At 73.0% G+C, this 56511-nt stretch carries 52 protein-coding genes (1 of these 52 only partly in view); 31 read left to right on the plus strand and 21 right to left on the minus strand.

Annotated features, from left to right (window positions below; translation table 11 throughout):
• Positions 1-3828, plus strand: a 3828-nt coding sequence (locus B7L92_RS23585; protein WP_255311105.1) for a glycoside hydrolase family 2 TIM barrel-domain containing protein, incomplete at its 5' end; no start/stop codon positions are given.
• A gap of 33 nt (positions 3829-3861) precedes the next feature.
• Here B7L92_RS23585 and B7L92_RS23590 read toward each other — a convergent pair.
• Entirely contained in the window at positions 3862-4224 is a 363-nt protein-coding gene (locus tag B7L92_RS23590; RefSeq protein WP_004981142.1) for an ArsR/SmtB family transcription factor, read from the minus strand.
• A gap of 67 nt (positions 4225-4291) precedes the next feature.
• On the opposite strand from B7L92_RS23590, the gene B7L92_RS23595 reads away from it, so the two are divergent.
• Genes B7L92_RS23595 through B7L92_RS23605 form a run of 3 tightly spaced genes read left to right on the plus strand, consistent with a single transcriptional unit; the run spans position 4292 to position 8297 of the window.
• Positions 4292-6211 (plus strand): heavy metal translocating P-type ATPase, encoded by a 1920-nt coding sequence (locus tag B7L92_RS23595; protein WP_081239442.1) that lies wholly within the window; start codon positions 4292-4294, stop codon positions 6209-6211.
• Between the two features lie 55 nt (positions 6212-6266).
• A complete protein-coding gene (locus B7L92_RS23600) occupies positions 6267-7781 on the plus strand; it encodes an AlkA N-terminal domain-containing protein (protein WP_304364709.1) in 1515 nt (504 codons plus the stop codon).
• 33 nt (positions 7782-7814) lie between these two features.
• Positions 7815-8297 carry a methylated-DNA--[protein]-cysteine S-methyltransferase gene (locus B7L92_RS23605; protein ID WP_016823879.1) on the plus strand — a complete coding sequence of 161 codons (483 nt, stop codon included), beginning with the start codon at positions 7815-7817 and terminating at the stop codon, positions 8295-8297.
• A gap of 105 nt (positions 8298-8402) precedes the next feature.
• Here the strand turns inward: B7L92_RS23605 and B7L92_RS23610 are convergent, their stop codons facing one another.
• From B7L92_RS23610 to B7L92_RS23620, 3 genes are all read right to left on the minus strand, one after another.
• Positions 8403-9140, minus strand: coding sequence for an SIR2 family NAD-dependent protein deacylase (locus tag B7L92_RS23610; RefSeq protein WP_081239443.1), 738 nt, complete (start codon positions 9138-9140; stop codon positions 8403-8405).
• 82 nt (positions 9141-9222) lie between these two features.
• Positions 9223-9726 (minus strand): NUDIX domain-containing protein, encoded by a 504-nt coding sequence (locus tag B7L92_RS23615; RefSeq protein WP_081239444.1) that lies wholly within the window; start codon positions 9724-9726, stop codon positions 9223-9225.
• A 125-nt stretch (positions 9727-9851) separates the two neighbouring features.
• Positions 9852-10925, minus strand: coding sequence for an ADP-ribosylglycohydrolase family protein (locus B7L92_RS23620; protein WP_081239445.1), 1074 nt, complete (start codon positions 10923-10925; stop codon positions 9852-9854).
• 168 nt (positions 10926-11093) lie between these two features.
• Here B7L92_RS23620 and B7L92_RS23625 point away from each other — a divergent pair, with 168 nt between their 5' ends.
• Positions 11094-12263: a glycerate kinase gene (locus tag B7L92_RS23625; protein WP_081239446.1), complete on the plus strand. Its 1170-nt coding sequence runs from the start codon at positions 11094-11096 to the stop codon at positions 12261-12263.
• 104 nt (positions 12264-12367) lie between these two features.
• Here the strand turns inward: B7L92_RS23625 and pssA are convergent, their stop codons facing one another.
• The 9 genes from pssA to B7L92_RS23670 form a co-directional block, all read right to left on the minus strand.
• The gene (pssA, locus tag B7L92_RS23630) at positions 12368-13186 is read right to left on the minus strand and encodes a CDP-diacylglycerol--serine O-phosphatidyltransferase (protein WP_043493871.1); all 819 of its coding nucleotides are present in this window, start codon (positions 13184-13186) and stop codon (positions 12368-12370) included.
• A gap of 22 nt (positions 13187-13208) precedes the next feature.
• Positions 13209-13865, minus strand: coding sequence for a phosphatidylserine decarboxylase (locus B7L92_RS23635; RefSeq protein ID WP_004981122.1), 657 nt, complete (start codon positions 13863-13865; stop codon positions 13209-13211).
• 171 nt (positions 13866-14036) lie between these two features.
• On the minus strand, positions 14037-15242 hold the full coding sequence (locus B7L92_RS23640; protein ID WP_081239447.1) for an acyl-CoA dehydrogenase family protein: 1206 nt from the start codon (positions 15240-15242) through the stop codon (positions 14037-14039).
• A gap of 2 nt (positions 15243-15244) precedes the next feature.
• Positions 15245-15757, minus strand: a complete 513-nt coding sequence (locus B7L92_RS23645; RefSeq protein WP_081239448.1) for a MaoC family dehydratase — start codon at positions 15755-15757, stop codon at positions 15245-15247.
• Positions 15758-15762: 5 nt separating this feature from the next.
• Positions 15763-16725: an HpcH/HpaI aldolase/citrate lyase family protein gene (locus B7L92_RS23650; RefSeq protein ID WP_081239449.1), complete on the minus strand. Its 963-nt coding sequence runs from the start codon at positions 16723-16725 to the stop codon at positions 15763-15765.
• A complete protein-coding gene (locus tag B7L92_RS23655; RefSeq protein WP_081239450.1) occupies positions 16722-18749 on the minus strand; it encodes a protein meaA in 2028 nt (675 codons plus the stop codon). Before B7L92_RS23655 ends, B7L92_RS23650 begins: the two co-directional genes overlap by 4 nt.
• An 18-nt stretch (positions 18750-18767) precedes the next feature.
• Positions 18768-20105: a crotonyl-CoA carboxylase/reductase gene (gene ccrA / locus B7L92_RS23660; RefSeq protein ID WP_081239485.1), complete on the minus strand. Its 1338-nt coding sequence runs from the start codon at positions 20103-20105 to the stop codon at positions 18768-18770.
• A 444-nt stretch (positions 20106-20549) separates the two neighbouring features.
• Positions 20550-21365, minus strand: coding sequence for a TetR family transcriptional regulator (locus B7L92_RS23665; protein ID WP_218030464.1), 816 nt, complete (start codon positions 21363-21365; stop codon positions 20550-20552).
• Positions 21366-21528: 163 nt separating this feature from the next.
• The gene (locus B7L92_RS23670; RefSeq protein ID WP_081239452.1) at positions 21529-23334 is read right to left on the minus strand and encodes a 3-hydroxyacyl-CoA dehydrogenase family protein; all 1806 of its coding nucleotides are present in this window, start codon (positions 23332-23334) and stop codon (positions 21529-21531) included.
• A 428-nt stretch (positions 23335-23762) separates the two neighbouring features.
• Between B7L92_RS23670 and B7L92_RS23675 the strand changes: the two genes are divergently transcribed.
• Positions 23763-24368, plus strand: coding sequence for an adenylosuccinate lyase (locus tag B7L92_RS23675; RefSeq protein WP_081239453.1), 606 nt, complete (start codon positions 23763-23765; stop codon positions 24366-24368).
• 5 nt (positions 24369-24373) lie between these two features.
• Here B7L92_RS23675 and B7L92_RS23680 read toward each other — a convergent pair whose 3' ends face one another.
• From B7L92_RS23680 to B7L92_RS23695, 4 genes are all read right to left on the minus strand, one after another.
• Complete coding sequence (locus B7L92_RS23680; protein ID WP_081239454.1) at positions 24374-24916, minus strand: GNAT family N-acetyltransferase; 543 nt, start codon at positions 24914-24916, stop codon at positions 24374-24376.
• Between the two features lie 9 nt (positions 24917-24925).
• On the minus strand, positions 24926-25354 hold the full coding sequence (locus tag B7L92_RS23685) for a RidA family protein (protein ID WP_081239455.1): 429 nt from the start codon (positions 25352-25354) through the stop codon (positions 24926-24928).
• 55 nt (positions 25355-25409) lie between these two features.
• The gene (locus tag B7L92_RS23690) at positions 25410-26990 is read right to left on the minus strand and encodes an alpha/beta hydrolase (RefSeq protein WP_081239456.1); all 1581 of its coding nucleotides are present in this window, start codon (positions 26988-26990) and stop codon (positions 25410-25412) included.
• Between the two features lie 135 nt (positions 26991-27125).
• Positions 27126-28163: an Rv2578c family radical SAM protein gene (locus B7L92_RS23695; RefSeq protein WP_081239457.1), complete on the minus strand. Its 1038-nt coding sequence runs from the start codon at positions 28161-28163 to the stop codon at positions 27126-27128.
• A gap of 170 nt (positions 28164-28333) precedes the next feature.
• Here B7L92_RS23695 and B7L92_RS23700 point away from each other — a divergent pair, with 170 nt between their 5' ends.
• The 11 genes from B7L92_RS23700 (at position 28334) to B7L92_RS23750 (ending at position 43799) form a co-directional block, all read left to right on the plus strand.
• On the plus strand, positions 28334-28777 hold the full coding sequence (locus tag B7L92_RS23700) for an SRPBCC family protein (protein WP_081239458.1): 444 nt from the start codon (positions 28334-28336) through the stop codon (positions 28775-28777).
• A gap of 154 nt (positions 28778-28931) precedes the next feature.
• Positions 28932-31352 (plus strand): MFS transporter, encoded by a 2421-nt coding sequence (locus B7L92_RS23705; protein WP_081239459.1) that lies wholly within the window; start codon positions 28932-28934, stop codon positions 31350-31352.
• Between the two features lie 211 nt (positions 31353-31563).
• Positions 31564-34029 (plus strand): SpoIIE family protein phosphatase, encoded by a 2466-nt coding sequence (locus B7L92_RS23710; protein ID WP_081239460.1) that lies wholly within the window; start codon positions 31564-31566, stop codon positions 34027-34029.
• Between the two features lie 209 nt (positions 34030-34238).
• On the plus strand, positions 34239-34964 hold the full coding sequence (locus tag B7L92_RS23715; RefSeq protein ID WP_081239461.1) for a methyltransferase domain-containing protein: 726 nt from the start codon (positions 34239-34241) through the stop codon (positions 34962-34964).
• Between the two features lie 116 nt (positions 34965-35080).
• Entirely contained in the window at positions 35081-35914 is an 834-nt protein-coding gene (locus tag B7L92_RS23720; protein WP_081239462.1) for a M55 family metallopeptidase, read from the plus strand.
• Positions 35907-37211: a M20/M25/M40 family metallo-hydrolase gene (locus B7L92_RS23725; protein ID WP_081239463.1), complete on the plus strand. Its 1305-nt coding sequence runs from the start codon at positions 35907-35909 to the stop codon at positions 37209-37211. Before B7L92_RS23720 ends, B7L92_RS23725 begins: the two co-directional genes overlap by 8 nt.
• A 3-nt stretch (positions 37212-37214) precedes the next feature.
• The gene (locus B7L92_RS23730; protein ID WP_107501584.1) at positions 37215-39179 is read left to right on the plus strand and encodes a prolyl oligopeptidase family serine peptidase; all 1965 of its coding nucleotides are present in this window, start codon (positions 37215-37217) and stop codon (positions 39177-39179) included.
• A complete protein-coding gene (locus B7L92_RS23735; protein WP_081239465.1) occupies positions 39176-40111 on the plus strand; it encodes a S66 peptidase family protein in 936 nt (311 codons plus the stop codon). The genes B7L92_RS23730 and B7L92_RS23735 overlap by 4 nt, the downstream gene beginning before the upstream one ends.
• Positions 40112-40249: 138 nt before the next feature.
• Complete coding sequence (locus B7L92_RS23740; protein WP_081239466.1) at positions 40250-40804, plus strand: GNAT family N-acetyltransferase; 555 nt, start codon at positions 40250-40252, stop codon at positions 40802-40804.
• 87 nt (positions 40805-40891) lie between these two features.
• Positions 40892-41791 (plus strand): arginase family protein, encoded by a 900-nt coding sequence (locus B7L92_RS23745; RefSeq protein WP_081239467.1) that lies wholly within the window; start codon positions 40892-40894, stop codon positions 41789-41791.
• A 40-nt stretch (positions 41792-41831) separates the two neighbouring features.
• Entirely contained in the window at positions 41832-43799 is a 1968-nt protein-coding gene (locus B7L92_RS23750; protein WP_081239468.1) for a DUF5107 domain-containing protein, read from the plus strand.
• A gap of 57 nt (positions 43800-43856) precedes the next feature.
• On the opposite strand, the gene B7L92_RS23755 is transcribed toward B7L92_RS23750, so the two are convergent.
• The gene (locus B7L92_RS23755) at positions 43857-44207 is read right to left on the minus strand and encodes a VOC family protein (RefSeq protein WP_004981064.1); all 351 of its coding nucleotides are present in this window, start codon (positions 44205-44207) and stop codon (positions 43857-43859) included.
• 110 nt (positions 44208-44317) lie between these two features.
• Here B7L92_RS23755 and B7L92_RS23760 point away from each other — a divergent pair, with 110 nt between their 5' ends.
• On the plus strand, positions 44318-44809 hold the full coding sequence (locus tag B7L92_RS23760; protein WP_081239469.1) for a phage holin family protein: 492 nt from the start codon (positions 44318-44320) through the stop codon (positions 44807-44809).
• A 110-nt stretch (positions 44810-44919) separates the two neighbouring features.
• Here B7L92_RS23760 and B7L92_RS23765 read toward each other — a convergent pair whose 3' ends face one another.
• The gene (locus tag B7L92_RS23765) at positions 44920-45882 is read right to left on the minus strand and encodes an LLM class F420-dependent oxidoreductase (RefSeq protein WP_081239470.1); all 963 of its coding nucleotides are present in this window, start codon (positions 45880-45882) and stop codon (positions 44920-44922) included.
• A gap of 144 nt (positions 45883-46026) precedes the next feature.
• On the opposite strand from B7L92_RS23765, the gene B7L92_RS23770 reads away from it, so the two are divergent.
• The 13 genes from B7L92_RS23770 (at position 46027) to B7L92_RS23830 (ending at position 55838) form a co-directional block, all read left to right on the plus strand.
• Positions 46027-47517 carry an NAD(P)/FAD-dependent oxidoreductase gene (locus tag B7L92_RS23770; RefSeq protein ID WP_081239471.1) on the plus strand — a complete coding sequence of 497 codons (1491 nt, stop codon included), beginning with the start codon at positions 46027-46029 and terminating at the stop codon, positions 47515-47517.
• Positions 47514-49376, plus strand: coding sequence for a transketolase (locus B7L92_RS23775; RefSeq protein WP_081239472.1), 1863 nt, complete (start codon positions 47514-47516; stop codon positions 49374-49376). Before B7L92_RS23770 ends, B7L92_RS23775 begins: the two co-directional genes overlap by 4 nt.
• Positions 49373-50320 (plus strand): non-homologous end-joining DNA ligase, encoded by a 948-nt coding sequence (ligD, locus tag B7L92_RS23780; RefSeq protein ID WP_081239473.1) that lies wholly within the window; start codon positions 49373-49375, stop codon positions 50318-50320. The genes B7L92_RS23775 and ligD overlap by 4 nt, the downstream gene beginning before the upstream one ends.
• A gap of 120 nt (positions 50321-50440) precedes the next feature.
• Positions 50441-50821: a gas vesicle protein GvpO gene (locus B7L92_RS23785; protein WP_004981050.1), complete on the plus strand. Its 381-nt coding sequence runs from the start codon at positions 50441-50443 to the stop codon at positions 50819-50821.
• Between the two features lie 52 nt (positions 50822-50873).
• Positions 50874-51308, plus strand: coding sequence for a gas vesicle structural protein GvpA (locus B7L92_RS23790; RefSeq protein ID WP_081239474.1), 435 nt, complete (start codon positions 50874-50876; stop codon positions 51306-51308).
• Entirely contained in the window at positions 51305-52078 is a 774-nt protein-coding gene (locus tag B7L92_RS23795; protein WP_004981044.1) for a GvpL/GvpF family gas vesicle protein, read from the plus strand. Before B7L92_RS23790 ends, B7L92_RS23795 begins: the two co-directional genes overlap by 4 nt.
• 4 nt (positions 52079-52082) lie before the next feature.
• Positions 52083-52346, plus strand: coding sequence for a gas vesicle protein GvpG (locus B7L92_RS23800; RefSeq protein ID WP_081239475.1), 264 nt, complete (start codon positions 52083-52085; stop codon positions 52344-52346).
• Positions 52343-52963 (plus strand): DNA primase, encoded by a 621-nt coding sequence (locus B7L92_RS23805; protein WP_081239476.1) that lies wholly within the window; start codon positions 52343-52345, stop codon positions 52961-52963. Before B7L92_RS23800 ends, B7L92_RS23805 begins: the two co-directional genes overlap by 4 nt.
• Positions 52960-54159, plus strand: a complete 1200-nt coding sequence (locus B7L92_RS23810; protein WP_081239477.1) for an SRPBCC family protein — start codon at positions 52960-52962, stop codon at positions 54157-54159. Before B7L92_RS23805 ends, B7L92_RS23810 begins: the two co-directional genes overlap by 4 nt.
• Positions 54156-54491, plus strand: a complete 336-nt coding sequence (locus tag B7L92_RS23815) for a gas vesicle protein (RefSeq protein ID WP_004981031.1) — start codon at positions 54156-54158, stop codon at positions 54489-54491. The genes B7L92_RS23810 and B7L92_RS23815 overlap by 4 nt, the downstream gene beginning before the upstream one ends.
• Positions 54488-55264: a GvpL/GvpF family gas vesicle protein gene (locus B7L92_RS23820; protein ID WP_081239478.1), complete on the plus strand. Its 777-nt coding sequence runs from the start codon at positions 54488-54490 to the stop codon at positions 55262-55264. Before B7L92_RS23815 ends, B7L92_RS23820 begins: the two co-directional genes overlap by 4 nt.
• Entirely contained in the window at positions 55261-55449 is a 189-nt protein-coding gene (locus B7L92_RS23825) for a gas vesicle protein (RefSeq protein WP_004981027.1), read from the plus strand. Before B7L92_RS23820 ends, B7L92_RS23825 begins: the two co-directional genes overlap by 4 nt.
• 131 nt (positions 55450-55580) lie before the next feature.
• The gene (locus B7L92_RS23830; RefSeq protein WP_026084730.1) at positions 55581-55838 is read left to right on the plus strand and encodes a gas vesicle protein K; all 258 of its coding nucleotides are present in this window, start codon (positions 55581-55583) and stop codon (positions 55836-55838) included.
• 47 nt (positions 55839-55885) lie between these two features.
• Here B7L92_RS23830 and B7L92_RS23835 read toward each other — a convergent pair whose 3' ends face one another.
• Both B7L92_RS23835 and B7L92_RS23840 read right to left on the minus strand, forming a co-directional pair.
• Positions 55886-56056: a hypothetical protein gene (locus B7L92_RS23835; RefSeq protein ID WP_004981024.1), complete on the minus strand. Its 171-nt coding sequence runs from the start codon at positions 56054-56056 to the stop codon at positions 55886-55888.
• Between the two features lie 42 nt (positions 56057-56098).
• Positions 56099-56511, minus strand: partial view of a class I SAM-dependent methyltransferase gene (locus B7L92_RS23840; protein WP_081239479.1) — the 3' portion only. 409 nt of this gene lie beyond the right edge of the window; only the last 413 of its 822 coding nucleotides appear in the window; its start codon lies beyond the right edge, outside the window; it ends in the stop codon at positions 56099-56101.

The raw sequence follows: 56511 nt of genomic DNA on the forward strand, positions 1-56511 counted from the left end.
CTCGGCGCCCTCGCCCTCCCCGCCTCCCCGGCGGGGGCGCTGCCCACCGCCCGGCGCGCCGCCGCGGACGGCTCCCCGGAGTGGAACGGCGACATCTCCGTCTTCCGGGTCGGCACCGAACCGCCGCACACCACCCTCATGCCGTACGCGGACCTGCGGCAGGCGCTGGCCGCCGACCGCACCCGCTCGCCGTACCGGCTCGGTCTCGACGGCCGGTGGAGGTTCGCCCACGCCGACCGCCCCGACGACCGCGACCCCGACTTCCACCGCACCGACCTCGACGACTCCTCCTGGGGCACCCTCCCCGTCCCGTCCTGCTGGCAGCTCCACGGGTACGACGCCCCGATCTACGTCAACATCACCTACCCCTGGTGGGGCCCCAACGGACGCGGCGAGGACGTGCAGCCGCCGGCCGCACCGACCCGCCACAACCCCGTCGGCCAGTACCGGCGCACCTTCACCGTGCCCCGCGACTGGACCGGGCGGCGCGTCTTCCTGCACTTCGAGGGCGTCAAGTCCGCCCACTACGTGTGGATCAACGGCACGCTCGTGGGCTACCACGAGGACTCCTACACCCCCGCCGAGTACGACATCACCGAGCGGCTGAAGCCCGGCACCAACCTGATCGCCGTGGAGGTCTACCGCTACTCCGACGGCGACTGGCTGGAGGACCAGGACATGATCCGGCTGAGCGGCATCTTCCGCTCGGTGTACCTGTACTCCACCCCGGCCGTGCACCTGCGCGACTTCAAGCTGGACACCCCGCTGGGCGACGACCACACCTCGGCCGGCCTCGAGGTCACGGCCGCCGTGCGCGACTACTCCGGCGGCGCCGGCGGGCGGTACTCCGTCGAGGTCCAGCTGTACGACGCCCGCGGCCACGCCGTCTGGTCCCGTCCGCTCGAGCGGACCGCCGACCTGGACTCCGTACCGGCGGGGCAGGACGTGACCGTCGAGGCGTCCCGGGCCGTGCCCGAGCCGAGGCTCTGGTCGGCGGAGCACCCGTACCTCTACACCGCCGTGCTCCGGCTGCGCGACCCGTCCGGCAGGGTGACCGAGACCCTCTCCCACCGGGTCGGCCTGCGCGAGTTCGCGCTCCGGGACGGGCTGATGCGCATCAACGGCAGGCCCGTCTCCTTCCGCGGCACCAACCGCCACGAGATGCACCCGGACCGCGGCACGGCCCTCACCCGCGCGGACATGGTGAAGGACATCGGCATCATCAAGCGGCTGAACATGAACACCGTCCGCACCTCGCACTACCCCAACAACCCGCTCTGGCTGGAGCTCGCCGACGAGTACGGCCTCTACCTCGTGGACGAGACCAACCTCGAGACCCACGGCATCCGCGACGAGTACCCCGGCGACCACGCCGACTGGACCGAGGCGTGCGTGGCCCGCGCGCAGAACATGGTCCACCGCGACAAGAACCACCCCTCGGTGGTGATCTGGTCGCTGGGCAACGAGGCCGGCGGCGGCAGCACCTTCACCGCCATGCACGACTGGATCCGCTCCTACGACCCCACCCGCGTCATCCAGTACGAGGGCGACGACCGCCCCGGGACCAGCGACATCCGCTCGAGGATGTACGAGAGCCCCTCCCGCGTCGAGGCGAGGGCGAAGGACACCGCCGACACCCGCCCGTACGTGATGATCGAGTACTCCCACGGGATGGGGAACTCATGCGGCAACTTCAAGAAGTACTGGGACGTCGTACGCCGCCACGACGTGCTCCAGGGCGGCTGGATCTGGGACTTCGCCGACCAGGCCCTGCGGTGGCCCGCGCCCGCCCGCACGCTGTTCACCGAGTCCGGCCCCGCCGCCCTGCGCGGCGAGATCGTCAACCCCAGCGGCACCTTCACCCGCGACCGGGGCGTGTCGGGCGGCACCGTCTTCGCCCGCGACCCGCGCCTGGACCTCACCGGGTCGCTGACCCTGGAGGCGTGGATCACCCCGGACGTGACGGGCCACCACCAGCCGGTCATCGCCAAGGGGGACACCCAGTACGCCCTCAAACAGACCGACGGGAGACTGGAGTTCTTCATCCACGGCGGCGGCCAGTGGATCTCGGCCGCCTGGGAGCTGCCGGGCGACTGGACCGGGCGCGAGCACCACGTCGCCGGTGTCTTCGACGCCGAGGCGGGCACCCTCACCCTCCACGTGGACGGCGCGGTGCGGGCCACCCGGACCACCACGCGCCGCCCCGACGCCACCACCGCGCCCCTGGCGCTCGCCACCGACGTCGACAACCCGACGCGGGAGTTCAGCGGCACCGTCCGGCGGGCGCGGGTGTACGCGCGTGCGCTCGGCGCCGCCGAACTGGCCGCGGCGGACCGCGGTCCGGGCGACGACGGAGTGCGGTTCTGGTTCGACGCGGCCGACGTGGAGGTCACCGAGGAGCGGTCCGGGGAGCGGACGTTCCTCGCCTACGGCGGCGACTGGGGCGACAACCCCAACGACGGCGCCTTCTCCGGGGACGGCATCGTCACCGCCGACCGCGGCCACACCGGCAAGGCCGCGGAGGTCAAGCGGATCCACCAGGCCGTCCACGCCGCGCCGCCGTCCGGCGGCCCGCTCACCTCGGGACGCCTCACCCTCACCAACGAGTACCTGTTCACCAACCTCCGCGAGTTCGACGGCCACTGGTCCCTGATCGCCGACGGAAAGACGGTCCGGCGCGGGAAGCTGACCCGCGACCAGATGGACGTGCCCCCCTCGTCCGCCAAGGACCTCACCGTCCCCGTGGAACCGCCCCGGAACCCGGCGCCCGGCACCGAGTACTTCCTCCGTCTCTCCTTCACCACCCGCGAGCGCACGCGGTGGGCCGACGCCGGCTTCGAGGTGGCCGCGCAGCAGCTCCCCGTCGACGCGGGCAGCCCGCCGGTGACCCCCGTCCCCCTGGGAGACGTCCCGGCCCTGCGCCACGACGACGGCGAGAAGGCCGTGACCGTGAGGGGGAAGGGCTTCTCCGTCACCGTCGACCGGGCCGCCGGCACCATCACCTCCTACGAGGCGGCCGGCCTGCGCCTGATCACCTCCGGCCCGGTGCCGAACTTCTGGCGGGCGCCCACCGACAACGACCGGGGCAACGGCCACCACACCCGCAACCAGACCTGGCGCGACGCCGGCGCCCGGCGCGAGGTGACGGACGTCGCCGTGCGGCCCCTGGGCGACCGGGCCGTCGAGATCGAGGTGAGCGGCACGCTGCCCACCACGGTGGAGTCGGCGTACACCACCACGTACACGGTGTTCGGCAACGGCGAGATCAGGGTCGACCACACCCTGCGCCTGGGCGCCGCGAACCTGCCGTACATCCCGGAGGTCGGCGCGCTGCTGTTCCTGCCGCGCCGCCTGGACCGGCTGCACTACTACGGCCGGGGCCCCGAGGAGAACCACTGGGACCGCAACAGCGGCACCGACGTCGGCCTGTACTCCGGCACCGTCTCCGGCCAGTGGAGCGGCTACCTGCGCCCGCAGGAGAACGGCAACAGGACCGACGTGCGCTGGGCGGCCCTCACCGACGGCGGCGGGCGCGGCCTGCTCGTCTCCGGCGAACCCCTGCTGGAGGTCAACGCCTCCCGCTTCACCCCCGAGGACCTGTCCTGCGGGGCCCGCCACGACTACCAGCTCACCCCGCGGGACGAGGTCGTGCTGCGGGTGAACCACCGGCAGATGGGCGTGGGCGGCGACGACAGCTGGGGCGCCCACACCCACGACGAGTTCAAGCTGTTCGCCGACCGCGCGTACGCCTACACGTACCGGCTGCGTCCGCTGACCGACGTCCGCACGGCGACGGAGCTCTCCCGGCGGCCCACGGCGAAGGAGTGAGCGAAGCGGTCCGCCGACGGCGCCGCCGGGTCCTCACCCGGCGGCGTCGCTGATCCCCAGCCGCAGGTGCTCCACGTGGTAGACGGCCTGGTCGAGCAGTTCGGCGACGTGGTGGTCGTGGAGCGCGTACACGACGGAGCGGCCCCGGCGTTCGCCCACCACCAGGCCCAGATTGCGCAGCAGGCGCAACTGGTGCGAACAGGCCGACTGCTCCATGCCCACCTCCGCCGCCAACTCCGTGGCCGGCAGCGGGCCTTCGCGCAGCCGGGCGAGGATCAGCAGGCGTGAGGGCGTGGACAGGGCCTGGAGGGTGGTGGCGACCTTGGCGACGTTGTCCGCGTCCAGGCGCACGCGCTCGGCGTCGTCCTGCGCGGGAATGACGGCTCCATGACCCATGGGGACATCCTACTCATCACATATGAACGAATGAATGACTCTTCATGTGTTCCTGTAGGGTGACCGGGTGTCCGTGACTCTCGCTCCCTCGTCCACGGCGTCCGCCGGTGTTCCCACGGCGCGCCGCCGCACCCGTCTCCTCGCCCTGCCCGAAGCGCGGTGGGCGCTCGTCGCACTCGTGGCCTTCCTGGTCGGGCTCGCCGCGGACCTCGGCGGTGCGCCGCTCTGGGCCGCCGCGATCCCGTATGCCGTCGCCTACGCGGCCGGCGGCTGGGAACCGGCCCTCGAAGGACTCCGCGCGCTGCGCGAGAAGACCCTCGACGTCGACCTGCTGATGGTCGTCGCCGCGCTGGGCGCCGCCGCGATCGGGCAGGTTTTCGACGGCGCCCTGCTCATCGTCATCTTCGCGACCTCGGGCGCGCTGGAGGCCCTGGCCACCGCCCGCACCGCCGATTCCGTGCGCGGCCTGCTCGACCTCGCGCCCACCACGGCGACCCGGCTGACCGGCAGCGGCGAGGAGACCGTGCCCGTCGCCGAACTCGCCGTCGGTGACGTCCTGCTGGTCCGCCCGGGCGAGCGCATCGGCGGCGACGGCACCGTCCTGGACGGCGTCAGCGAGGCCGACCAGGCCACCATCACCGGTGAGTCCCTGCCGGTCGTCAAGCGCCCCGGCGACGAGGTCTTCGCCGGCACCCTCAACGGCACCGGCGCCCTGCGCGTCCGGGTCGAGCGCGACCCGGGCGACTCGGTGATCGCCCGCATCGTGGCCCTGGTCGAGGAGGCCTCCCGCACCAAGGCGCCGACCCAGCTCTTCATCGAGAAGATCGAGCAGCGGTACGCGGTCGGCGTGGTCGCGGCCACCCTCGCCGTGTTCGGCGTCCCCCTCGCCTTCGGCGAGGACCTCACGGACGCCCTGCTGCGGGCGATGACCTTCATGATCGTCGCCTCGCCGTGCGCGGTCGTCCTCGCCACCATGCCGCCCCTGCTGTCCGCCATCGCCAACGCCGGCCGCCACGGCGTCCTGGTCAAGTCGGCCGTCGCGATGGAACGCCTCGGGGAGATCGACGCGGCGGCCCTCGACAAGACCGGCACCCTCACCGAGGGCACCCCCGAGGTGACGGCCGTGCGCCCGCTGCCCGACTCCGGCCTCGACGAGGACGCCCTGCTCGCCCTGGCCGCCGCGGCCGAGCACCCCAGCGAGCACCCGCTGGCCCGGGCCGTGGTGGCCGCGGCCCACGCCCGCGGCCTGCCCCTCGCCCCGGTCACGGACTTCACCGCCGCGCCCGGCCGCGGCGTCACCGCCACGGTGGAGGGCGCCGTGGTGACCGTCGGGCGCGCGGAGGCGGCGGAGGCGGCCGACGGCGGGACCGTCGTCCGCGTCACCCGTGACGGCGCCCCCGTGGGCACCCTCACCCTGACCGACCGCCTCCGCCACGACGCCCCCGCGGCCGCCTCCGCCCTGACCTCCCTCACCGGCACCGCGCCCGCCCTCCTCACCGGCGACAACGCGCACACCGCCGCCCGCGTGGCCAGCGCGACCGGTCTCACGGACATCCGCGCCGGCCTCCTGCCCGAGGACAAGGTGAACGCCGTACGCGGCCTCCAGGCGGCCGGCCGCAAGGTGCTGTTCGTCGGCGACGGCGTCAACGACGCGCCCGCCCTCGCCGCCGCCCACGCCGGCATCGCCATGGGCCGCGCGGGCTCCGACCTGGCCCTGGAGACGGCGGACGCGGTCGTCGTGCGCGACGAGCTCGCGGCCGTGCCCGCGGTCGTACGGCTGTCCCGCACCGCCCGCCGGCTGGTGCTGCAGAACCTCGTCATCGCGGGCACGGCCATCACCGGCCTCGTCCTGTGGGACCTCCTCGGCCACCTCCCGCTCCCGCTCGGCGTCGCCGGCCACGAGGGCTCGACCGTCCTGGTCGGCCTGAACGGACTGCGGCTGCTGCGCGAGTCGGCCTGGCGATCCGGGCAGCCGCAGCACAGATGAGGTCGATGTCGGATTCTCGCCGGACCGGGCACGGCCCGTGCCCGATCCTTGAGGCATGCAGAAGGGGATGCACACCGACACGGAGCGCTGCGTGCGCGCCGTGCAGTCCAAGGACGCGCGGTTCGACGGCTGGTTCTTCACCGCGGTCCTGACCACCGGCATCTACTGCCGGCCCAGCTGTCCGGTGGTGCCGCCGAAGCCGGAGAACATGGTCTTCCACCCGAGCGCGGCGGCCTGCCAGCAGGCCGGGTTCCGGGCCTGCAAGCGCTGCCGCCCCGACACCAGCCCCGGATCGCCGGAGTGGAACCGGCGCGCCGACCTGGTGGCCCGCGCCATGCGGCTGATCGCCGACGGGGTGGTGGACCGCGAGGGCGTACCCGGCCTCGCCGCCCGGCTCGGCTACAGCACCCGGCAGATCGAACGCCAGCTGCTCGCCGAACTGGGCGCGGGCCCCCTCGCGCTCGCCCGCGCCCAGCGCGCCCAGACCGCACGCCTGCTCATCGAGACGACGGCGCTCCCCATGGCGCAGGTCGCCTTCGCGGCCGGCTTCTCCTCCATCCGCACCTTCAACGACACGGTGCGCGAGGTCTTCGCCCTCTCCCCGAGCGACCTGCGCGCCCGGGCGCCGAGGAACGCCGCCCGCCCCACCCCCGGCGCGCTGTCGCTGCGGCTGCCGTTCCGCGCCCCGCTCAACCCCGACAACCTCTTCGGCCACCTCGCCGCGACCGCCGTGCCCGGGGTGGAGGAGTGGCTCCCCCACTGCCTGGAGGGCGCGGGCGGCACCCCCGTCGGCGCCTACCGGCGCACGCTGCGGCTGCCGTACGGCCACGGCGTCGTCGCCCTCGCCCCGCAGCCCGACCACATCGCCTGCCGCCTCACCCTCGGCGACCTGCGGGACCTCCCCGTCGCCATCAGCCGCTGCCGGCGCCTGCTCGACCTGGACGCCGACCCGGTGGCGGTCGACGACCAGCTGCGCACCGACCCGGTGCTCGCGCCCCTGGTCGACAAGGCACCCGGCCGCCGCGTCCCGCGCACGGTCGACGAGGCGGAGTTCGCCGTACGGGCCGTCCTCGGCCAGCAGGTCTCCACGGCCGCCGCCCGCACCCACGCCGCCCGCCTGGTCACCGCGCACGGCGAACCGGTCGACGACCCCGAGGGCGGTCTCACCCACCTCTTCCCGTCCCCCGAGGCACTGGCCGCCCTGGACCCCGGGACCCTGGCCCTGCCCCGCACCCGCCGCACGACCCTCACCACCCTGGTCCGCCACCTGGCCGAGGGGGAGCTCCCCCTGGGGGCGGAGAGCGACTGGGCGCAGGCCCGCGCGCGGCTCCTCGCCCTGCCCGGCTTCGGCCCCTGGACGGCCGACGTCATCGCCATGCGCGCCCTGGGCGACCCCGACGCCTTCCTCCCCACCGACCTCGGCATCCGCCGCGCCGCCCGGGGACTGGGCCTGCCGTCCACCCCGGCCGCGCTCACCGCCCGCGCCGCGGCCTGGCGGCCCTGGCGGGCCTACGCGGTCCAGTACCTGTGGGCGACGGACAGCCACCCGATCAACTTCCTGCCGGCATGAGGAAACCCGCAGGGAAACGGAGAGTTCCAGCCGATGAAACAGCACACCGTGATCGACAGCCCCTACGGCCCGCTGACGCTCGTCGCCGACGACGGCGTCCTGTGCGGCCTCTACATGACCGACCATCGCCACCGTCCCCCGGAGGAGACCTTCGGCGACCGCGACGCCACCCCCTTCGCCGAGGCACGGGAACAGCTGGCGGCCTACTTCGCGGGCGAGCTGAAGGAGTTCACCCTCGAACTGCGCCTGCACGGCACCCCGTTCCAGCGCCGCGTCTGGGACCTGCTGACCCGCATCCCCTACGGCGAGACCCGCTCCTACGGCCGGCTCGCCGACGACCTCGGCAACCCCCGGGCCTCCCGCGCCGTCGGCCTCGCCAACGGCCGCAACCCGATCAGCATCATCGTCCCCTGCCACCGCGTCATCGGCGCGAGCGGCGGCCTCACCGGCTACGGCGGCGGCCTGGACCGCAAGCAGCGCCTGCTGGACTTCGAACGGGGAGCGGCCCTGTTCTGAGCCCGCGCCGAGGGCGACGGTGACGGAGCCGTGCCCCGCCGCGCCCGGACGGTTCGTGGCACCACGCCCGTGGGTCCGGGCGTGGCCGGCTGCGGGAGGGCCGGGTCAGGACGCAGTCCCGGCGGCCAGCCGGCGCAGCAGCGCGGGCAGGGCCGTGCCGATCGGCTCGCGGATGACCTCGTCGGCGCGGTCGTCGTACGGCGTCGGCTCGGCGTTGACGATGATCAGCCGGGCGCCGTGGTCGGCGGCGACGTCCGCGAGGCCGGCGGCGGGGTGGACCTGGAGGCTGGTGCCGACGGCGACGAAGACGGTGCAGGCCTTGCTGATCGCCAGCGCCTCGCCGAGCACCACGGGATCCAGCCGCTCGCCGAACATCACCGTCGCCGACTTCAGGATGCCGCCGCAGTCCCGGCACGGCGGATCCTCCTCACCGGCCTCGACGCGGGCGAGGGCGTCCTCCATCGGGCTGCGGGCGTGGCACCGCGTGCACACCACGCTCCGCACCGTGCCGTGCAGCTCGAGCACCTTGCGGGCCGGCATCCCGGCGAGCTGGTGCAGTCCGTCCACGTTCTGGGTGATCACCCGCACCGGCACCCCGGACCGCTCCAGCTCGGCCACGGCACGGTGCGCGGCGTTCGGCTCGGCCGTGAGCGCGCGGTTGCCGCGCCGCATCAGCCAGGAGCGGCGGCGGATCTCCGGGTCGCTCATGTAGTACTCGTACGTCACGAGCTTCTCGGCCTCGGGGTCGCGGCGCCACAGCCCGTTCGGGCCGCGGTAGTCGGGGATGCCGGAGTCGGTGCTGACGCCGGCACCGGAGAGGAGGGCGACGAGGGGCTTGCTCATGCGGCGAGGGTAGGCGGCCGGGCGCCGGTGGGGCGAGCGGATATGGGCGGGGGACGGACAGGGACGGGCGGACGGGCGCGGGTCAGTGCACCCGGTACCCGTCCTCCAGCTCCGCGGTGCCCGAGCCCTCGGCGAGGACGTCCAGCGCCGCCAGCACCCGGCGGCCCAGGGAGCCCGGGAGGTACGCGGTCAGTTCCTCGCGCGGCACCAGCCGCCAGGACAGCAGCTCCGACTCCTGCAGCCGGATCGCCCCGAGCTCGTCCTCGCCGAGCACCCCGCCGTCGTACAGGTACGCCACCAGCGGCGGCTGCCCCGGCCAGCGCACCCAGTCCACCGCCAGCAGCCGGCCCGGCTCGCGGTCCAGCCCGATCTCCTCGGCCGTCTCGCGCCGCGCGCCCTCGCGCGGGCTCTCCCCCTCGTCCGACTCGATCGTGCCGCCGGGCAGTGCCCACCCCTCCCGGTAGTTCGGCTCGACGAGCAGCACCCGTCCCTCTCGGTCCCGGAAGAGCGCGGCGGCCCCGGCGAAGATGCGGGGGAGGGAGGCGAGGTAGGCGGCGAAGTCCTGGGAGTCCTGCGTGGTGGTCATGCGGGAAGGGTAACCGCGGGGTCGGACACCCCCGCGGGGCCGGCCGCCGGCCCCGCGGGGCGCACGGCAGCACGCGCCGGTCCCGTGGCCGACACCGGACGGCGCACACGCCGGGGGCACGGCCTTCAGTCGTTCGCCCGCGCCAGCCGCAGGGTGCGTTCCGCCAGCTCGCTGATCCGTACCCCGTCGAAGCCGAAGACCGCGCTGCGCACCGTGTCCTCCAAGGGGGCCTTCCACTGCTCCGGGACGGCCGCGGCACCGCACAGGACGCCCGCCACCGAGCCCGCCGTCGCCCCGTTGGAGTCGGTGTCCAGGCCGCCGCGCACGGTCAGGGCGATGGTGCGGGTGAAGTCGCCGTCGCCGTACAGCAGCCCGGCGGTCAGGACGGCGGCGTTCGGGACCGTGTGGATCCAGCCGAGGCCCGCCGTCTCCTGCGCGAGGGTCGTGAGCGTCTCCTCCCAGGACAGACCGGCCTCGTGCAGGGAGACCGCCCGGCGTACGGTGCGGGCGAGGCGGCTGCTCGCCGGGATCACCGTCAGCGCCTCGTCCACCGCGTGGCGCACCGTGGGCGCCGTGAACGCCGCCGAGACCAGCGCCGCCGCCCACATCGCTCCGTACACGCCGTTCCCCGTGTGCGACAGCACCGCGTCCCTGCGGGCCAGCGAGGCGGCGCGGCGCGGGACGCCCGGGGAGGTCCAGCCGTGGATGTCGGCCCGGATCAGGGCGCCGATCCACTCCTGGTACGGGTTGTCGTACGTGGCCGTGAGCGGCGGTCTGAGGCCGTTCGCGAGGTTCCGGTACGCCGCCCGCTCCGCCGTGAAGGTCTGCAGGTACGGCAGCCGCAGCAGCCACAGGTCGCCCACCTGCTCGGTGCTGAAGCCGAAGCCGTGGGTCTCCAGCAGGTGCAGGCCGAGGATCGCGTAGTCGATGTCGTCGTCGCGGCAGCTGCCGCGGACGCGGCCCCGCACACAGGCACGCCACTCCGGGCGCAGCGCGAGGCCCTCGCTCTCGCTCGGCGGCTCGGGGAGGTAGTCGGTGAGGGGGAGGGCGTTCGCCCGCCGCAGGTAGCGGTCGATGCGCTCGCGGGTCCACACCTCGCCCTGCTCCACCGGCTTGCCGAGCATGTTGCCCGCGATCCGGCCCAGCCAGCCCCCGAGGATGCGGTCGGCCAGCCCTGACTCCGTGCCCACAGCGGTCATGGGAACGGTCTACCCGAATCCCGGCGCCACCGCGCGTCCCCGCACCGCGGTCGCGGCCGTTCCACGGGCCGGGCGGGGCATGGCGGTGACGGCGCCCGCCGGTTAGGGTCGCAGCGGCGCGACTGGCCTTGACATGTGCGCGAGGCCCGGAGAACGAGGGGAAGGCAAGTGGCGGACGCTGCAGGAAGCGGCACTCGTACCACGCGGTCGGCACGGCGGGTGCTCGTCGCCGCGGACAAGTTCAAGGGGTCGCTGACGGCCGTGGAGGTCGCCGAGCGGGTGACGGCCGGCCTGCGCCGGGTCGTGCCGGACCTGGCGGTCGAGGCGCTGCCCGTGGCCGACGGAGGCGACGGCACCGTGGCCGCCGCGGTCGCGGCCGGGTTCGCCCGGCGGGAGGTACGGGTCGCGGGTCCGCTCGGCGACGAGGTGACGGCGGCGTACGCGCTGCGCGGTGACACCGCCGTCGTGGAGATGGCGGAGGCCAGCGGGCTGCAGCGGTTGCCGGCCGGCGTCTTCGCGCCGCTCACGGCGTCCACGTACGGCTCCGGCGAACTGCTGCGGGCCGCGCTGGACGCGGGGGCGCGCACCCTCGTCTTCGGTGTCGGCGGCAGTGCCACCACCGACGGCGGCGCGGGCATGCTGGCGGCGCTGGGCGCCCGGTTCCTGAAGGCCGACGGCGAGCCGGTGGCGCCGGGCGGCGGCGGGCTCGCCGAGCTGGCCTCGGCCGACCTGTCCGGTCTCGACCCGCGTCTCGGCGAGGTCGAGCTGATCCTCGCGAGCGACGTCGACAACCCGCTGACCGGCCCCCAGGGCGCCCCGGCGGTCTACGGCCCGCAGAAGGGCGCCTCCCCCGAGGAGGTGGAGCGGCTGGACGCGGCCCTCGCGCACTTCGCGAAGGTGCTGGAGGGGTCCATCGGCCCGCGGGCCACCGCGTACGCCGCCTCGCCGGGGGCGGGCGCGGCGGGCGGCATCGGCTACGGCGCGCTGCTGCTGGGGGCCGCCTTCCGGCCCGGGATCGAGGTCATGCTGGAGGTGCTCGGCTTCGCGCCCGCGCTCGAGCGGGCCGATCTCGTCGTCACCGGCGAGGGGTCCCTGGACCGGCAGACCCTGCACGGCAAGGCACCGGCGGGCGTCGCCGCCGCCGCCCGGGCGGCGGGCAAGGAGGTCGTCGCGGTGTGCGGGCGGCTCGCGCTGTCCCCGGAGACGCTGGACCGGGCGGGGATCCGGCGCGCGTACGCGCTGACCGATCTGGAGCCGGACGTGGCGAAGTGCATCGCCGGGGCGGGGCCGATCCTGGAGCGTACGGCGGAGCGCATCGCACGGGACTTCCTGGGCTGACGCCCGCCGGTCCTCCGTGCCCGGGGGCGTCGGCCCCCTCGGCCCCCGGCGAGGCGAAGGGCCCCGAACCCACCCGGGTCCGGGGCCCTTCGCCTCGCGGAGCGCTACGGCAGCTGCGCCGCCCGCGCCTCCCGCCGGTTGTCGCGGAAGTTGTTCACCCGCCGCGCCGTCGCGAACAGCGGGATCACCGCGCCCAGCACCAGCTGCAGCGCGCAACCGGTCTGCAGCAGCAGCTGACCGCTCGGGGCGTCGAACGCCCAGGCCGCCAGCATCCCCATGCTCAGCACGATCCAGGTGAGCATCGCCACCGCGAGGCGTCCCCGCGGCTTGGGGTACTCCACCCGGCTCACCATCAGCCAGGCCGTGCCCAGGACCGCCAGCAGCGTCGCCACGAACGGCAGCTCCAGCAGCACGATCGAGACGACGGTCAGCGCGCCGAACGGCGACGGCATGCCCTGGAAGGTGCCGTCCTTCACCGTGACGCAGGAGAATCTCGCCAGCCTCAGCACCACCGCCAGCAGCACCACGATCGCCCCGACCGCGGCCACCCGCTGGTGCGCGTCGTCCGCGACCATGCCGTAGACCAGGACGAAGTACGCCGGCGCGAGGCCGAAGCTGATCAGGTCCGAGAGGTTGTCCAGCTCGGCGCCCATGGGGGAGGAGCGCAGCTTGCGCGCCACCAGGCCGTCGAACAGGTCGAAGACCGCCGCGCACAGCATCAGGATGACGGCGGTGGCCGCGCTGTGGCGGGCCATGCCGGTCTCCTGGCTGCCCGTGAGGTGCGGGATCAGGATGCCGGTGGTGGTGAAGTACACCGCCATGAAGCCGCAGGTGGCGTTGCCGAGGGTGAGGGTGTCGGCTATCGACAGGCGGAGCGAGAGCGGCATCTCCTCCTCGTCGTCCGGCTCGTCGGCCTCCGGCACCCACCCGGTCTGTGTCTCGGGATCAATCACGGTCAATGCGAGTCACCCCAGCCACGGTCTTCTGGCCGACCTCGACCGCGACCTCCACGCCCTCGGGCAGGTAGAGGTCGACGCGGGAGCCGAACCGGATCAGACCGATGCGCTCGCCCTGCTCGACCTTGGTGCCCTGCGGCACGTAGGGGACGATGCGGCGGGCCACCGCGCCGGCGATCTGGATCATCTCGATGTCGCCGAGCTCGGTGTCGAAGTGCCACACGACGCGCTCGTTGTTCTCGCTCTCCTTGTTGAAGGCGGGAACGAAGCCACCGGGGACGTGCTCGACCGACGTCACGGTGCCGGACAGCGGGGCCCGGTTCACGTGGACGTTGAGCGGGCTCATGAAGATCGCGACGCGGGTGCGGCCGTCCTTCCAGGGCATGATGCTCTGCACCACACCGTCGGCGGGCGAGATGACCCGGCCCTGGGCGATCTCGCGCTCGGGGTCGCGGAAGAACCACAGCATCCCCGCCGCCAGGGCGGTGGCGGGGACGGCGACGGCCTTCGCCGCACCCGAGCGGCGGGCGCGCAGAAGGCTGACGGCTGCGGTGGCGACGGTCGGCAGAAGCCACGGCGATGCTCCGCGTGCGAGGCGCACGCCGGCCAGGCTGTCGCGAGATGCAGGGGTTTGGCTGTCGGGCATGGATGACCTTCGTAGCGGATGATGCCGCGCACTGACGGGGGACGGCGGCTTTCCGGCGATCGTAGCGGCTCTCGGCCACAACTGGGTAAGCCGAGCAGCAGAGTCGGTGGCACGAGAGTACCTACGGGGTGTGATCATCTTCTGCAAGAAAACACCCCGTATCCGGACAAGTCAGCCCTGGAATCGATACTCTTCGAGCAGCCGCCGACCGATGATCATTTTCTGGATCTCGGCGGTGCCCTCACCGATCAGCAGCATCGGGGCCTCGCGGTAGAGGCGCTCGATCTCGTACTCCTTGGAGAAGCCGTAGCCGCCGTGGATCCGGAAGGAGTCCTCCACGACCTCCTTGCAGTACTCGGAGGCGAGGTACTTCGCCATCCCCGCTTCGAGGTCGTTTCGTTCGCCGGAGTCCTTTTTGCGCGCTGCGTTCACCATCATCGCATGCGCGGCCTCCACCTTGGTAGCCATCTCCGCGAGCTTGAACTGGATGGCCTGGTGCTGGGCGATCGGCTTGCCGAACGTGTGACGCTGCTGGGCGTACCGGACGCCCAGCTCGAAGGCGCGCTGGGCGACGCCGCAGCCACGGGCCGCCACATTGACGCGGCCGACCTCCACGCCGTCCATCATGTGGTAGAAGCCCCGGCCGGTGACCCCGCCGAGCACCCGGTCGGCCGGAACGCGCAGGCCGTCCATGATGAGCTCGGTGGTGTCGACGCCCTTGTAGCCCATCTTGTCGATCTTGCCCGGGATGGTGAGGCCGGGACGGACCTCGCCGAACCCGGGCTCCTTCTCCACCAGGAAGGTGGTCATCGACTTGTGGGGCGCCGTTCCCTCGGGGTGACCCTCGTCACTGCGGACCAGTACGGCCACCAGCGACGAGGTGCCGCCGTTGGTCAGCCACATCTTCTGGCCGTTCAGGACGTACTCGTCGCCGTCCTTCACCGCCTTCGACGTGATGGCCGACACGTCGGAGCCCAGGCCCGGCTCCGACATGGAGAAGGCGCCGCGGATGTCGCCGGCCGCCATCCTCGGCAGGAAGTGGTCCTTCTGTTCCTGCGTGCCGTGCTGCTTGAGCATGTACGCGACGATGAAGTGGGTGTTGATGATGCCGGACACCGACATCCACCCGCGGGCGATCTCCTCCACGCACAACGCGTAGGTCAGGAGCGACTCGCCCAGACCCCCGTACTCCTCGGGGATCATCAGACCGAACAGGCCGAGTTCCTTCAGGCCGTCGACGATCGCTTGCGGGTACTCGTCGCGGTGCTCCAGATCGGTCGCGACCGGGATGATCTCCTTGTCCACGAAGTCCCGGACGGTGGAGAGGATCTCCTGCTGGACGTCGGTCAGACCGGCGGTCTGGGCGAGTCGTGCCATGGCTACTTCTCCTGCTCCCTGGGCTCGGGGCGGCCGGGCTGCTCGCCGCCGCGCTCCTTGATGTACGTCTCGGTCGGCACCATCACCTTGCGGCGGAACACGCAGACCAGGGTTCCGTCCTGCTTGTAGCCCTTGGTCTCGACGTGGACGATGCCGCGGTCGTTCTTCGACTTCGACGGCCACTTGTCGAGCACGGTCGTCTGGCCGTAGATGGTGTCGCCGTGGAAGGTCGGCGCCACGTGCTTGAGCGACTCGATCTCCAGGTTGGCGATCGCCTTGCCGGAGATGTCCGGCACCGACATGCCCAGCAGGAGGGAGTAGACGTAGTTGCCGACCACCACGTTCCTGCCGAAGTCCGTCGTCCTCTCGGCGTAGTTCGCGTCCATGTGGAGCGGGTGGTGGTTCATGGTGAGGAGACAGAACAGGTGGTCGTCGTACTCGGTGACCGTCTTGCCCGGCCAGTGCTTGTACACCGCCCCGACCTCGAACTCCTCGTAGGTGCGTCCGAACTGCATGGCCGTCACGCCTCCGGGATCTCGAACGTGCTGGTGCGCCGCATGCCGGCGGCGCGTCCCTTGCCCGAGATGACCAGGGCCATCTTCCGGCTGGCCTCGTCGATCATCTCGTCGCCGAGCATCGCGGAGCCCTTCTTGCCGCCCGCCTCGGACGTGTAGTAGTCGTACGCGTCCAGGATCAGCTCGGCGTGGTCGTAGTCCTCCTGCGAGGGCGAGAAGATCTCGTTGGACGCCTCGACCTGACCCGGGTGCAGCACCCACTTGCCGTCGAAGCCGAGCGCCGCGGCGCGCTGCGCGACCTCGCGGTAGCCCTCGACGTTGCGGATCTGGAGGTAGGGGCCGTCGATCGCCTGGAGGTTGTTGGCGCGGGCGGCCATCAGGATCTTCATCAGGATGTAGTGGTAGGCGTCCGCCGGGTAGCCGGGCGGCTGCTCACCCACGACCAGCGACTTCATGTTGATGGACGCCATGAAGTCGGCCGGGCCGAAGATGATCGTCTCGACGCGCGGGGAGGCCTGCGCGATCTCGTTGACGTTGTTCAGGCCCTGCGCGTTCTCGATCTGCGCCTCGATGCCGATCCTGCCGACCTCGAAGCCCATGGTCTTCTCGATCTGGGTCAGCAGGAGGTCCAGGGCGACGACCTGCTGGGCCGTCTGGACCTTCGGCAGCATGATGCAGTCGAGGTTCTGGCCGGCGCCCTCGACGACCGTCACGACGTCCCGGTACGTCCACTCGGTCGTCCAGTCGTTGACGCGCACGACGCGGGTCTTGCCGGTCCAGTCGCCCTCGTTGAGGAACTTCACGATGGTGTGCCGCGCCTCGGGCTTGGCGAGCGGCGCGCAGGCGTCCTCCAGGTCGAGGAAGACCTGGTCCGCGGGGAGGCCCTGGGCCTTCTCCAGGAAGCGCGGGTTCGAGCCCGGTACCGCCAGGCAGGAGCGCCGGGGGCGAAGGCGGTTGACCGTAGTCATGCGGGGACCTCCAGGGGGTCGAGCTTGTTCGCGTTGCGGATCTCGTCGACGATGCGGCCGATGATCCCGGTGATGTCGAAGTCCTTCGGGGTGAAGACCGCGGCCACTCCGGCGGCCCGCAGCAGTTCGGCATCACCGCTGGGGATGATGCCACCGGCGATCACCGGTATATCTGTGGCACCGGCCACACGGAGCCGTTCGAGGACGTCCGGCACCAGCTGGGCGTGCGAGCCGGAGAGGATGGACAGGCCCACCGCGTGCACGTCCTCGGCGACGGCCGCGTCCACGATCTGCTCCGGGGTGAGCCGGATGCCCTGGTAGACCACCTCGAACCCGGCGTCGCGGGCCCGCACGGCGATCTGCTCGGCACCGTTGGAGTGCCCGTCCAGGCCCGGCTTGCCGACCAGGAAGCGCAGCTTGCCCACGCCCAGCTCCTCGGCCGTCAGGTCCACCTTGCGGCGCACCTCGGCCAGGGCCGAGCCCTTCTCGGCGGCGACCGCCACCGGGGCGGAGGAGACACCGGTCGGTGCCCGGAACTCGCCGAACACCTCGCGCAGCGCCCCGGCCCACTCGCCGGTCGTGACGCCGGCGCGGGCGCACTCCAGGGTGGCCTCCATGAGGTTGTCGGTGCCGCGCGCGGCCTCCTTCAGCTTCTCCAGCGCCTTGCAGGGGCGCGGGTGGTTGAAGGGCGGCTGGTAGCGGGTGTCGCGCCAGTTCTGCAGCGCGGCGATGACGCGGGCCTCCACCGCCGGGTCGACCGTCTGGATCGCGGTGTCCAGGTCGGCGGTCAGCGGGTTCGGCTCGGTGCCCTCGAAGGCGTTGACACCGATGATCTTCTCCTCGCCGGACTCGATCCGGGCCCGGCGTTCGGCGTGCGAGGAGACCAGCTGCGACTTGAGGTAGCCGGACTCGACGGCCGCCATCGCGCCGCCCATCTCCTGGATCCGCTCGATCTCCGCGAGCGAGTCCGCGACCAGTTGCTCCACCTTCGTCTCGATCACCTTCGATCCCTCGAAGATGTCGTCGTACTCCAGCAGGTCGCTCTCGTACGCCAGGACCTGCTGGATGCGCAGCGACCACTGCTGGTCCCAGGGGCGGGGCAGGCCCAGGGCCTCGTTCCAGGCCGGCAGCTGCACGGCACGCGCGCGTGCGTCCTTGGAGAGGGTCACGGCCAGCATCTCCAGGACGATCCGCTGGACGTTGTTCTCCGGCTGCGCCTCGGTCAGCCCGAGGGAGTTCACCTGGACGCCGTAGCGGAAGCGGCGGTGCTTGGGGTTCTCGATGCCGTACCGCTCGTGCGTGATCCGGTCCCAGATGCGGCCGAACGCCCGCATCTTGCACATCTCCTCGACGAAGCGGACGCCCGCGTTCACGAAGAAGGAGATGCGGCCGACCACGTCGCCCATGCGCTCCTGCGGCACCTGGCCGCCGTCGCGCACGGCGTCGAGCACGGCGATCGCGGTGGACATCGCGTACGCGATCTCCTGCACCGGCGTGGCCCCGGCCTCCTGCAGGTGGTAGCTGCAGATGTTGATCGGGTTCCACTTCGGGATGTGGGTGACCGTGTACGCGATCATGTCCGTCGTCAGGCGGAGCGACGGCCCCGGCGGGAACACGTGGGTGCCCCGGGAGAGGTACTCCTTGACGATGTCGTTCTGGGTCGTGCCCTGGAGCTTGGTGATGTCCGCGCCCTGCTCCTCGGCGACGACCTGGTAGAGCGCCAGCAGCCACATGGCGGTGGCGTTGATCGTCATCGAGGTGTTCATCTGCTCCAGGGGGATGTCCTGGAACAGCCGGCGCATGTCACCGAGGTGGGCCACCGGCACCCCGACCCGGCCGACCTCGCCGCGGGCGAGGACGTGGTCCGGGTCGTACCCGGTCTGGGTCGGCAGGTCGAACGCGACCGACAGACCGGTCTGGCCCTTGGCGAGGTTGCGCCGGTACAGCTCGTTGGACGCCTCGGCCGTGGAGTGACCGGCGTACGTGCGCATGAGCCACGGCCGGTCCTTCTGACGCTCAGTCATCGATGACCTCGGGTGTCCTCAGATGTTCCGGAAGCGGTTGATGGCGTCGATGTGCTTCGCGCGCTTCTCGTGGTCGCGCACGCCCAGGCCCTCCTCGGGCGCCAGGCACAGCACGCCGACCTTGCCCTGGTGCGCGTTGCGGTGCACGTCGTGGGCGGCCTGGCCGGTCTCCTCCAGCGGGTAGACCTTCGACAGCGTGGGGTGGATCTTGCCCTTCGCGATGAGCCGGTTGGCCTCCCAGGCCTCGCGGTAGTTGGCGAAGTGCGACCCGATGATGCGCTTCAGCGACATCCACAGGTAGCGGTTGTCGTACTGGTGCATGTAGCCCGAGGTCGAGGCGCAGGTGGTGATGGTGCCGCCCTTGCGGGTGACGTAGACCGAGGCGCCGAAGGTCTCGCGGCCGGGGTGCTCGAAGACGATGTCGATGTCCTCGCCGCCGGTGAGTTCACGGATGCGCTTGCCGAAGCGCTTCCACTCCTTCGGGTCCTGGGTGTTCTCGTCCTTCCAGAACTTGTAGTCCTCGGCGCTGCGGTCGATGATCGCCTCGGCGCCCATCGACCGGCAGATGTCGGCCTTCTGCTCGCTGGAGACGACACAGACCGGGTTGGCGCCGCCGGCCAGCGCGAACTGGGTTGCGTAGGAGCCGAGTCCGCCGCTCGCGCCCCAGATGAGGACGTTGTCGCCCTGCTTCATGCCGGCGCCGTTGCGGGAGACCAGCTGCCGGTACGCGGTGGAGTTGACCAGACCCGGGGCGGCGGCCTCCTCCCAGGTGAGGTGGTCCGGCTTGGGCATCAGCTGGTTGGACTTCACCAGGGCGATCTCGGCGAGACCGCCGAAGTTGGTCTCGAAGCCCCAGATGCGCTGCTCGGGGTCGAGCATCGTGTCGTTGTGGCCGTCGCTGGACTCCAGCTCGACGGACAGGCAGTGGGCGACGACCTCGTCACCGGGCCGCCAGGAGTTGACGCCGGGGCCGGTGCGCAGCACGACGCCCGCGAGGTCGGAGCCGATGATGTGGTACGGCAGGTCGTGGCGCTTGGCCAGCTCGCTGGTGCGGCCGTAGCGCTCCAGGAAGCCGAACGTCGACAGCGGCTCGAAGATCGAGGTCCACACCGAGTTGTAGTTGACCGAGGAGGCCATGACGGCCACCAGGGCCTCGCCCGGGCCGAGTTCGGGCAGCGGCACGTCGTCGAGGTGGATCGACTTGCGGGGGTCCTTGTCGCGGGTGGCGAGCCCGGCGAACATCTCCGTCTCGTCCTTGTGCACGGTGATCGCGCGGTACGACTCGGGGAGCGGCAGGGCGGCGAAGTCCTCCGACGTGGAGTCGGGCGACTGGATCGCGTCCAGGATGTCCTTCATGGTCACGGTGTTGCCTCCGGCGTCGAGCGCCCTGAGGGAGGGGCGCTGAGGGTTACGTCGGTGCTGCTGAGGGTTGATCGAGGGGGTGCCGTCGGTTCGGCGGACGGTGCTTCGGCGGCGCTTTGTGGCGCGGGAGGTTGCCTGTGACGCAGGCGTCCGGGCGCGCAGGCCTTCCGGCTTGCTGGGACAGCCGACGCACGAGCTTTCTCTGCGCGCCGGCCGCCCGGACTCTTTCAACGTATGGCACGCCGTGTCATCCGGCAAGGCACTGCGTGCCAGAACTTGCTCTCAGATGAAATCTTTACTCGACAAATGAGCGATGATCGATCGAACCGGCCCCGCAAGGAGGTCGAAAGAGGCCCCTGACATGCCAAAACGGCCACCCTGTGGGGTGGCCGTCGTCACAGCGGCGGAGTGCCCTCGGGCACCGTCCCGGTGGCGCGCTCAGCGCTCCTTCAGCGCCTGCTCGATGGTCCGCATCACCTCGTCCAGCGGGGCGTCGGTGCGGGCGACGGTGACCAGCACCTCGCCGTGCGCCGGCACCGGGGCCGCGGCCCGCTGCGGGGCGGCGGCGGTGCGGCGGCCCGCCATGATGCCGCTCCCGAAGGTCTTGCGGACGATCGCGAAGGCGTGGTCGAGCTGGGCCTCCACGTCCCCCTGGCCGCCGGCCCGCAGCCAGCGCCGCAGCACGTGGTTGTGGGCGGTCACCACGGCGGACGCGGCGACCTCCGCCAGCAGCGGGTCGTCGTTGGCGTCGTCGTCGTGCGCGTGCTCGTCGAAGTGGCCGAGCAGGTAGCGGGTGAAGAGGCGCTCGTAGCGCGCCACCGACGCGATCTCCGCCTCGCGCAGGGTGGGCACCTCGCGCGTCAGCTTGTAGCGGGCGACCGAGATCTCCGGCCGCGCCGCGTACATCTTCATGACCTCCTTGATGCCGCGGCACACCGTGTCGAGCGGATGCTCGTGCGCGGGCGCGGCGTTGAGCACCGCCTCCGCGCGGACCAGGGTGTCGTCGTGGTCGGGGAAGATCGCCTCTTCCTTGGACCGGAAGTGGCGGAAGAAGGTGCGGCGGGCGACCCCGGCGGCGGCCGCGATCTCGTCGACGGTGGTCGCCTCGTACCCTTTGGTCGCGAACAGCTCCATCGCGGCGGCCGCCAGTTCCCGGCGCATCTTCAGCCGCTGGGCGGCGGCGCGAGAACCTGCGGCACTCTCCGGCGGCTCGGGCGTGGCGGGTGTACGTACGGACTTGGCGGGCTGGGACATGTCCCGAACGTACTGCATGTGCGCAGCTCGATGCGCATGACCGGGGGTTCCCCCGCCCCCGGCGGACGGGGGAGGCCCGGTACGGGCGGACGGCGGGAGCCGGCCGGGGCCGAGCAGCCCGCCCCACTCGCCGCCGTCCTGGAACCGGTCGCCGGGGCGCCGCTCAGCGCTTGGCATACTCGCGGAAGCCGCGCCCGGTCTTGCGGCCGAGGCAGCCCGCGGCCACCAGGTGCTCCAGCAGCGGCGCCGGGGCGAGGCCCGGGTCGCGGAACTCGCGGTGCAGGACCTTCTCGATGGCGAGCGAGACGTCCAGCCCGACGACGTCCAGCAGCTCGAAGGGGCCCATCGGGTAGCCGCCGCCCAGCTTCATCGCGGCGTCGATGTCGTCCAGGGACGCGTAGTGCTCCTGCACCATCTTGATCGCGTTGTTGAGGTACGGGAACAGCAGCGCGTTGACGATGAACCCGGCCCGGTCGCCGCAGTCCACGGCGTGCTTGCGGATCCTCCCGCAGACCTCGTGCACCGTCGCGTGCACGTCGTCGGCGGTCAGCACCGTGCGCACCACCTCGACCAGCTTCATGGCCGGCGCCGGGTTGAAGAAGTGCATGCCGATCACGTCCTGCGGGCGCGAGGTGGCGCGGGCGCAGGCGACGACCGGGAGGGAGGAGGTGGTGGTGGCGAGCACCGCGCCCGGCTTGCAGACCTTGTCCAGGGTCGCGAACAGCTGCTGCTTGACCCGGAGGTCCTCGGCGACCGCCTCGAGGGCGAGGTCGACCTCGGCGAAGTCGTCGTAGGTGCCCGTCGGCCGGATCCGCTCCAGGGCCTGCGCGGCGGCCTCGGCGGTCATCCGGCCCTTGTCGACGGAGCGGGCGAGGGACTTGCCGACACGGGCCCTGGCGGCCTCGGCCTTCTCCTCGCTGCGGGCGGCCAGGACCACCTCGTAGCCGGCCTTGGCGAAGACCTCGGCGATGCCGGAGGCCATGGTGCCGGAACCGGCGACACCCACCGAGCGCACCGTCCGGCCGGCGCCGGCGGCGCCGCCCTCCGGCGGGGTCAGGGCGTCCGGCACGACGGTCCCGCTGTCCGGCGCCGCGTAGGTGTAGAAACCGCGCCCGGCCTTGCGGCCCGTCAGGCCCGCCTCGCTGAGCTGCTTGAGGATCGGGGCGGGGGCGTGCAGCCGGTCGTGGGACTCGGCGTACATGGCCTCCAGCACCGTGCGCGCGGTGTCGATGCCGATCAGGTCGAGCAGCGCCAGCGGGCCCATGGGCAGGCCGCAGCCGAGCCGCATCGCGGCGTCGATGTCCTCGCGGGAGGCGTAGTGGGCCTCGTACATCGCGGCGGCCTGGTTGAGGTAGCCGAACAGCAGCCCGTCGGCGACGAATCCGGGCCGGTCGCCGACCGCGACCGGCTCCTTGCCGAGATCCAGGGCGAGGTCGGTGACCGCGGTGACGGCCGCCGGGGCGGTCAGCACGCTGGAGACGACCTCGACCAGCTTCATCGCCGGGGCGGGGTTGAAGAAGTGCATGCCCAGCACCCGCTCGGGGTGGGCCGAGTCGGCGGCGAGCCGGGTGACGGACAGGGCGTTGGTGCCGGTCGCCAGGATCGCCTCGGGCCGCACGATCCCGTCGAGTTCGCGGATGATCTGCTGCTTGACCTCGTACGACTCCGGAGCCACCTCGATCACCAGATCGGCGCCGGCCGCCGCGGTGAGGTCGGTGGAGGTGGTCACGCGGGCGAGGACGTCCGCGCGCTCCTGCTCGGTCAGGCGCCCGCGCTCCACGGCACGGGCGGTCGAGGCCTCCAGGACGGCGACGCACTTCGCGGCCTGGGCCTCACTGATGTCGATGCCGACGACCTCGCGGCCGGCCTTGGCCAGGACCTCGGCGATGCCGGTGCCCATCGTGCCGAGGCCGACGACGGCGACGGTCCGGAGCGGGGACAGGGGGGTGTCGGACAGGGGAGTGGCCATCGCGGGACTCCAGGAATGAGGGTGACGACGGGAAACGCGCCCGGGTGCGCCGAGGGGCGCACCGGGTGCGTGCAGGGGGTGCGGGTGTTGCCGGGCTGCGAGCGCACACGCCCGGTGCCGTCGACCCGGACCCGCCCGGAAGGCGGGGAAGGCGTGAACACGCCCCGGTACGACGGCGGTTCCGACCGGCCCTGTCCCGAGGCCGAGCCGTACTGCGGTACACGGAGGTACCGAACCGACTGCGTCCCCCACTGCCTCGACGGCGTGGGAGGTTCCCTCATCGGCGGCCGCGTCACCAAACCGCCGTGAGGAGAGTCGCGAGTGGGTGACTCGCTCGTCTGAGCTTAACTCGCGGGTAACGAGCGCGCCAGCCCTCGTGTTTGTGATGTACGTCCCGAGCGGCCCACCGCACCCCTAATCTCTGGGACATGGACGAAGAGTTGCGATCGATCACGGAACGCTTACGGGCCGAGGCGGGCGGATCGGCGGCGTACGACCGCCTCGTGACGACGGGGGACCCCGACACCCTGGCAACCGTCCTCACCGAACCCGGACAGCCGCTGTGGGCCCGGGAACTGGCCGCGTTCCGGCTGGGACTCGCGGGCGACCGGCGGGCCTTCGAAGCCCTGGTGCTCCTCCTCAACCACCGCGACCCACCGCGCTGTGCCTCCGCCGCGCACGCCCTCGCCCGCCTCGGCGACCCGCGCACCGGCCGGGCGGCCGCCGCCCTCGCCACCAACGAACTGCGCGTCGCCTACGCGCTGCACCCGGTGCGCCTGCTGACCCGGCTCCGGGCCCCCGAGGCGGTGCCCGCCCTGATCACCACGTTGGAGCGGCGCCTGCGCCCGCACGACCCGTACCGGCGGGTGGCCCTCGCCTGCGTGGAGGGCCTGGGCGAACTCGGCGACGCGCGTGCCGAACCCGTCCTGAACGAGGCACTCGCCCACCCGGCGCTGGCCGAGGCGGCGGTGCGCGCGCTGGCGCGGATCCCCCGCCGGCGACCGCCCGGAGGGCGGATTCCCGGACCGCGGTAGCGCCGTCAGCCGGGGACCGGGGCGAGGTCCTTCGCGTACCGCACCTCGGGCACGGCCACCCCGTCCACCTCGAAGGGCTCCTCGGCGCCGTCCGCGGCGAACCCCGCCCGCTCGTAGAAGCGGCGGGCGCGGGTGTTGCCCTTGAGCACCCACAGGTACATGCGGCCGTGGCCGGCGGCGGAACAGCGGCGGACCGCTTCCGCGAGCAGGGCCCTGCCCACACCGTGCCCGATGGACTCGGGAAGCAGGTACAGGGCGTACAACTCGGCGTCCCCGGTGCGGGTCTCGCCGTCCCGGTACGGGCCGAACGCGGCCCAGCCGGCGAGCCCGCCGCCGTCGGCCTCGGCGACCAGGTTCACCACGCCGCCGTCGCCGCGCAGGAGGCGGGCGCGGTGGCGTTCGGCGTCCGCCGCCACGTCGAGGCCGTCGAGGTACGGCTGCGGGACGAGCCCGCGGTAGGCGTGCCGCCAGCCGCGGATCCGGATCTCCGCCACGCGGTCGCAGTCGTCCGCGGTCATGGCGCGGATGCCGGGGAAAGCACCGTTCATGGCGGGACCCTAGGCGACACCGCTCGCGGACGGCGCGCGATTGTCCGGGACGACCGCGAGCGCCTCGACCTCCACCAGGAACTCCGGGCGGACCAGGGCCGCCACCTGGACGGCGGACGCGGCGGGCAGCCGGTCGTCGGGCACGTGCTCGGCGCGGGCCTTCCTGATCGCCGGCATGTGCGCCATGTCCGTGACGAAGTAGGTGAGCTTCACGACGTCGTCGAAGGTCGCACCGGCGGCCGCCAGACAGCGCCTCAGGTTCTCGAACACCTGACGGGCCTGGACCCCGGCATCGCCCTCGCCGACGAGTTCGCCGTCCTGGTCCAGGGCGAGCTGGCCGGAGACGGCCACCACCCGGCCCGTGCCCGTGACGACATGGGTGTACTGGGACGCGGGGAACACCCCGTCGGGGGCGGGGATCCTGATCGGTTCGCTCATGACCCCATGGTGGACCACGGGTCCGGCACTCCCGCCCCGACGGAGGGTCAGGCGCTCAGCCGCGGAAGCCGAGCAGGCCGTGCAGCGCCGCGCCGCGGGCGGTCGCCGGTGCCGCCCGCGACGTCGTCGGCTTCGGGTCCGGCAGCGCCGCGCACACCGCGTCGGCCTCGCCGCGGCCCTCGCGCGGCACGGTTCCGTCCTTCAGGTAGGCCGCCAGGTGCTCGTCCAGGCAGTCGTTCCCGCTCAGCGTGACGCCGTGGTTGCCGCCGCCCTGCTCCACCACCAGACGGGAGCCCGCCAGCAGGTGGTGGACCGCGACGGCGCCCCGGTACGGGGTCGCCGCGTCGTGCGTCGCCTGGAACAGCAGCGCCGGCGGCAACGCGTCGTTGACGACGCGCACCGGCCGCAGGGACCCGGTCGGCCAGAACGCGCACGGCGCGTTGTACCAGGCGTTGTTCCAGGTCAGGAACGGCGCCCGTTCGTACACCTCCCAGTGGTCCTTGCGCCACTGCCGCCAGTCGCGCGGCCAGGAGGCGTCCCGGCACTCCACCGCCGTGTAGATGCTGTAGCCGTTGTCGCCGGAGGCGTCGACGGCGCCGAAGTCCTCGTACGCCTCGATCAGCGGCTCGGCGTCCCGGCCGTCGGCGTACGCCGCGAACGCCTCCGCGAGGTAGGGCCAGTAGCCGTTGTAGTAGCCGCCCGGGACGTAGGTGTCCTCCAGTTCGGCGGCGCCCACCGTGCCGCCGGCCGGCTCCTCCTTCAGGGCCGCGCGCATCGCGTACCACTCGGCCTCGACCTTCTCCGGGTCGGTGCCGAGCCGGTACCGCGCGTCGTGCCGCGCCACCCAGGCCAGGAACGCGCGGTGGCGGTCGTTGAAGGCGCGGTCCTGGTGCAGGTTGGCGTCGTACCACACCCCGGTGGGGTCGACCACCGAGTCCAGGGCCAGGCGCCGCACCCGCTCCGGGAACAGCTTGGCGTAGACGGCGCCCAGGTAGGTGCCGTAGGAGTAGCCGAGGTAGTTGATCCTCTCCGCGCCCAGGGCCCGCCGGATCACGTCCAGGTCGCGCGCGGCCTCGGTCGTGGTGATGTGCGGCAGCAGGTCCGGGTACTTCCTGCCGCAGCCCTCGGCGAAGGACCGGGCGCGCTCCAGGTTGGCCCGCTCCACCTCGGGCGTGGTCGGCACCGGGTCGGGGCGCACCGGACCGAAGTGGTCCGGCGCGCAGTCCAGCGCGGGCCTGCTCGACCCCGCCCCGCGCGGGTCGAAGCCGATGACGTCGTACTGGGCGGCCACCTCGGCCGGGAGCGAGGCGGCGACGAACCCGGCGAGCGTCAGACCGCTGCCGCCGGGGCCGCCCGGGTTCACCAGCAGGGGGCCCTGGTACTTCTCCGCGGTGTGCGGGACGCGGGACAGCGCGAGCGTGATCCTCCGGCCGCCGGGGTCGGCGTGGTCGAGCGGCACCTCGACGGATGCGCACTGCAGGGTCGGGTAGTCCTTGGTGGCGCACTTGCGCCATACGGGTTCCGCGGCGTCGAAGGTCTCCGCGGCCCGCGGTGCGCCGGCCTCGGCGGGCACGGCCGTGAGGCTCCCGGCCAGGACGGCGGCGGCACCGCACAGCACGGCTGCGCGTTTTCTCATGAGGTGCTCCCGGGGCGGAGGGCTGCGGGCCGCGCGACGCACGGTCCACGCCGCATCGTTCCGGGGAGGGAACACGGTCGAACACATCCGGCCGGATCTTGACCCGATTGCGCCGACCGATGCGCTCGAACGCTCCTAGAGCAACGAGAGTTGGACCGGGCCGGACACCGGGGCGCCGGTCGGGCCGGGCGTCCTGACCCGTCGCGGCATTCCGGCGTCCGCGGGGCCGATGCGGTACTCCCGGGCCAGGTCGTGGACCTGACGGGTGATCCGGCGCTGGTACCACTTCGGGGCGTAGGCGCCCTCCGCGTACAGCCGCTCGTAGCGCCTCACCAGGTACGGATGGTGCCGCCCGAGCCAGGACATGAACCACTCGCGGGCACCGGGCCGCAGATGCAGCACCAGAGGGGTGACGGAGGTGGCGCCGGCGGCGGCGACCGCCCGTACGGTGGCCCGCAGTTGGTCCGGCCCGTCGCTCAGGAACGGGATCACCGGCGCCATCAGGACCCCGCAACCGATGCCGTGCGCGGCGAGCGTCCGGACGACCTCCAGCCGGCGCTCCGGCGCGGGCGTGCCCGGCTCGACCGTGCGCCACAGCCCCTCGTCGGTGAAGCCCACGGAGACCGAGATGCCGACGTCGGTCACCTCGGCGGCCTGCCGCAGCAGTTCCAGGTCGCGCAGGATCAGCGTGCCCTTGGTGAGGAGGGAGAAGGGGTTCGCGTGGTCGCGCAGGGCGGCGAGGATGCCCGGCATCAGCCGGTAGCGGCCCTCCGCGCGCTGGTAGCAGTCGACGTTCGTGCCCATCGCTATGTGCTCGCCCTGCCAGCGGGGGGAGGCGAGCCGGCGGCGCACCAGCTCCGGCGCGTTCACCTTGACGACGATCTGGCTGTCGAAGCCGAGCCCGGTGTCGAGGTCCAGGTAGCCGTGCGACTTCCTGGCGAAGCAGTAGACGCACGCGTGCGTACAGCCCCGGTAGGGGTTGACCGTCCACTCGAACGGCATGCGGGAGGCCCCCGGAACCCGGTTGACGATCGAGCGGGCCCGGATCTCGTGGAAGGTGATCCCGCGGAACTCCGGGGTGTCGAAGGTGCGGGTGGTCACCGCCTCCGCGCCGAACAGCGCGGCGTCGGCCCGGCTGTGTTCGGAGCCCGTGGCGAGGTTCTCCCAGCGCATGAAGCCTCCTCGGTAGCACTGGGCCACAGAATAGAACAAGTGTTCCCTTGATCGTGCGAGCGACATCTTCGGTCACCCTTCCGGTCACAAACGGACCCTCGATTTGGGTGACCGGACGAGGGGTGGTTGGCTTGCCCCGACCCCGGTAGTCCACGTCCTGGAGGAAAGCGATGGCGCAGGTCGAGTCCACTACGGAGCGGATCGTCGCGGCGGACGCGGAAACGGTGTTCGACGCCCTCGCCGACTACAGCGGCACGCGCGGGAGGGTGCTGCCCGAGCAGTACAGCGAGTACGAGGTCCGCGAGGGCGGCGACGGCGAGGGCACCCTCGTCCACTGGAAGCTCCAGGCCACCAGCAAGCGGGTGCGCGACTGCCTCCTGGAGGTCACCGAGCCGAGCGACGGCGAACTGGTCGAGAAGGACCGCAACTCCTCCATGGTCACCACCTGGCGGGTCACCCCGGCCGGCGAGGGCAGGTCCCGGGTCGTCGTGACCGCCACCTGGCAGGGCGCCGGCGGCATCGGCGGCTTCTTCGAGAAGACCTTCGCGCCCAAGGGCCTCGCCCGCATCCACGACGCCGTGCTGGCCCGGCTGGCCGCCGAGGTCGAGAAGTAGAGCACGTCAACTCCCAAGGTTGGGGCGGGAGTTGGCGTCTCACCGGTTCGGGTGATCTCTTCCTGACCTTTCCGGGTCCCGTAACTCGTCGCACTTGCTCGTAGTTGTCGCTTTCACGCGGGAATGGTGCGCAGTGCGACGAGGGGAGCGGCACGTGGGCGGGATCACTCTGACGCAGGACGAACCGGGCACGGCGGTCACGGCACCGACGGCCGGGGACCCGCCCCCGCCGCCGGTCCCGGAGCCGGCCGCGGAACCCGGGCTGAGCCCGCGCCGCGTGCGGCTGGTCTTCCTCGCGCTGATGCTGGCGCTGCTGCTCGCCGCCCTGGAGCAGATGATCGTCGCCACCGCGCTCCCGAAGATCGTCGGCGAGCTGCACGGACTGGACCGGATGTCCTGGGCGATCACCGCCTATCTGCTCACCGCCACCATCGGCCTGCCGATCTACGGCAAGCTCGGCGACCTGCTCGGCCGCAAGGGCGTCTTCCAGTTCGCGATCGTCGTCTTCGTCGTCGGCTCCGCGCTGGCCGGTCGCGCGTCGACCATGGACCAGCTGATCGCCTACCGCGCGGTGCAGGGCGTCGGCGCGGGCGGCCTGATGATCGGTGTCCAGGCGATCATCGCGGACATCGTGCCCGCGCGGGAGCGCGCCCGCTTCATGGGACTGATCGGCGCCGCCTTCGGCCTCGCGTCGGTCGCCGGGCCGCTGCTCGGCGGCTACTTCACCGACCACCTCTCCTGGCGCTGGTGCTTCTACGTCAACGTGCCCTTCGGGATCGTCACCCTGGCCGTCGTCGCCGTCGTGCTCAAGCTCCCGAAGCCGGCCGCGCGGCCCCGTCTCGACGTCCTCGGCTGCCTGCTGCTGGCCACCGCCTCCACCTGCCTGGTGCTGCTGACCAGTTGGGGCGGCACCGAGTACGCGTGGGACTCCCGGGTCGTCCTCGGCCTCGGCGCGGGCGCCGTGGCGGCCACCGTCCTCTTCCTGGTCGTCGAGCGCTTCGCCGTCGAACCCCTCATCCCGCTCAGGCTGTTCCGGGACTCCGTCTTCAACGTCACCGGCCTGGTGGGCCTGGTGGTCGGCGTCGCCCTGTTCGGGGCGGCCAGCTACCTGCCGACGTACCTGCAGATGGTCGACGGGGCCACCGCCACCGAGTCGGGGCTGCTGATGCTGCCCATGATGGCCGGCATCGTCGGCGCCTCGATCGTCTCCGGACAGCTCATCAGCCGCACCGGCCGGTACCGGACGCACCCCATCCTCGGTTCCGCCCTCTCCGTCGTCGGCATGTGGCTGCTGTCCCGCCTCGAGACGGACACGCCGCGGCTGCACTACAGCATCTGGATGGCGGTGCTCGGTACCGGTATCGGCATGGTGATGCCGGTGCTGGTCCTCGCCGTGCAGAACTCCGTGCGCCCCGCCGACCTCGGCACCGCCACCAGCGCCAACAACTACTTCCGGCAGATCGGCGGCAGCGTCGGCGCCGCCGTCTTCGGCACCCTCTTCGCCGACCGGCTCACCGACGCGCTCGGCGAGCACCTGCCCGCGCACGCGGGCGCCGCGCCGCCCGACGCCGAGTCCATCACCCCGCAGCTCGTGCACGCACTGCCGCCCGAGCTGCGCGACGCCTACATCCAGGCGTACGCCGACGCCATGCCGCGCATCTTCCTCTACCTGGTGCCGGTGCTCGTCCTCGGCCTGCTCATCGCCTTCTTCCTCAAGGAGAAACCACTGGTGTCCCACAACGTCCCCACCGCCGACCCGGCCCAGGAGGCCCCGCACCTCACCGGGCGCGTACCGCAGGCCCGTCCGTCGTACAACGGTGGCATCCCCGTCTGCGGCACCGTGCAGCATCCCGACGGGACCGCCGTACCGCGCGCGGCGCTCACCCTCATCGACGTCGCCGGGCAGCAGACCGGGCGGGGCGCCAGCGGCGAGGACGGGCGGTACGCGCTGGCCACGCCCGGCCCCGGAGCGTACGTCCTGATCGCCGCCGCGGGCGGCCACCAGCCGCAGGCGGTCTCCGTGACCGTCGGCGAGCGGCCCGTCGAACTGGACGTCGTCCTCGGCGGCGCGGGCCGCCTCGCCGGCAGCGTCCTCACCGCCGACGGCACCCCGGTGCGGGACGCCGCCGTCACGCTCACCAACGTCCACGGGGAGGTCGTCGCCAGCACCCGCAGCGGCCGGGAGGGCGGCTACGTCATCACCGAGCTGGTGGCCGGCGAGTACACCCTCGCCGCGAGCGCGCCCGCCTTCCGTCCGGCGGCCCTCCCCGTCACCGTCCAGGCGGCCCGGGAGACCCGGCAGGACGTCGAGCTCGCCGGCGGCGCGGTGCTGCGCGGCACGGTGCGGGCCGGCGGCGGACGGCCCGTCGAGGAGGCGCGCGTGACCCTGCTGGACGCGGCGGGCAACGTCGTCGACACCCTCACCACCGGACCCGACGGGACCTTCCGGTTCGTCGACCTCTCCTCCGGCGAGTACACCGTCATCGCCGCCGGCTACCCCCCGGTCGCCACCGTGCTCCAGGTCGCCGGCGGGGGCCGTACGGAACGCGACCTCCAGTTGGGGCACGAGGACTGAGCCGGCCGCCCGCGCGCGGGAGCGCACCGCGGCGAGTCCGGCACCCCGAGCCGTCGACAGGAGCCGGCCGCCCGCGCCGGCGGGAGCGCCCGCACACCCGCCGGCGCGGGCCCCCGCGGGCAATTCACGGGTTGCCGCACATCGCGACCGGCCGCCGCCGTACGGTGGTGACGGCGGTACAGATCTTGCCGGGGGAGAGAGGGCCTGGGCCATGGACCGTGGCACCGAGCAGGACGCACCTCCCGGCCATCGGGCCGGGCGCGGCACGGCGGCCGAACGCACCGACGCCGGCCGTGTCCCGCTGGCCGTCGTCGTGGTGGACCGCGGCGGACTCGTCTCCCACTGGAGCAGGGGTGCGCGGCGCCTGTTCGGGCTCGCCAGGGAGGAGGCGCTCGGCCGCCCGGCCGTCGACCTGCTGCCGGTCCTCGGAGCACTGCCCGAGGAAGGGGAAGAGGAGGACGAGGCCGTCCCGTACGGGGCGTACGCGGTCGACGACGGACCGGGCCCCGACCTCGGGGCCTCCCTCGGCCGGGGGCTCGCCTACCCGGCCGCGGGCCGTGCCCGGCTGGCCGTGCCCGGGCAGGACCGCGCCGACGTGCTGTGGTGGGCCTATCCGCTGGTGGGCCCGGGAGCGGAGCGGCTGCTGGTGCTGGCCGTCGGCGCGGACGGACTGCACACGGACGGCGCCGGCGCGTTCGAGCGCATCGCGCCCGGCTTCGCCCTGCACACCGACTTCCCCGGCTCCGAGGACCTCGCCCGCGAGCTCCCCGAGATCCTGCCCAGCATGAGTGTCGCCGACGGCGCCCGCATCGTCACGCAGGTACTCGAACTGGGTTACCCGGTCCTGGAGTTCAGCCAGAACGACCGGGTGCCGGTCACTCCCGACTGGGGTGTGCCCCGGCGGGTCGAGCGCCGGGAGCGCCGGGAGCGGGCCGCACGGGCGTCGGCGGCGGGCGAGCCGGTGCCCGAGGAACTCCGGGACGAGGGCGAGGACCTCGAGTACGCCGCCGTCCGGGAGCGCCTGGAGTTCCTCAACGAGGTCAGCTCCCGGATCGGCACCTCCCTCGACCTCGCGCGCACCATCGTCGAGGTCAGCAAGGCCGTCGTGCCCCGCTTCACCGACGTCGCCGGCACCTATCTGCGCGAACAGGTCGTCGCCGGCGAGGGGTTCGGCGACGGGGTGCCGGACACCACCACCCTGTGGCACCGGGTCGCCGTGGAGCACACCGACGAACCCGGCCGCTGGGACGACGTCGTCCCGGTCGGCGAGGCCATGCCCTTCCCGGCGCACACGCCGTTCTTCCAGTGCATGACCACCGGCGAACCCGTGCTGGTGCCGCGCATCAGCGAGGAGATGGGGCACGCCATCGCCTCGCAGTTCGACAAGCGCGACATCCGGCCGCTGATCACCGGCCGTTCCATGCTGGTGGTCCCGCTGAAGGCACGCACCGTCGTCCTCGGCTTCATGATCCTGCTGCGTCACCCCGAGCGGCAGGTCTTCAACGACATGGACCGGGTCACCGGTGCCGAACTCGCCGCCCGCGCCGGCCTCGTGCTCGACAACGCGCGCATGTACATGCACCAGGAGAACGTCGCCGAGACGCTCCAGGACAGCATGCTGCCGCACATCCCGCCGCGCATGGCGGGCTGCGACATCGCCACCCGCTACCTGCCGGGCACCCTGCTGGGCCGGGTCGGCGGCGACTGGTTCGACGCGGTGAAGCTGCCCGGCGCCCGCACCGCGCTCGTCGTCGGCGACGTCATGGGACACGGGCTGAACTCGGCGGCGATGATGGGGCAGTTGCGCACCGCCGTGCAGACCATGGCCGGACTGGACCTGCCGCCCGCGCAACTGCTGCGCAACCTCGACGACCTCGCCCAGCGGCTCGGCGACACCTATCTGGCGACCTGCCTGTACGCCGTGTACGACCCCGTCGCGGGTGAACTCCACCTCGCCAACGCCGGACACATACCGCCCGTCCTCGTCCGCGCCGCGGACGGGCGCAGTGAACTGCTCGACCTGCCCACCGGCGCGCCCATCGGCGTCGGCGGGGTGCCCTTCGAGGCGGTACGGGTGCGGGTGGAGCCCGGCGACCGCCTGGTGATGTGCACCGACGGGCTGGTCGAGGTGCGCGGCGAGGACATCGGTGTCGGGCTCGCCGCGCTGTGCGAGTCCGCCGCCCATCCGGCCGCCTCCATGGACGACGCCTGCGACACGATCATCCGCGCCCTGAACACGCGCGGCGGCCGCAAGGACGACGTGGCCCTGCTCATGGCCCGCCTGGGCGGCATCGGACCGGACGACGTCGCCGAGTGGCGGCTCACCCCCGAGCCGTCCGGGGTCCCCCGGGCGCGCGCGGCGGTCCGCGAGCAGGTGCGCACATGGGGACTGCCGGGGCTGGCCGGCACCGCGGAGCTGATGGTGAGCGAACTCGTCACCAACGCCGTACGGCACTCCCACACGGGTCCCGTCGCGGTGCGGCTGGTGCGCGCGGACACGCTGCTGTGCGAGGTGGAGGACGACGACCACGAGCTGCCGACGCTGCTCGACGCCCGCCCGGGGGACGAGTTCGGGCGCGGGCTGCGCGTGGTCAGCACCCTCGCGCGCGAGTGGGGGACGAGCCGGACGAAGTCCGGCAAGAGCGTGTGGTTCGAGCTGACGCTCCCACGGCGCTGAGCCGGTACCGCATGGAAGGCCGGCGTGCCGGAGAGGGGCGAGTACCGGTGTGCGGGAGAGAGGCGAGCACTGGTGTGCCGGAGAGGGGCGCGCGCCGGTGTGCCCGGGGGGGCGAACGAGCCGTGAAGGAATGCCCCGGGCGCTTGTCCGCGCGTCCGGGGCGCGATACACCGTACGGACGGGTCGGCGTCGCACCCCGGGGGGCGGGCATGAGCGTGACCGGTCGGTACCGGGAGGCCTGGGAGGGCTTCTGGCGCGAGGCGCCGGAGGAACCCGGCGCGGTGTTCTGGGACGCGGAGCCCGCCCTGGCGGCGGCCCGCCACCTGGCCCTGTTCGCACCGCACCTGTCCGATCCCGGCCTGCCCCTGGTGGACCTCGGCTGCGGCAACGGCACCCAGACCCGCTTCCTCGCCGACCGCTTCCCGCGCGTCCTCGGCGCCGACCTGTCCGCCGCCGCCCTGGACCGCGCCCGCCGCGCGGATCCGGCCGGCCGGGCCGCGTACCGGCAACTGGACGCCGCCGAGAAGAGCGCGACCCGGGCCCTGCACGGGGAGATCGGCGACGCCAACGTCCACGTGCGGGGTGTCCTGCACCAGTGCGAGGCCGGCGACCGGCAACCCCTGGTGGACGGCCTCGCCACCCTGGTCGGCGAACGCGGCCGCGCCTTCCTCGTCGAGCCCTCCCGGGCCGCCGGAGCGCTCCTGAAGGGCCTGGCGGCCGGACCCGCCGGCCCGCCGCCCAAGCTCGCGCCGGTCCTGCGGCACGGCATCGCTCCCGGTGAGGTGGACGACGCGGCGGTGCCCGAGTTCCTCACCGCGGCCGGGCTGACCGTGACGGCGGGCGGCACCCTGCCGCTGACCACCACGGAGCACGGCCCCGACGGCGTCCGCATCGTGCTGCCGTCCGCCTGGTACGTGGCGGGACGCACCGCGTAGGGCACGCGTGGCCGACGTGCCCGGTCCCGTGCCGGGCCGGACCGTTACCGGTCTGGACCAGTGAGAGTTATCCACAGGGTGGCCGGAAATCGGCCGGACCACGTAGCGTGTGCCGAATGAAGATCCTCATCAGCGCCGACATGGAGGGCGCCACCGGTGTCACCTGGCCGGCCGACGTGCTGCCGGGGACTCCCCAGTGGGAGCGGTGCCGGTCGATGTTCACCTCCGACGTCAACGCGGCCGTGCAGGGCTTCTTCGACGGCGGCGCCGACGAGGTGCTGATCAACGAGGCCCACTGGACCATGCGCAACCTGCTGCTGGAGCGGCTGGACGAACGGGCGCAGATGCTCACCGGGCGGCACAAGTCCCTGTCCATGGTCGAAGGCGTGCAGCACGGCGACGTCGACGGCATCGCGTTCATCGGCTACCACGCCGGCGCCGGCATGGAGGGCGTCCTCGCGCACACCTTCCTCGCCAACTCCATCACCGGTGTGTGGGTGAACGACGTACGGGCCAGCGAGGGCCTGCTCAACGCGCACGTGGTCGCCGAGTACGGCGTGCCGGTGGTGCTGGTCACCGGCGACGACGTCGCGTGCGAGGACGCGCTCGGCTACGCGCCCGAGGCGCGGAAGGTCGCCGTCAAGGACCATGTGTCGCGGTACGCCGCGGTCTGCCGCACACCGGCCAGGACGGCCGCCGACATCCGCGCGGCGGCGAAGGACGCGACCGCGCTGGCGGTGCGCCGGGAGCCGGTCGACGGCGGGCCGTTCACCGTGGCGGTGGAGTTCGACGCCGAGCACCTGGCGATGGCCGTGACCGTGGTGCCGGGCGTGGCCCGGACCGGGGAGCGGAAGGTCGCGTACACCAGCGCGACCATGTACGAGGGAATCCGCACCTTCAAGGCGGTCACCACGATCGCCTCGAACGCGGTGGAGGAGCAGTATGGCTGACGAGCGGGCCCTGGACGAGGTCGTGACGTTCACGTCCGACCTGATCCGGATCGACACCACCAACCGGGGCGGCGGCGACTGCCGGGAACGGCCCGCCGCCGAGTACGCCGCCGCGCGGCTCGCCGAGGCGGGACTGGAGCCGGTGCTCCTCGAACGCACCCCGGGCCGGACCAACGTCGTCGCGCGCCTGGAGGGCAGCGACCCGTCGGCCGACGCGCTGCTCGTGCACGGCCACCTGGACGTCGTACCGGCCGAGGCCGCCGACTGGAGCGTGCACCCGTTCTCCGGAGAGGTCCGCGACGGGGTCGTCTGGGGACGCGGCGCGGTCGACATGAAGAACATGGACGCGATGATCCTCGCCGTGGTGCGGGCCTGGGCCCGCCAGGGCGTGCGGCCCCGGCGCGATGTGGTGATCGCCTTCACCGCCGACGAGGAGGACAGCGCCGAGGACGGCTCCGGCTTCCTCGCCGACCGGCACGCCCACCTCTTCGAGGGCTGCACCGAGGGCGTCAGCGAATCGGGCGCGTTCACCTTCCACGACGGCGACGGGCGGCAGCTGTACCCGATCGCGGCCGGCGAGCGCGGCACGGGCTGGCTGAAGCTCACCGCCCGCGGCCGGGCCGGTCACGGCTCCAAGGTCAACCGGGACAACGCGGTGACCCGCCTGGCCGCCGCCGTTACCCGGATCGGCGAGCACGAGTGGCCGCTGCGGCTCACCCCGACCGTGCGGGCCGCGCTCACCGAACTCGCCGCCGTGTACGGCATCGAGACGGACCTGACCGACGTGGACGCGTTGCTGGACAAGCTCGGCACCGCCGCGAAGCTCGTCGAGGCCACCGTCCGCAACAGCGCCAACCCGACGATGCTGGACGCCGGTTACAAGGTCAACGTGATCCCCGGGGAGGCCGTGGCGTACGTCGACGGCCGGTTCCTGCCCGGCGGCGAGGACGAGTTCCGCGCGACCCTGGACCGGCTCACCGGACCGGACGTGGACTGGGAGTTCCACCACCGCGAGACGGCCCTCCAGTCGCCCGTGGACTCGCCGACGTACCGGCGGATGCGGGCCGCCGTGGAGGAGTTCGCCCCCGAGGGGCAGGTGGTGCCGTACTGCATGTCCGGCGGCACCGACGCCAAGCAGTTCTCGCGGCTGGGCATCACCGGCTACGGGTTCGCGCCGCTGAAGCTGCCGGAGGGCCTCGACTACCAGGCCCTGTTCCACGGGGTCGACGAGCGCGTCCCGGTCGAGGCGCTCCACTTCGGCGTCCGCGTCCTCGACCGGTTCCTGCGGACGGCCTGAGCGGTGGGGGAGACAGTGCGGATCCTGGCGTACGGCGAGTGGCCCTCGCCCATCGACGCGGCCACGGCCGCGGCGCACGACGGCAGCCCGGAGTACGCGGGCTTCGTCGGCGACGAGGTGTGGTGGACCGAGCCCCGGCCCGCCGAGGGCGGCCGGCGCACCCTGGTGCGGCGGCACTCCGACGGCACCGAGGAGTCCGTCCTGCCCGCGCCGTGGAACGTGCGCAGCCGGGTCATCGAGTACGGCGGCCGTCCCTGGGCCGGAACCGCGCGGGACGGCGGACCGCTCGTGGTGTTCGCGAACTTCGCCGACCAGCGCCTGTACCGGTACGAGCCGGGCGGCGAGCCGCGCCCGCTCACCCCGGTGTCCCCGGTCGGGCAGGGGCTGCGCTGGGCCGAGCCGGTGCTGCTGCCGGAGCGCGGCGAGGTGTGGTGCGTCCTGGAGGAGTTCACCGGCGAGGGGCCCAGCGACGTGCGCCGCGTCCTGGCCGCCGTACCGCTGGACGGCTCCGCCGCCGAGGACCGGGGCGCCGTGCGCGAACTGAGCGACGACCGGCACCGGTTCGTCACCGGACCGCGCCTGACGCCGGACGGGCGGCGCGCCGCCTGGCTCGCCTGGGACCACCCGCGCATGCCGTGGGACGGCACCGAGCTGCTCCTCGCCGACGTCACCCCCGACGGCACCCTCCAGGACGTCCGGACGGTCGCCGGCGGACCGGAGGAGTCCGTCGCCCAGGTGGACTGGACCCACGACGGCCGGCTGCTGTACGCGAGCGACCGCACCGGCTGGTGGAACCTCTACCGGGACGGGGAGGCGCTCTGCCCGCGCGAGGAGGAGTTCGGCGGGCCGCTGTGGAAGCTGGGGTCACGCTGGTTCGCCCCGCTGGACAGCGGTCTGATCGCCGTGGTGCACGGCCGGGGCGCCGCCGCCCTCGGCATACTCGACCCCGAGACCGGCGAGGTCGTCGACGCCGCCGGGCCCTGGACCGAGTTCACGCCCACCCTCGCGGCGCACGGCGAGCGGGTCGTCGCCGTCGGGGCCGGCCCGCGCAGCGCCCACGAGGTGGTGGAGCTGGACACCAGGACGGGCAGGGCCCGGGTGATCGGCTCCGCGCACCAGGACGCCGTGGACCCCGCGTACTACCCCGAGCCGTACAGCCGCACGTTCACCGGGCCGGACGGCCGTGAGATCCACGCCCACGTCCACCCGCCGCACCACCCCGGGTGCGCCGGCCCCGCGGACGAGAAGCCCCCGTACGTGATCTGGGCGCACGGCGGCCCCACCGGCCGTTCGCCGCTGGTGCTCGACCTGGAGATCGCCTACTTCACCTCGCGCGGCATCGGCGTCGCCGAGGTCAACTACGGCGGCTCGACCGGATACGGGCGCGCGTACCGCAACCGGCTGCGCGGGCAGTGGGGCGTGGTCGACGTCGAGGACTGCGCCGCTGTCGCGCTGGCCCTCGCCGACGAGGGCACCGCCGACCGCGAACGGCTCGCCGTCCGGGGCGGCAGCGCCGGCGGCTGGACCACGGCCGCCTCCCTCACCACGACCGACGTCTACGCCTGCGGCACCATCATCTACCCGGTGCTCGACCTCACCGGCTGGGGCACCGGGGAGACCCACGACTTCGAGTCCCAGTACCTGGAGGGCCTGATCGGCCCGCGCGCCGAGGTCCCCGAACGGTACGAGGAACGCTCGCCCGTCGCCCGCGCCGACCGGCTCACCGCGCCGTTCGTCCTGCTCCAGGGCCTGGACGACGTGATCTGCCCGCCCGTGCAGTGCGAGCGGTTCCTGGCCCGGCTGGCCGGCCGGGGAGTACCGCACGCCTACCTCGCCTTCGAGGGGGAGGGGCACGGGTTCCGCCGCGCGGAGACCATGATCCGCGCACTCGAGGCGGAACTCTCCCTGTACGCCCAGGTGTTCGGACTGAAGGTGCCGGACGTCCCGGTCCTGGAGCTCGCCGGATGAGCCGGGTGGAACCGCTGCGACGGCCGGCCCGACTGGCCCCCGGCGCCCGGGTGGCCGTCGTCGCGCCCAGCGGCCCGGTGCCCGAGGAACGGCTCCGGGCCGGGCTCGAGGTGCTGCGCGACTGGGGCCTCGACCCCGTGGTGGCACCCCATGTCCTGGACCGGCACGGCGCGTTCGGCTACCTGGCGGGCGCCGACGCCGACCGGGCCGCCGACCTGCAGTCCGCCTGGTGCGACCCGGCCGTCGACGCGGTGATCTGCGCCCGCGGCGGCTACGGCGTGCAGCGCATGGTCGACCTGCTCGACTGGACCGCGATGCGGGCGGCCGGGCCGAAGGTGTTCGTCGGCTTCAGCGACATCACCGCGCTGCACGAGGCGTTCGCGGTCCGGCTCGGCCTGGTCACGCTGCACGGCCCGATGGCCGCGGGCGTCGACTTCACCAAGAACGCGCGGGCGCAGGACCACCTCAGGGCCACCCTCTTCGCCCCCGAGACCGTCCGCACCATCCACTCCGACGGCACCGCGCTCGTCCCCGGGCGGGCGCGCGGGGTCACGCTCGGGGGCTGCCTCTCGCTGCTCGCCGCCGACCTCGGCACCCCGCACGCCCGACCCGGCGCGCGCGGCGGGCTGCTGTGCCTGGAGGACGTGGGGGAGGAGACGTACCGGCTGGACCGCTGCCTCACCCAGCTGCTGCGGGCCGGCTGGCTGGACGGGGTCTCGGGGCTGCTGCTCGGGTCCTGGGCGCAGTGCGAGCCGTACGACCGGGTGCGGGCGCTGCTCGCCGACCGGCTCGGCGGCCTCGGCGTACCGGTGGCCGAACAGTTCGGGTTCGGGCACTGCGACGACGCGCTCACCGTGCCGTTCGGCGTCGCGGCCGAACTCGACGCCGACGCGGGGACGCTCACGCTGGACGAACCGGCGCTCGGCGACTGAGCACCCGCCCGGCCCGGTCCCCGCACGGACCGGGCCGGTCGCCCGCCGGGAGGGCCCGGGGGACCCCGGAAGTCCGGTGGCCCGGGGCCCGTGATGTCCTCGCACGGCGGTGTCGGCGGCCTCCCGTAGGGTGGCGGGATGCCGCACACCTCGTCCCCGTACCTCGCGGAGGGCCCCCGCGTGGGCATCCGCCGCTTCACCCGCGCGGACGGCACCGAGTTCACCGCCCGCGTCCGGGAGAGCAAGGACCTGCACCACCCCTGGCTGTTCCCGCCGGACGACCTCTCGGCGTACTCCGCGTACGCGGGGCGGCTGATCGAGGACCCCACGAAGGCGGGCTTCCTGGTCTGCGAGAAGGAGGCGGACGGCGCCCTCGCCGGGTTCATCAACATCAACAACATCGTCGGGGGCGGCTTCCGGTGCGGCGCGCTGGGCTACGGGGCCTTCGCGCACGCGGCGGGGCGCGGGCTGATGCGCGAGGCGCTGGACCTCGTCGTGCGGTACGCCTTCGGCCCGATGGGGCTGCACCGGCTGGAGATCAACGTGCAGCCCGGCAACGCCGCGTCCATCGCCCTGGCCCGCGCCTGCGGCTTCCGCCTCGAGGGCTTTTCGCCGAAGATGCTCTTCGTCGACGGCGCCTGGCGCGACCACGAACGCTGGGCGATCACCAGCGAGATGACGGCCTCCGGCTGACGGCGCACGACCGGGCCGCCGTCCGCCGGACCGCGCGAGGTGGCCGAAGTCGTTGAAGGCGTCACCGCCGTCGGCGAGGATGATCACATGAGGAACATCGTCGTGGTGGACGCCCCCTCCAACCTGGGTCTGCGTCCACCCGCCCCCGGTACCGTGCCCGGCTGCCACAAGCTCGCCGGCGCACTGCGTGAGCAGCGGATCGTGCAGCGGCTGAAGGCCGTGGAGGGCGGGGTGGTGGTGCCGCCGCGCTACGACCGGGGCGACTGGCGGGAGGGCGACGGCGTCTTCAACGCGGCCGCCCTCGCCGCCTACACCCGCAAGCTCGCCGACCGGGTCGAACACCACGTCCGCGCCGGCGATCTGCTCGTCGTCCTCGGCGGTGACTGCTCCGTCCAGCTCGGCGCCTCCCTCGCGCTGCGCCGCCTCGGCCGGTACGGGCTGGTCGCCGTGGACGCCTCCCCGGACTTCCGGCACCCCGGCAACTCCGACCGCGTCGGCGCCGCCGGCGGCGAGGAGGTCGCACTGGCCACCGGGCGCGGACAGGAGGACCTCACCGACCTGGAGGGGCTGCGGCCCTATCTGCGCGACGAGGACGTGCGGTTCTTCGGCATCCGCGACTACTTCGAGGACGAACGCGCCGAACTCGCCGCCCTGAAGATCCCCGTCGTCACCGTCGGCGACCTGCGGGAATGGGGTGCCGACGCCCTCGCCCGCGCCACCGCCCAGTCCTACGCCGCGCCCGGACTCGACGGGTTCTGGGTGCACCTGGACGCCGACGTCCTCGACCCCTCCGTCATGCCCGCCGTCGACAGCCCCGACCCGGGCGGCCTCGAACCGGACGAACTCCTCGCCCTACTGCGCCCGTTGCTCGCCGCACCGCAGTGCGTCGGCATCACCGTCACCATCTACGACCCCGACCTCGACCCGGACGCGACGGCCGGCGCGCTCCTCGCCGACACCCTGGTGTCCGCCTTTGCGCAATCCTGACCCGTGACGCCCCTGTGCAGGCGGGCCCGCGGCGGCTTCCATGGAGATCGTGACGACGATCCGACGTGAGGTACTGACGCTGCCCGCCGCGCACCTGGGCCCCGACAACCCGCTGCCCCCGCTGCGGCCCCTCGACGAGACGCACCGCGTCGAGGACCGCGACAAGGAGGACCTGCCGCGCGACATGGCCCGGCAGATCGGCTACGCACCCCTGCACAGCCTGCTGCCCGTCCGCGTCCGCGACGGCTACGACCGCCGGCGCGAGCCGCGCCCGGTCGACACCCTCGTGATCGAGAACGACCGGCTGCGCGTCACCGTGCTGCCCGGCCTCGGGGGCCGGATCGGCTCCCTCGTCCACCGGCCCACCGGCCGCGAACTCCTCTACCGCAACCCGGTGTTCCAGCCCGCCAACTTCGCCCTCAACGGTGCCTGGTTCTCCGGCGGCATCGAGTGGAACATCGGTGCCACCGGCCACACCGCCCTGTCCTGCTCACCCGTGCACGCCGCCCGCGTCCCCGCTCCCGACGGCGGGGAGATGCTGCGCCTGTGGGAATGGGAGCGCCTGCGCGACCTGCCCTTCCAGGTCGACCTCTGGCTCCCGGAGGACTCGGACTTCCTGTACGTCGGCGTCCGCATCCGCAACCCGCACGAGAAACCGGTGCCGACCTACTGGTGGTCCAACATCGCCGTCCCCGAGGACTGCCGCGTCCTCGCCCCCGCGGAGGAGGCCTGGCAGTTCGGCTACGAGCGCCGGCTGCGCCGGGTCCCCGTCCCGGTGCACGACGGCACCGACCGCACCTACCCGCGCAACAGCACCTACGCCGCCGACTACTTCTACGAGGTGCCCGAGCGGCGCAGGCGCTGGATCGCCGCCCTGGACGCCGACGGCCGCGGCCTCGTGCAGACCTCGACCGACGAACTCGGCGGCCGGAAGCTGTTCGTGTGGGGGAGGGGACCCGGCGGACGGCGCTGGCAGGAGTGGCTCACCGAGCCCGGCACCGGCGGCTACTGCGAGATCCAGGCCGGACTCGCCCGCACCCAGCTGGAACACGTCCGGCTCGAAGCCGGGAGCGAGGTGTCCTGGATGGAGGCGTACGGCCCCTTCGACGCACGGCCGGACGGGGAGTGGACCGGCGTCCTGCGCGCGGCGGAGGACCGGCTCGAGGCGGTCCTGCCCCGCGCCGACGTCGACGCCGCCCGCACCGCCTGGCAGCCGTACGCCGACACCGAACCCGGCGAGAGGCTCGCCACCGGTTCCGGCTGGGGCGCGCTGGAAGTGCTGCGGGCCGGCTGGAAGCTGCCCGGCACGCCCTTCGACGAGAGCACCCTGGGCGAGGAGCAGGAGCCCTGGCTGCACCTGCTGCGCGCCGGGTCCCTGCCCGAGCCGCCGGACAGCCGGCCGCCGGGCGGGACGCTGGTCGCCCGGCACTGGCGGGACCAGTTGGAGACGGCACCCGCCACCCCGCTCACCGAGTACCACCTCGGCGTCGCCCAGTGGCACGCCGGCGACCGCGCGCAGGCGGTGCGCAGCTGGGAGCGGGGGCTGCGGCACGCCCCGGTGCGGTGGCCGGCGCTGCGCTGCCTCGCGGTCGCCGACCAGGAGGACCGTCACCCCGAGCGGGCCGCGGAGCGCTACGCGCAGGCCTTCGACGACCTGTGGCGGGTGCGCCGTGAGGCCGGGGACGACGACGGCTCGTGGACCGCCGTCACCGCCGCGCTCGGGCGGGAGGCGGTCGAGGCGCTGCTCGCGGTGGGGCGCACGGGGGACGCGCGGTCGGTGTGGCAGCGGCTGGATCCCGGGACCCGGGAGCGCGGGCGGTTCCGGCTGATCGAGGCGGGGCTGCTGCTGGCCGAGGGGCGGCGCGAGGAGGCCCGTGCCGTGTTCGACGCGGGCTTCGAGGCCGCCGATCTGAGGGAGGGGGACGAGGTCATCGGACGGTTGTGGAGCGCGCTCACCGACGAACCGCTGCCGGAGCGCCACGACTTCCGCATGCGGCCCACGCCGTGACGGGTCCGGACCGTGACGGACCCACGCCATGACGGGTCCGGGCCGTGACCGGACCGGCTAGGAGGGGTGGCGGTCCACGTACTCGTAGACCGCCCCGTCCGGATGACGCACGATCAGGTTGCGGCCCGCCGGGGTGGGGACCGGGCCCGCGATGATGTCGGCGCCCAGCTCGGCCAGTACCCGGTGGGCCTCCTCCACGTCCTTCACCGCGATCGTCGCCGCGACCTTGCGCAGCACCTCCAACTCGGCCGCGGGGCCGCTCATCAGCAGGAAGCAGCCCACCGCGGCGACCTGGACACCGCCCCGCTCGAACCGGAGGGCCCGGCCGCCCGCCAACCGCTCGTAGAAGGGGATGGCGGTCTCGATGTCGTCGACGCAGACGCGCAGTGTGGCACCCAGAATCTCCATGGGAACGAGCCTAGTTGGGCCGGGCCGGGCCCGGGGACCGCTCCCGGACGATCTCCACACCCCGCCCCCGGGGACGTTACGCGCCCCGGGCCCCCGGGTACCCGACGGCCATGCAGCGCTTGGAGCACTTGGAGCATCTGGACAAGCACCTGGTCGACGAGCTGGCTCAGGTGGCGCGCGAGACCGTACGCGACGAACTGCGCGAACAGACGCGCAAGCAGCGGCGCAAGGCCGCCCTGTACGCCGCGTCCGGCGCCGTGGCCCTGTACGCGGGCGCGGCCGTCGCGCTGGCCGCGGGGCTCGCGCTCGCCCTGGTCCTGCCGGACTGGGCCGCCGCGCTGATCACGGCCGTCGTCCTGGGCGCCCTCGCCCTCGCCCTGCGGAACGCCGCCCGGCCCACCCCGGCCCGGGCCGCCGTTCCCGGGCAGCGGCACGTGCCCTCCGGCGGCACCGCGGCATCCGGTGGTGGCGCGGCCCCCGGTGGTACGGCAGTGTCCGGTGGGAGGACGGTGCCCGTTCCGCCGATGCCGTCCGTCCCGCCCGCCACGGGAGCCGTACCGCTGCGGCGGCCGAACGAGGGCAACGGGCCCGAAGCACGGTAGGACCCTCGCGGGACCGGGCCGGCGGCGGCCCGGTCCTTCGCCGGGCGCGGCGGCCGGGGTGCCTGTCCCCTCGGCCGCTCGTTCCGCTCGGCCCGCTCGGGTCATTGGGGTCACTCGGCCTGCTGGAGCTGCGGCAGCACCTTCGTGCGGTAGAAGTCGAAGAAGCCGCGCAGGTCGGGGCCGATCTGGTTGACGTAGATCCGGTCGAAGCCGGCGTCGGCGAACCGCTGGAGCTCGGCGACGTGCTCGTCCACGGTGTCGCCGCACACCCGGTTCGCGCTCACCATGTCCTCGGTGACCAGGGACTGCACCTGCTCGAAGTGGGCCGGCGAGGGCAGCACCTGGCCCAGCTCGCCGGGCAGCAGCTCGTTCGCCCAGAGGCGGTGCACGGTGCGCACGCACTCCTCCCGGTCGGTGCCGTAGCAGACCTTGGTGCCGCCGCCGACCGGCTTCCCGCCGCCTCCGCCCTTGCGGTACTGCTCCACCATCGAGGCGTCCGGCATCATCGTGATGTAGCCGTCGCCGACCCGGGCCGCGAGCTTGGTCGCCGCCGGGCCGAAGCCGGAGATGTCGATCGGGACGGGCTCGTCCGGCACCGTGTACAGCCGGGCGTTCTCCACCGTGTAGTACGTGCCGTGGTGGTTGACCTCCTCGCCGGTGAACAGCCGGCGCATCACCTGGATGGCCTCCTCCAGCATCTCCAGCCGTATGTGCGCGGGCGGCCAGGCGTCCCCGAGGATGTGCTCGTTCAGCGCCTCGCCCGTGCCCACACCGAGCCGGAACCGGCCCTGCGTCATCACCGCGCTCGTGGCCGCCGCCTGGGCGACCACCGCCGGGTGCACGCGCACGGTCGGGCAGGTCACCGCCGTCTCCACTGGCAGGGACACCGCCTCGGACAGCGCGCCGATCACCGACCACACGAAGGGGCTCTGCCCCTGCGCGTCGCTCCACGGATGGTAGTGGTCCGAGATCCACAGACCCCGGAATCCGGCCTGCTCGGCCATCCGTGCCTGCTCGATCAGCTCGTCGGGGCCGTACTGCTCGCACGAGAGGAAATAGCCGTACTCGGGCATGGGGGGTGCCTCCGTGACGTGGGGCGGTCCGGGTCCGGGGCCGGGTACCCGCAGGGCCCGGGCGGCAACCGGCGGACGTTTGGCGGCCCCGGCCGGGGGGACGCGGAAGGCTCCCGAGGTACGCGACAGCGCCGGAGGCGAACCGTGAGTCGACCCCGCATCGTGATCGTCGGTGCCGGCTTCGCCGGGTACCGCACGGCCCGGACCCTGTCCCGGCTGGCCCGGGGCCGCGCCGAGATCGTCCTGCTGAATCCGACCGACTACTTCTCTTACCTTCCCCTGCTGCCCCAGGTGGCCGCCGGCATCCTGGAGCCGCGCCGGGCCGCGGTCTCCCTGCCCGACACCCTGCCGCAGGTGCGACTGGTGCTGGGGGAGGCCGACCGCATCGACCTCGACGGGCGGACCGTGCACTACACCGGCCCCGAGGGAGACGGCGGCACCCTCGCCTACGACCGGCTGGTGCTCGCGGTCGGCAGTGTCAACAAACTGCTGCCCATCCCCGGCGTCGCCGAGCACGCGCACGGCTTCCGGGGCCTGCCCGAGGCGCTGTACCTGCGCGACCACGTGACCCGGCAGGTGGAGCTCGCGACCGCCACCGACGACCCCAGGAGCTGTGCCGCCCGGTGCACCTTCGTGGTGGTCGGCGCCGGCTACACCGGCACCGAAGTCGCCGCGCACGGGCAACTGTTCACCGACGCGCAGGTGGGCCGGCACCCCATGCGCACCGGTATGCGGCCGCGCTGGCTGCTGCTGGACATCGCCGACCGGGTCCTGCCCGAACTGGACGAGCGGCTCTCGCGCACCGCCGACAAGGTGCTGCGCGAGCGGGGCGTGGACGTCCGCATGGGCACCTCCGTGAAGGAGGCCACGCACGAGGGCGTGCTGCTGACCGACGGCGAGTTCGTCGACACCCGCACGGTGGTGTGGTGCGTCGGTGTGCGGCCCGACCCGCTCGTCGAGTCGCTCGGGCTGCCCATGGAACGCGGCCGGCTGCTCGTCGACCCGCACCTGCGGGTGCCGGGCCGGCCGGAGGTGTTCGCCTGCGGCGACGCGGCCGCGGTGCCCGATCCGGACAGGCACGGGAAGTACACCCCGATGACCGCGCAGCACGCCTGGCGGCAGGGCAAGGTCTGCGCGCACAACGTCGCCGCGTCGTTCGGTGACGGCGAGTGGCGCGCCTACCGCCACAAGGACCTGGGGTTCGTGGTGGACCTGGGCGGCGTCAAGGCCGCCGCCAACCCGCTCGGCGTGCCCCTGTCCGGGCCGGTCGCGGGAGCGGTCACCCGCGGCTACCACCTCGCGGCGATGCCGGGCAACCGGGTGCGCGTCGCCGCCGATTGGCTCCTGGACGCCGTACTGCCGCGCCAGGCCGTGCAGTTGGGGCTCGTACGGTCGTGGTCGGTGCCTTTGGACACGGCGTCCCCCGAACTGGCGCGGGTGCCGGCCGGCCCGGCGGAGAGCCGGCCCGGGACCGAGCCCGCGGAGAGCCGGCCCGGCGGTGGGCCGACGGAGAGCCGGCCCGTGCCCGCGCCGCCCGCCGACCAGCCGCCCCCGGGCTCCGGCGCCGCCCCGGGCCCCGTCAAGCGCGCCGACCTTCCCGCAGACCCCGCAGACCCTGTCGAAGGAGACTCATGAACACCGGTGAACTCGTCGAGCTCGGACAGCAGTTGCGCGTGGACAGTGTCCGTGCCGCGGCCGCCGCGGGCTCCGGGCACCCCACGTCCTCGATGTCGGCGGCGGACCTGATGGCCGTCCTGTTCGCCCGCCACTTCCGCTACGACTTCGACCGCCCCGACCATCCGGGCAACGACCGCTTCATCCTCTCCAAGGGCCACGCCTCGCCCCTGATGTACGCGCTGTACAAGGCGGTCGGCGCCATCGACGACGAGGAACTGCTCACCTTCCGCAAGCGCGGCAGCCGCCTCGAAGGGCACCCCACGCCCCGGCGGCTGCCCTGGGTCGAGACGGCCACCGGCTCGCTCGGCCAGGGCCTCCCGGTCGGCGTCGGCATCGCGCTGGCCGGGAAGCGGCTGGAGAGCGCCGACCACCGGGTGTGGGTGCTGTGCGGCGACAGCGAGCTGGCCGAGGGCTCGGTCTGGGAGGCGGCCGAGCAGGCCGCGTACGAGCACCTGGACAACCTCACGGTGATCGTGGACGTCAACCGGCTCGGCCAGCGCGGCCCCACCCGGCACGGCCACGACCTCGACGCCTACGCCCGCCGCTTCCAGGCCTTCGGCTGGCACACCGTCGAGGTGGACGGCCACGACGTGGACGCCGTCGACCGCGCCTACGGTGAGGCCGTCTCCACCGGGGGCCAGCCCACTGTGATCCTCGCCCGCACCCTCAAGGGCAAGGGCGTCGAGGCCGTCCAGGACCGCGAGGGCCTGCACGGCAAGCCGCTGCCGGAGGCCGAGGACGCGATCGCCGAACTCGGCGGTCCGCGGGACCTGCGGATCAGGGTGCAGGCACCGTCCGGCTCCGGCGCCTCCGGAGCGGGGGCGCCGTCCGCCGGGAGCACCACCGGCCTCGAGCTGCCCCGCTGGGACAAGGGCGAGGAGGTGGCCACCCGGAACGCCTTCGGCGAGGCACTGGCCGCCCTCGGCACCGCGCGCGGTGACGTCGTGGCCCTCGACGGAGAGGTCGGCGACTCCACGCGTGCGGAGTTCTTCGCCAAGGAGCACCCGGAGCGCTACTTCGAGTGCTACATCGCCGAGCAGCAGATGGTCGCCGCGGCGGTCGGCATGGCGGCGCGCGGCTGGACGCCGTACGCCTCCACCTTCGCCGCCTTCCTGACCCGCGCCCACGACTTCGTCCGCATGGCGTCGATCAGCGGCTCCGGCCTGAACCTCGTCGGCTCGCACGCGGGTGTCGCGATCGGCCAGGACGGGCCCAGCCAGATGGGCCTCGAGGACCTGGCGATGATGCGGGCGGTGCACGGCTCGACCGTGCTGTACCCGTGCGACGCCAACCAGACGGCGCGGCTGGTCGCCCGGATGGCCGACCTCGACGGCATCCGCTACCTGCGCACCTCGCGCGGTGGGAGCGCGGTGATCTACGGGCCCGACGAGGAGTTCCCCGTCGGCGGCAGCAAGGTACTGCGCTCCTCCGACCGCGACCGGCTCACTCTCGTCGCGGCGGGCGTCACCGTGCCCGAGGCGCTCGCCGCCGCGGACGCCCTGGCGGGGGAGGGCATCGCGGTACGGGTGATCGACCTGTACTCGGTCAAGCCCGTCGACCGGGACACCCTGCGCACGGCGGCCGAGGAGACCGGCTGCCTGGTGACCGTGGAGGACCACCACCCCGAGGGCGGCCTCGGCGACGCGGTCCTCGAGGCCTTCGCCGACGGGCGCCCCGTGCCGCGCCTGGTGCGGCTCGCCGTGCGCGTCATGCCGGGTTCGGCCTCCCCCGCCGAGCAATTGCACGCCGCCGGCATCGACGCCGAGTCGATCGCTGCGGCCGGCCGGCTGCTGGTGGAGGAGGCGATCGTGCCGTGACCGACGGCGACGGCGTGCGGACGGTCCGGGCCGGCCGCCGCACGGTGGGGATACACCGGCCGGACAAGGTGTTCTTCCCCGGCGGCGGGGACGCCAAGGAGTACACCAAGGGCGACCTCGTCGACTACCACCGGGCCGTCGCCCCGTTCATGCTGCCGCACCTGCGGGGCCGCCCGCTGATGCTGGACCGGCGCCCGGACGGCATCGGCGGCCCCCGGTTCATGCAGAAGAACACCCCGGACGGCTACCCGGAGTGGATCACCCGCGTCGAGGTCGCCAAGGAGGGCGGCACCGTCCGGCACACGGTGTGCGACGACACCGCCACCCTCCTCTACCTGGTCGACCAGGCGAGCATCACCCTGCACCGCTGGCTGTCCCGTGCCGACGGGGCCGACGGTGCGGACGGCGTCGACCGGCCCGACCGGCTGGTGTTCGACCTCGACCCCGCGGGCGACGACTTCGCGACGGTGCGGGAGGCGGCGCGGCTGCTGAGGGAGCTGCTCGACGAGCTGGAGCTGCCCTCGGCGCCGATGACCACCGGCTCCCGCGGCCTGCACGTGGTCGTGCCGCTGAACGCCGACCACGGCTTCGACGACGTGCGCGCCTTCGCCCGCGAGGTCGCCGACACGCTCGCCGCCGAGCACCCCGACCGGCTCACCACCGCCGCCCGCAAGAAGGACCGCGGCGACCGGCTGTACCTCGACATCCAGCGCAACGCCTACGCGCAGACCGCCGTCGCCCCCTACACCGTCCGCGCCCTGCCCGGCGCCCCCGTCGCCACTCCCTTCTCCTGGGACCGGCTGGACGACCCGGATCTGCACGCCCGCCGCTGGACCGTCGCGGACGCCGTGGAACAGGCCCGCACCGACCCGTGGGCCGGGCTGCCCCGCCGGGGCCGTGCCCTGGGGCCCGCGCGCCGCCGGCTGCGGGCGCTGCGCGGCTGAGCGACCGGGAGCGGTAGCGGTACCGCCGACCGACCGGAAACGCAGCAGGAGCACGGCAATCGGGTGAGTCCGTGGAGGTTTGGCGAACAGACATGCGGCCACACGGAGGGGGAGGTGGTCATGTCGAACACGAAGAGCACCGAAGAGTCACAGGAACCACAGGAACCACAGGAATCTCAGGACTCTTCCGAGTCCCGTACGACCGAGAAAAGCACCGGAAAGGCCAAACGGCCGAGCCCGATGGAGGTACTGCGTCAGGCGCGCGGACAGCTCGCGGAGCTCACCGGTATGGAAGCCGAGTCCGTGTCGTCCTTCGAGCAGACGGAGGAGGGCTGGGCGCTGGAGGTCGAAGTGCTCGAACTCGAGCGTGTGCCCGACACGATGAGCCTGATGGCGAGCTACCAGGTGGAGCTGGACCCCGACGGTCAGCTCACCGGTTACCGGCGGGTCCGTCGCTACGAGCGAGGACGGTCCGACGCGCGCAGGTCCGGCGGCCACTAGGCCGCCCGGTCGGACCCACACCCACACCCACAGACAAGGAGGAGCAGCCGGCATGACAGTTGTACCGGCACAGCAGACCGGCGGCGGGGGCGGCAGCAGCGGCCTCTATGACGTGCTCGAGCTCGTTCTGGACAGGGGGCTCGTCATCGACGCATTCGTGCGCGTCTCCCTGGTCGGCATCGAGATCCTCAAGATCGACGTCCGTGTCGTCGTCGCCAGCGTCGACACGTACCTCCGCTTCGCCGAGGCGTGCAACCGCCTCGACCTCGAGGCCGGGCCCCGCAAGAGCCCGGGCCTGCCCGAGATCGTCGGCGAGGTCACCGAGTCCGGTGCCCGGGGCAAGTCCAAGGGGGCGCTCTCGGGGGCCGCCGAGACCATCTCCGACGCGTTCAAGCAGGCACGTGAGGGCGGCTCCGAGAGCGAGACCGAATCCCGTCCGCGGGCCCGCAAGAGCACGTCCGCCCGTCGTAAGGAGGAGCAGGAGTGAGCACGTACGTCTACGGCATCACGGCGGCTTCGCACCCGTCGCTCCCCGAGGGCATGGGAGGCGTCGGCGACCCGCCGCGCCCGGTGCGCATTCTGCGGGAGGGCGAGCTGGCGGCCGTCGTCAGCGACGCCCCCGAGGGCCTGCGTCCCAAGCGCAGGGAACTGCTCGCCCACCAGAACGTGCTCAGCGAGATCGGCGCGGCCGGCTGCGTCCTGCCCATGCGCTTCGGCAGCGTCGCCCCGGACGACGACGCCGTCACCGGCGTCCTCGCCGAGCGGGCCGAGCACTACGGGGAGCGGCTGCGGGCGCTGGACGGCCGGGTCGAGTACAACGTCAAGGCCAACCACGTAGAGGAGGCCGTCCTGCACCACGTGATGGCCGGCAACCCGGAGATCCGTGCCCTCGCAGAGGCCAACCGGCAAGCGGGTGGCGGCAGTTACGACGACAAGATCCGGCTCGGCGAGATGGTCGCCGCCGCGGTCAAGGATCGGGAGGCCGAGGACGGCGCCGTGCTGGAGCGCGCGCTGGCACCGGCCGCCGACGCCGTGAGCGTGGGCCCCGAGTCCACGGGCTGGCTCGCCAATGTGTCCTACCTGGTCAAGCGGGAGACGGCGGAGGACTTCCTGGCGGCCGTGGAGCAGGTCCGCAAGGACATGCCCCATCTGGAGGTGCGCCTGAACGGTCCGCTGCCGCCGTACAGCTTCGTCGAGCCCGGCCCGGCCGAGCCGGCGGGCGCCGCGACAGGTGGGGCGGACACCGAAGTGGGGTGACGTCATGGGCCTGATCTCGGAGGTGCTGCTGCTGCCGTTCGCCCCGGTGCGCGGCAGCGCCTGGGCCATCCGACAGGCGATCCAGGAGGCGGAGCGCATCTACTACGACCCCGCCACCATCCGTGCCGAACTGGCCCGGCTGGAGGAGCAGCTGGAGGCAGGAGAGATCACGGAGGAGGAGTTCGACCGGCAGGAGGACGCACTCCTCGACCGGTTGGAGACCGCAACGCGCACGGGCGCGGGTACAGGGGATGGGACGCGACAGTGAATCGAACGGGACTGGGCCTCGCGATCGGGGCCGGATACCTCCTCGGACGGACGAAGAAGCTGAAGGCGGCGCTCGCCGTCGGCAGCCTGGTGGCCGGCAAGAAGCTGAACCTCAGCCCGCGGATGGTCGCGGACCTGGTGTCCCAGCAACTGCGGGACAACCCGCAGTTCAAGGAGATCGGAGACCAGCTGCGCGGTGATCTGCGCGGCGTCGGCAAGGCGGCCTCCGGCGCCCTGGTCGAGCGGCAGCTCGGCTCCCTCGCCGACCGCTTGCACGGCCGTACCGCCGATGTGCGGGGGCGGCTGACGGGCGTGGGCGGGCAGAAGGGCGCCAAGGACTCCGAGAGCCCCGAGGACACCGAGGACACCGAGGACATCGAGGAAGAGGACCGCGCCCCGCGGGAGGAGCCGGACGACGAGGAGCCGGCGGAGGAGAAGGCCCCGCCGAAGGAGGCCGCCAAGAAGGCGCCGGCCAAGAAGGCGCCCGGGAAGAAGGCCGCCCAGGCGAAGAAGGCTCCTCCGGCGAAGAAGGCCGCCGCCAAGAAGACGGCCGCCAAGAAGACCGCCGTGTCCCGGGGCACCCGCTCCCGCACGCAGAAGGGAGGCGGTGAGGGATGACCGAGACAATCCGATCGGCCACCTCCGCCGCGCGTGACAGCGCGCGTGGCAAGGGGAATCCGCTCGCCGACGTGGCCCACAGCGAGGCCGCCGACCGGCTCAAGGCCGAGCTGCAGGACTACCTCGCGGCCCAGGCCACCCGCCTGCTGACCGGCGTCGGCCGCAAGCTCGGCGAGACCACGAACAAGCTCAACGACATCGCCGAGGGCAACAGCCCGGGTTTCGCCAAGCTCGCCCTGGACGGCGGCCGCAAGATCGCCGAGGGCAAGGGCCCCCTGCGCACCGCCGTCGAGCTGGGGACCTCCCGCGCCAAGGACAACGTGATGGGCGCCCTGAAGGGCTTGGGCGGCGGTGGCGGCAAGAGCAAGCGCAAGCGCTCCGCGGGCAAGAAGCCCACCGTCATCATCGAGAGCATCGATGTCGGGGTCCCGCTGCGCATGGCCTACGACCAGTGGACCCAGTACCAGGACTTCAGCACCTTCGCCAAGGGCGTGAAGAGCGCCAACAAGTCCGACGACACCACCTCGGACTGGCAGGTGAAGGTCTTCTGGTCCAACCGCAGCTGGAAGGCGAAGACCACCGAGCAGGTCCCCGACGACCGCATCGCCTGGTCCTCCGAGGGCGCCAAGGGCACGACGAAGGGCGTCGTCTCCTTCCACCGCCTCGCCGACAACCTCACCCGGGTCCTGCTGATCATCGAGTACTACCCCACGGGCTTCTTCGAGAGGACCGGAAACATCTGGCGCGCCCAGGGCCGCCGGGCCCGGCTCGACCTGAAGAACTTCGCCCGCTTCATCACCCTCAAGGGCGAGGTCGAGGACAGCTGGCGCGGTGAGATCCGCGACGGCGAGGTCGTCCGCAGCCACGAGGACGCCATCGCCGAGGAGGGCGAGGGCACGGAGCCCGAGGGCGAGGAGGAAACGGAACCCGAAGCGGAGGAGGGCGAGGAGGCGGAGCCCGAAGCCGAGTACGACGAGGACGAGGCCGAGGAGGAGGACACCGGCGAAGAGCCGGCCGAGGACTCCTACGACGAGGACGAGGAGGAGTACGAGGACGAGGAGGAACCCGCGGCCGAGGAAGAGCCCGAGGACGAGTACGAGGAAGAGGAAGAGGAAGAAGAGCCCGAGGCCGAGGAAGAGCCCGAGGCGGAGTATGAGGACGAGGACGAGTACTCCGAGAGCGGGACCCGCCGATGACAACGCCCAGCCGGCTGCCCGAACCCTATGGCCAGGGCAGCGGCGCCAACCTCGCCGACATCCTGGAACGGGTGCTCGACAAGGGCATTGTCATCGCGGGCGACATCCGCATCAACCTGCTCGACATCGAACTGCTCACCATCAAGCTGCGGCTCGTGGTGGCCTCCGTCGACAAGGCGAAGGAGATGGGGATCGACTGGTGGGAGTCCGACCCCGCGCTGTCCTCACGTGCCCGGCGGGACGAACTGGCCAGGGAGAACGCCGAGTTGCGTGAGCGGCTGGCCCGGCTGGAGGAACTGGAGCCCCGCCGCGCACAGGAGGAGAAACCGTGACCGGACTGCGGTACGTCTACGCCGTCTGCCGTCCCTTCGACACGCCGCTCCAGGCGCAGTTGACGGGCGTGGGGGGCGATCCGCCCCGGCTGCTGACCCACCACGGCCTGGTGGCCGTGGTCAGCCACGTGCCGGAGGCGGACTTCGCCGAGGAACCGCTCCGTGCGCATCTGGAGGACCTCGACTGGCTGACCGCGGTCGCCCGTGCCCACCAGGGCGTGATCGACGCGCTGACCACCGTCACCACCCCGCTGCCGCTGCGGCTCGGCACCGTGTTCCGGGACGACAGCGGCCTGCGGATGATGATGGAGGAGCGCGAGGAGAGCTTCCTGCGGACCCTGGACCGGTTGGCGGGGCGAGTGGAGTGGGGCGTCAAGGTCTTCCTCGAGCCGGTGCCGGAGGCCCGCGCCGAGCCGGAGCGGAAGCCGGCGTCCGGCCGGGACTACCTGCGGCAGCGGAGCACCCGGACGAAATCGCACGAAGAGCTGTGGCAGAAGGCCGAGGCCTTCGCGACCCAGCTGCACGAGACGCTTTCCGCGTGTGCGGAGGATTCCCGTCTGCACGCGCCGCAGAATCCCACGCTCTCCGGTGCCTCCGGGCGGAATGTGCTCAATGCCGCCTATCTCGTCCCGCGCTCGGAATCCGAGGAATTCGTGGAAAGGGTGGACCGGACCAAGGACGGGATTCCCGGAATACGCGTCGAACTCACCGGCCCCTGGGCGGCCTATTCGTTCGCCGGTGAGGAGACGACGACCTCGGGGGAGGGGGCGTGACCGTCGTCGAACGCCGGGAGATAGCCTTGGTGGACCTGCTCGACCGCCTGCTGGCCGGCGGCGTCGTCATCACGGGCGACATCACGCTGCGCATCGCGGACGTCGACCTGGTCCGCATCGATCTCAACGCGCTCATCAGCTCGGTGAACGCGCAGGTCCCCTCCCCCTTCGAGGAGTCGCGTTGACGGCCCCCCGGGACGACCGGCACACCGAGCCGCACGACGGGCCGCACACCGAGCGGCACGTCGAGCCGCACACCGAGCCGCACAGCGAGCGGCACGTCGAGCCGCACGACGGCCGGCGCCGGCGGCTCGACCTGGAGCCGGACACGGTCGAGCGCGACCTGGTCAAGCTGGTGCTCACGGTCGTCGAACTGCTGCGCCAGCTCATGGAGCGCCAGGCGCTGCGCCGGTTCGACGAGGGAGACCTGAGCGAGGAGCAGGAGGAGCGGATCGGGCTCACGCTGATGCTGCTCGAGGAGCGGATGACGGAACTGCGTGAGCGCTACGGACTGCGGCCCGAGGACCTCAACCTGGACCTCGGGCCGCTCGGACCGCTGCTCCCCCGGGACTGAGTCCCGGAGAATTCCCCGGGGCCCGGCCCCGGGGAATTTCCGTCACCTCACCACCGGTACCAGCGGCCCCGACCACCGCCCGCCGTGGTGCCGCGCACGAAGAATCCCAGCAGCCACAGGACCAGAACGGCCAGGGCGATCCACCAGAGCACCTTCACCGCGAATCCGGCGCCGAAAAGGATCAGGGCCAGGAGCAGAACGAGCAGAATGGGAACCATAATGTCAACCTCCTGCCTTCCTGATTGCCCGTGAAATGAGATTCAGGCTTCCTTGCGGCAGATGATTTCTCCGTGCAGCACACTGAACCAGCCGTCGTCCCGCGCGCCCCACTCCCGCCAGGCCCCGGCCACCGCCCGCAGGTCCTCGCGGGTGGCGTGGCCCCCCTCGACGGCCCGTCCGGCATAGGCCGACGCCACGGTGCGGTCCGCCCACAGGCCGCTCCACCAGGCCCGCTCCTCGGGGGTCGAGAACGTCCAGGTCGCCGAGGACGCGGTGACGTCCGTGAACCCCGCCGCGAGCGCCCAGGACTTCAGCCGGCGTCCGGCGTCCGGCTCGCCCCCGTTGGCCCGGGCCACCCGCCGGTACAGCTCCAGCCAGTCGTCCAGGCCGGGCGACAGGGGGTACCAGGTCATCGCCGCGTAGTCCGAGTCCCGGACGGCGACGATCCCGCCCG

The organism is Streptomyces viridosporus, assembly GCF_002078235.1.
Classification (GTDB): Bacteria; Actinomycetota; Actinomycetes; order Streptomycetales; family Streptomycetaceae; genus Streptomyces; species Streptomyces viridosporus.

What these genes read in the sequence shown, in the direction of transcription:
- B7L92_RS23590 (WP_004981142.1), bottom strand. Translation starts at nt 4,224, where the DNA reads ATGGGTCATGGAGCCGTCATTCCCGCGCAGGACGACGCCGAGCGCGTG.
- B7L92_RS23600 (WP_304364709.1), top strand. Translation starts at nt 6,267, where the DNA reads ATGCAGAAGGGGATGCACACCGACACGGAGCGCTGCGTGCGCGCCGTG.
- B7L92_RS23605 (WP_016823879.1), top strand. Translation starts at nt 7,815, where the DNA reads ATGAAACAGCACACCGTGATCGACAGCCCCTACGGCCCGCTGACGCTC.
- B7L92_RS23610 (WP_081239443.1), bottom strand. Translation starts at nt 9,140, where the DNA reads ATGAGCAAGCCCCTCGTCGCCCTCCTCTCCGGTGCCGGCGTCAGCACC.
- B7L92_RS23615 (WP_081239444.1), bottom strand. Translation starts at nt 9,726, where the DNA reads ATGACCACCACGCAGGACTCCCAGGACTTCGCCGCCTACCTCGCCTCC.
- B7L92_RS23620 (WP_081239445.1), bottom strand. Translation starts at nt 10,925, where the DNA reads ATGACCGCTGTGGGCACGGAGTCAGGGCTGGCCGACCGCATCCTCGGG.
- B7L92_RS23635 (WP_004981122.1), bottom strand. Translation starts at nt 13,865, where the DNA reads ATGCCCGACAGCCAAACCCCTGCATCTCGCGACAGCCTGGCCGGCGTG.
- B7L92_RS23640 (WP_081239447.1), bottom strand. Translation starts at nt 15,242, where the DNA reads ATGGCACGACTCGCCCAGACCGCCGGTCTGACCGACGTCCAGCAGGAG.
- B7L92_RS23645 (WP_081239448.1), bottom strand. Translation starts at nt 15,757, where the DNA reads ATGCAGTTCGGACGCACCTACGAGGAGTTCGAGGTCGGGGCGGTGTAC.
- B7L92_RS23650 (WP_081239449.1), bottom strand. Translation starts at nt 16,725, where the DNA reads ATGACTACGGTCAACCGCCTTCGCCCCCGGCGCTCCTGCCTGGCGGTA.
- B7L92_RS23655 (WP_081239450.1), bottom strand. Translation starts at nt 18,749, where the DNA reads ATGACTGAGCGTCAGAAGGACCGGCCGTGGCTCATGCGCACGTACGCC.
- ccrA (WP_081239485.1), bottom strand. Translation starts at nt 20,105, where the DNA reads ATGAAGGACATCCTGGACGCGATCCAGTCGCCCGACTCCACGTCGGAG.
- B7L92_RS23665 (WP_218030464.1), bottom strand. Translation starts at nt 21,365, where the DNA reads ATGTCCCAGCCCGCCAAGTCCGTACGTACACCCGCCACGCCCGAGCCG.
- B7L92_RS23670 (WP_081239452.1), bottom strand. Translation starts at nt 23,334, where the DNA reads ATGGCCACTCCCCTGTCCGACACCCCCCTGTCCCCGCTCCGGACCGTC.
- B7L92_RS23675 (WP_081239453.1), top strand. Translation starts at nt 23,763, where the DNA reads ATGGACGAAGAGTTGCGATCGATCACGGAACGCTTACGGGCCGAGGCG.
- B7L92_RS23680 (WP_081239454.1), bottom strand. Translation starts at nt 24,916, where the DNA reads ATGAACGGTGCTTTCCCCGGCATCCGCGCCATGACCGCGGACGACTGC.
- B7L92_RS23685 (WP_081239455.1), bottom strand. Translation starts at nt 25,354, where the DNA reads ATGAGCGAACCGATCAGGATCCCCGCCCCCGACGGGGTGTTCCCCGCG.
- B7L92_RS23690 (WP_081239456.1), bottom strand. Translation starts at nt 26,990, where the DNA reads ATGAGAAAACGCGCAGCCGTGCTGTGCGGTGCCGCCGCCGTCCTGGCC.
- B7L92_RS23695 (WP_081239457.1), bottom strand. Translation starts at nt 28,163, where the DNA reads ATGCGCTGGGAGAACCTCGCCACGGGCTCCGAACACAGCCGGGCCGAC.
- B7L92_RS23700 (WP_081239458.1), top strand. Translation starts at nt 28,334, where the DNA reads ATGGCGCAGGTCGAGTCCACTACGGAGCGGATCGTCGCGGCGGACGCG.
- B7L92_RS23710 (WP_081239460.1), top strand. Translation starts at nt 31,564, where the DNA reads ATGGACCGTGGCACCGAGCAGGACGCACCTCCCGGCCATCGGGCCGGG.
- B7L92_RS23715 (WP_081239461.1), top strand. Translation starts at nt 34,239, where the DNA reads ATGAGCGTGACCGGTCGGTACCGGGAGGCCTGGGAGGGCTTCTGGCGC.
- B7L92_RS23720 (WP_081239462.1), top strand. Translation starts at nt 35,081, where the DNA reads ATGAAGATCCTCATCAGCGCCGACATGGAGGGCGCCACCGGTGTCACC.
- B7L92_RS23725 (WP_081239463.1), top strand. Translation starts at nt 35,907, where the DNA reads ATGGCTGACGAGCGGGCCCTGGACGAGGTCGTGACGTTCACGTCCGAC.
- B7L92_RS23735 (WP_081239465.1), top strand. Translation starts at nt 39,176, where the DNA reads ATGAGCCGGGTGGAACCGCTGCGACGGCCGGCCCGACTGGCCCCCGGC.
- B7L92_RS23740 (WP_081239466.1), top strand. Translation starts at nt 40,250, where the DNA reads ATGCCGCACACCTCGTCCCCGTACCTCGCGGAGGGCCCCCGCGTGGGC.
- B7L92_RS23745 (WP_081239467.1), top strand. Translation starts at nt 40,892, where the DNA reads ATGAGGAACATCGTCGTGGTGGACGCCCCCTCCAACCTGGGTCTGCGT.
- B7L92_RS23750 (WP_081239468.1), top strand. Translation starts at nt 41,832, where the DNA reads ATGGAGATCGTGACGACGATCCGACGTGAGGTACTGACGCTGCCCGCC.
- B7L92_RS23755 (WP_004981064.1), bottom strand. Translation starts at nt 44,207, where the DNA reads ATGGAGATTCTGGGTGCCACACTGCGCGTCTGCGTCGACGACATCGAG.
- B7L92_RS23760 (WP_081239469.1), top strand. Translation starts at nt 44,318, where the DNA reads ATGCAGCGCTTGGAGCACTTGGAGCATCTGGACAAGCACCTGGTCGAC.
- B7L92_RS23765 (WP_081239470.1), bottom strand. Translation starts at nt 45,882, where the DNA reads ATGCCCGAGTACGGCTATTTCCTCTCGTGCGAGCAGTACGGCCCCGAC.
- B7L92_RS23775 (WP_081239472.1), top strand. Translation starts at nt 47,514, where the DNA reads ATGAACACCGGTGAACTCGTCGAGCTCGGACAGCAGTTGCGCGTGGAC.
- B7L92_RS23785 (WP_004981050.1), top strand. Translation starts at nt 50,441, where the DNA reads ATGTCGAACACGAAGAGCACCGAAGAGTCACAGGAACCACAGGAACCA.
- B7L92_RS23790 (WP_081239474.1), top strand. Translation starts at nt 50,874, where the DNA reads ATGACAGTTGTACCGGCACAGCAGACCGGCGGCGGGGGCGGCAGCAGC.
- B7L92_RS23800 (WP_081239475.1), top strand. Translation starts at nt 52,083, where the DNA reads ATGGGCCTGATCTCGGAGGTGCTGCTGCTGCCGTTCGCCCCGGTGCGC.
- B7L92_RS23810 (WP_081239477.1), top strand. Translation starts at nt 52,960, where the DNA reads ATGACCGAGACAATCCGATCGGCCACCTCCGCCGCGCGTGACAGCGCG.
- B7L92_RS23815 (WP_004981031.1), top strand. Translation starts at nt 54,156, where the DNA reads ATGACAACGCCCAGCCGGCTGCCCGAACCCTATGGCCAGGGCAGCGGC.
- B7L92_RS23835 (WP_004981024.1), bottom strand. Translation starts at nt 56,056, where the DNA reads ATGGTTCCCATTCTGCTCGTTCTGCTCCTGGCCCTGATCCTTTTCGGC.